The organism is Rhizobium hidalgonense, assembly GCF_005862185.2.
GTDB lineage: Bacteria > Pseudomonadota > Alphaproteobacteria > Rhizobiales > Rhizobiaceae > Rhizobium > Rhizobium hidalgonense.
The window spans coordinates 1-55,888 of the sequence record NZ_CP054028.1 but is presented as its reverse complement, the minus strand read 5'-3'; the positions used below and the strand labels follow the sequence as shown (position 1 = coordinate 55,888).

Annotated in this window: 51 protein-coding genes and 3 pseudogenes (1 of these 54 cut by a window edge); 30 read left to right on the top strand and 24 right to left on the bottom strand. The window is 62.8% G+C overall.

The window, feature by feature from the left end:
- Together FFM81_RS21525 and FFM81_RS21520 are read left to right on the top strand one after the other, a co-directional pair.
- Positions 1 to 884, top strand: the 3' portion of a protein-coding gene (locus FFM81_RS21525) for a Tm-1-like ATP-binding domain-containing protein (RefSeq protein WP_138384623.1). The gene continues 313 nt to the left of window position 1, outside the view; the window shows 884 of its 1,197 coding nt (coding positions 314–1,197); the start codon falls outside the window, past its left edge; it ends in the stop codon at positions 882 to 884.
- Positions 877 to 1,719 (top strand): phosphoenolpyruvate hydrolase family protein, encoded by an 843-nt coding sequence (locus FFM81_RS21520; RefSeq protein ID WP_425504986.1) that lies wholly within the window; start codon positions 877 to 879, stop codon positions 1,717 to 1,719. The genes FFM81_RS21525 and FFM81_RS21520 overlap by 8 nt, the downstream gene beginning before the upstream one ends.
- A 68-nt stretch (positions 1,720 to 1,787) precedes the next feature.
- Here FFM81_RS21520 and FFM81_RS21515 read toward each other — a convergent pair whose 3' ends face one another.
- Complete coding sequence (locus FFM81_RS21515; protein WP_138384707.1) at positions 1,788 to 2,651, bottom strand: NAD(P)-dependent oxidoreductase; 864 nt, start codon at positions 2,649 to 2,651, stop codon at positions 1,788 to 1,790.
- A 215-nt stretch (positions 2,652 to 2,866) separates the two neighbouring features.
- Between FFM81_RS21515 and FFM81_RS21510 the strand changes: the two genes are divergently transcribed.
- The 3 genes from FFM81_RS21510 (at position 2,867) to FFM81_RS21500 (ending at position 4,665) form a co-directional block, all read left to right on the top strand.
- Complete coding sequence (locus FFM81_RS21510) at positions 2,867 to 3,331, top strand: universal stress protein (RefSeq protein ID WP_025418002.1); 465 nt, start codon at positions 2,867 to 2,869, stop codon at positions 3,329 to 3,331.
- 93 nt (positions 3,332 to 3,424) lie between these two features.
- The gene (locus tag FFM81_RS21505; RefSeq protein WP_138384625.1) at positions 3,425 to 4,339 is read left to right on the top strand and encodes a DnaJ C-terminal domain-containing protein; all 915 of its coding nucleotides are present in this window, start codon (positions 3,425 to 3,427) and stop codon (positions 4,337 to 4,339) included.
- 2 nt (positions 4,340 to 4,341) lie between these two features.
- Positions 4,342 to 4,665: a chaperone modulator CbpM gene (locus tag FFM81_RS21500; protein ID WP_025418004.1), complete on the top strand. Its 324-nt coding sequence runs from the start codon at positions 4,342 to 4,344 to the stop codon at positions 4,663 to 4,665.
- A gap of 28 nt (positions 4,666 to 4,693) precedes the next feature.
- Here FFM81_RS21500 and FFM81_RS21495 read toward each other — a convergent pair whose 3' ends face one another.
- Positions 4,694 to 5,623, bottom strand: coding sequence for a phosphatidate cytidylyltransferase (locus FFM81_RS21495; protein ID WP_025418005.1), 930 nt, complete (start codon positions 5,621 to 5,623; stop codon positions 4,694 to 4,696).
- Positions 5,620 to 6,195, bottom strand: a complete 576-nt coding sequence (locus tag FFM81_RS21490; RefSeq protein WP_046154814.1) for a lysophospholipid acyltransferase family protein — start codon at positions 6,193 to 6,195, stop codon at positions 5,620 to 5,622. Before FFM81_RS21490 ends, FFM81_RS21495 begins: the two co-directional genes overlap by 4 nt.
- Positions 6,196 to 6,535: 340 nt before the next feature.
- Here FFM81_RS21490 and FFM81_RS21485 point away from each other — a divergent pair, with 340 nt between their 5' ends.
- The 6 genes from FFM81_RS21485 to FFM81_RS21460 are packed head-to-tail and all read left to right on the top strand — an operon-like array spanning position 6,536 to position 13,768.
- Positions 6,536 to 7,522 (top strand): BMP family protein, encoded by a 987-nt coding sequence (locus FFM81_RS21485; protein WP_025418006.1) that lies wholly within the window; start codon positions 6,536 to 6,538, stop codon positions 7,520 to 7,522.
- Positions 7,523 to 7,530: 8 nt separating this feature from the next.
- On the top strand, positions 7,531 to 8,943 hold the full coding sequence (locus FFM81_RS21480; protein ID WP_138384626.1) for an amidase: 1,413 nt from the start codon (positions 7,531 to 7,533) through the stop codon (positions 8,941 to 8,943).
- Positions 8,940 to 10,472: an ABC transporter ATP-binding protein gene (locus tag FFM81_RS21475; RefSeq protein ID WP_003571975.1), complete on the top strand. Its 1,533-nt coding sequence runs from the start codon at positions 8,940 to 8,942 to the stop codon at positions 10,470 to 10,472. Before FFM81_RS21480 ends, FFM81_RS21475 begins: the two co-directional genes overlap by 4 nt.
- Positions 10,462 to 11,511 (top strand): ABC transporter permease, encoded by a 1,050-nt coding sequence (locus FFM81_RS21470; RefSeq protein WP_138384627.1) that lies wholly within the window; start codon positions 10,462 to 10,464, stop codon positions 11,509 to 11,511. Before FFM81_RS21475 ends, FFM81_RS21470 begins: the two co-directional genes overlap by 11 nt.
- Positions 11,508 to 12,452, top strand: coding sequence for an ABC transporter permease (locus FFM81_RS21465; RefSeq protein WP_138384628.1), 945 nt, complete (start codon positions 11,508 to 11,510; stop codon positions 12,450 to 12,452). Before FFM81_RS21470 ends, FFM81_RS21465 begins: the two co-directional genes overlap by 4 nt.
- Positions 12,453 to 12,478: 26 nt before the next feature.
- Positions 12,479 to 13,768 (top strand): amidohydrolase family protein, encoded by a 1,290-nt coding sequence (locus FFM81_RS21460; protein WP_128399180.1) that lies wholly within the window; start codon positions 12,479 to 12,481, stop codon positions 13,766 to 13,768.
- A 56-nt stretch (positions 13,769 to 13,824) separates the two neighbouring features.
- Here FFM81_RS21460 and FFM81_RS21455 read toward each other — a convergent pair whose 3' ends face one another.
- Complete coding sequence (locus tag FFM81_RS21455) at positions 13,825 to 14,523, bottom strand: ribonuclease activity regulator RraA (RefSeq protein ID WP_003571967.1); 699 nt, start codon at positions 14,521 to 14,523, stop codon at positions 13,825 to 13,827.
- 26 nt (positions 14,524 to 14,549) lie between these two features.
- A complete protein-coding gene (locus tag FFM81_RS21450) occupies positions 14,550 to 15,335 on the bottom strand; it encodes an SDR family oxidoreductase (RefSeq protein ID WP_003571965.1) in 786 nt (261 codons plus the stop codon).
- A 95-nt stretch (positions 15,336 to 15,430) separates the two neighbouring features.
- On the opposite strand from FFM81_RS21450, the gene FFM81_RS21445 reads away from it, so the two are divergent.
- Positions 15,431 to 16,303: a LysR family transcriptional regulator gene (locus FFM81_RS21445; protein ID WP_003571963.1), complete on the top strand. Its 873-nt coding sequence runs from the start codon at positions 15,431 to 15,433 to the stop codon at positions 16,301 to 16,303.
- Between the two features lie 5 nt (positions 16,304 to 16,308).
- On the opposite strand, the gene msrA is transcribed toward FFM81_RS21445, so the two are convergent.
- The 8 genes from msrA to FFM81_RS21405 all read right to left on the bottom strand — a co-directional run bounded on the left by msrA (position 16,309) and on the right by FFM81_RS21405 (position 24,154).
- Complete coding sequence (gene msrA, locus FFM81_RS21440; RefSeq protein WP_128399183.1) at positions 16,309 to 16,818, bottom strand: peptide-methionine (S)-S-oxide reductase MsrA; 510 nt, start codon at positions 16,816 to 16,818, stop codon at positions 16,309 to 16,311.
- A gap of 78 nt (positions 16,819 to 16,896) precedes the next feature.
- Positions 16,897 to 17,730 carry an inositol monophosphatase family protein gene (locus FFM81_RS21435; RefSeq protein ID WP_025418024.1) on the bottom strand — a complete coding sequence of 278 codons (834 nt, stop codon included), beginning with the start codon at positions 17,728 to 17,730 and terminating at the stop codon, positions 16,897 to 16,899.
- Positions 17,731 to 17,838: 108 nt separating this feature from the next.
- Positions 17,839 to 18,915, bottom strand: coding sequence for an ABC transporter ATP-binding protein (locus FFM81_RS21430; protein WP_097537172.1), 1,077 nt, complete (start codon positions 18,913 to 18,915; stop codon positions 17,839 to 17,841).
- A gap of 61 nt (positions 18,916 to 18,976) precedes the next feature.
- Positions 18,977 to 19,864: a carbohydrate ABC transporter permease gene (locus FFM81_RS21425; RefSeq protein ID WP_025418026.1), complete on the bottom strand. Its 888-nt coding sequence runs from the start codon at positions 19,862 to 19,864 to the stop codon at positions 18,977 to 18,979.
- A 3-nt stretch (positions 19,865 to 19,867) separates the two neighbouring features.
- Positions 19,868 to 20,776, bottom strand: coding sequence for a carbohydrate ABC transporter permease (locus FFM81_RS21420; protein WP_025418027.1), 909 nt, complete (start codon positions 20,774 to 20,776; stop codon positions 19,868 to 19,870).
- Positions 20,777 to 20,842: 66 nt separating this feature from the next.
- Positions 20,843 to 22,105, bottom strand: a complete 1,263-nt coding sequence (locus FFM81_RS21415) for an ABC transporter substrate-binding protein (protein ID WP_097537171.1) — start codon at positions 22,103 to 22,105, stop codon at positions 20,843 to 20,845.
- A 103-nt stretch (positions 22,106 to 22,208) separates the two neighbouring features.
- Positions 22,209 to 23,108, bottom strand: a complete 900-nt coding sequence (locus FFM81_RS21410; RefSeq protein WP_025418029.1) for a sugar phosphate isomerase/epimerase family protein — start codon at positions 23,106 to 23,108, stop codon at positions 22,209 to 22,211.
- Positions 23,109 to 23,119: 11 nt separating this feature from the next.
- Positions 23,120 to 24,154 carry a Gfo/Idh/MocA family protein gene (locus FFM81_RS21405; protein ID WP_097537170.1) on the bottom strand — a complete coding sequence of 345 codons (1,035 nt, stop codon included), beginning with the start codon at positions 24,152 to 24,154 and terminating at the stop codon, positions 23,120 to 23,122.
- 135 nt (positions 24,155 to 24,289) lie between these two features.
- Here FFM81_RS21405 and FFM81_RS21400 point away from each other — a divergent pair, with 135 nt between their 5' ends.
- On the top strand, positions 24,290 to 25,384 hold the full coding sequence (locus FFM81_RS21400; RefSeq protein WP_025418031.1) for a substrate-binding domain-containing protein: 1,095 nt from the start codon (positions 24,290 to 24,292) through the stop codon (positions 25,382 to 25,384).
- Between the two features lie 46 nt (positions 25,385 to 25,430).
- Here FFM81_RS21400 and FFM81_RS21395 read toward each other — a convergent pair whose 3' ends face one another.
- Positions 25,431 to 26,765 (bottom strand): LLM class flavin-dependent oxidoreductase, encoded by a 1,335-nt coding sequence (locus FFM81_RS21395; protein WP_025418032.1) that lies wholly within the window; start codon positions 26,763 to 26,765, stop codon positions 25,431 to 25,433.
- Positions 26,766 to 27,081: 316 nt separating this feature from the next.
- Between FFM81_RS21395 and FFM81_RS21390 the strand changes: the two genes are divergently transcribed.
- Positions 27,082 to 28,299, top strand: coding sequence for an SfnB family sulfur acquisition oxidoreductase (locus tag FFM81_RS21390; RefSeq protein WP_025418034.1), 1,218 nt, complete (start codon positions 27,082 to 27,084; stop codon positions 28,297 to 28,299).
- 78 nt (positions 28,300 to 28,377) lie between these two features.
- Here FFM81_RS21390 and FFM81_RS21385 read toward each other — a convergent pair whose 3' ends face one another.
- Together FFM81_RS21385 and FFM81_RS21380 are read right to left on the bottom strand one after the other, a co-directional pair.
- Complete coding sequence (locus tag FFM81_RS21385) at positions 28,378 to 29,586, bottom strand: acyl-CoA dehydrogenase family protein (RefSeq protein WP_138384629.1); 1,209 nt, start codon at positions 29,584 to 29,586, stop codon at positions 28,378 to 28,380.
- A 72-nt stretch (positions 29,587 to 29,658) separates the two neighbouring features.
- Positions 29,659 to 30,705: a substrate-binding domain-containing protein gene (locus FFM81_RS21380; protein ID WP_128399389.1), complete on the bottom strand. Its 1,047-nt coding sequence runs from the start codon at positions 30,703 to 30,705 to the stop codon at positions 29,659 to 29,661.
- Positions 30,706 to 30,940: 235 nt separating this feature from the next.
- Between FFM81_RS21380 and FFM81_RS21375 the strand changes: the two genes are divergently transcribed.
- From FFM81_RS21375 to FFM81_RS21330, 10 genes are all read left to right on the top strand, one after another.
- The gene (locus FFM81_RS21375; protein WP_173883831.1) at positions 30,941 to 32,425 is read left to right on the top strand and encodes a sugar ABC transporter ATP-binding protein; all 1,485 of its coding nucleotides are present in this window, start codon (positions 30,941 to 30,943) and stop codon (positions 32,423 to 32,425) included.
- Positions 32,422 to 33,483: an ABC transporter permease gene (locus tag FFM81_RS21370; protein WP_138384631.1), complete on the top strand. Its 1,062-nt coding sequence runs from the start codon at positions 32,422 to 32,424 to the stop codon at positions 33,481 to 33,483. The genes FFM81_RS21375 and FFM81_RS21370 overlap by 4 nt, the downstream gene beginning before the upstream one ends.
- A gap of 19 nt (positions 33,484 to 33,502) precedes the next feature.
- Positions 33,503 to 34,900 (top strand): LLM class flavin-dependent oxidoreductase, encoded by a 1,398-nt coding sequence (locus tag FFM81_RS21365; RefSeq protein ID WP_138384632.1) that lies wholly within the window; start codon positions 33,503 to 33,505, stop codon positions 34,898 to 34,900.
- 123 nt (positions 34,901 to 35,023) lie between these two features.
- Complete coding sequence (locus FFM81_RS21360) at positions 35,024 to 36,634, top strand: ABC transporter substrate-binding protein (RefSeq protein ID WP_003571928.1); 1,611 nt, start codon at positions 35,024 to 35,026, stop codon at positions 36,632 to 36,634.
- Between the two features lie 40 nt (positions 36,635 to 36,674).
- A complete protein-coding gene (locus tag FFM81_RS21355) occupies positions 36,675 to 37,664 on the top strand; it encodes an ABC transporter permease (RefSeq protein WP_138384633.1) in 990 nt (329 codons plus the stop codon).
- Complete coding sequence (locus tag FFM81_RS21350; protein ID WP_138384634.1) at positions 37,661 to 38,494, top strand: ABC transporter permease; 834 nt, start codon at positions 37,661 to 37,663, stop codon at positions 38,492 to 38,494. Before FFM81_RS21355 ends, FFM81_RS21350 begins: the two co-directional genes overlap by 4 nt.
- Complete coding sequence (locus tag FFM81_RS21345; protein ID WP_138384635.1) at positions 38,491 to 39,282, top strand: ATP-binding cassette domain-containing protein; 792 nt, start codon at positions 38,491 to 38,493, stop codon at positions 39,280 to 39,282. The genes FFM81_RS21350 and FFM81_RS21345 overlap by 4 nt, the downstream gene beginning before the upstream one ends.
- Entirely contained in the window at positions 39,279 to 40,058 is a 780-nt protein-coding gene (locus FFM81_RS21340) for an ABC transporter ATP-binding protein (protein ID WP_128399382.1), read from the top strand. The genes FFM81_RS21345 and FFM81_RS21340 overlap by 4 nt, the downstream gene beginning before the upstream one ends.
- An 11-nt stretch (positions 40,059 to 40,069) precedes the next feature.
- Complete coding sequence (locus FFM81_RS21335) at positions 40,070 to 41,164, top strand: pyridoxal-phosphate-dependent aminotransferase family protein (protein ID WP_138384636.1); 1,095 nt, start codon at positions 40,070 to 40,072, stop codon at positions 41,162 to 41,164.
- 69 nt (positions 41,165 to 41,233) lie between these two features.
- Entirely contained in the window at positions 41,234 to 42,097 is an 864-nt protein-coding gene (locus FFM81_RS21330) for a glycerophosphodiester phosphodiesterase (RefSeq protein ID WP_173883830.1), read from the top strand.
- Here FFM81_RS21330 and FFM81_RS21325 read toward each other — a convergent pair.
- The 7 genes from FFM81_RS21325 to FFM81_RS21295 are packed head-to-tail and all read right to left on the bottom strand — an operon-like array spanning position 42,094 to position 49,289.
- Positions 42,094 to 42,915 (bottom strand): inositol monophosphatase family protein, encoded by an 822-nt coding sequence (locus FFM81_RS21325; RefSeq protein WP_128399379.1) that lies wholly within the window; start codon positions 42,913 to 42,915, stop codon positions 42,094 to 42,096. The genes FFM81_RS21330 and FFM81_RS21325 overlap by 4 nt on opposite strands.
- Positions 42,915 to 43,919 (bottom strand): LacI family DNA-binding transcriptional regulator, encoded by a 1,005-nt coding sequence (locus tag FFM81_RS21320; protein WP_138384638.1) that lies wholly within the window; start codon positions 43,917 to 43,919, stop codon positions 42,915 to 42,917. Before FFM81_RS21320 ends, FFM81_RS21325 begins: the two co-directional genes overlap by 1 nt.
- Entirely contained in the window at positions 43,903 to 44,682 is a 780-nt protein-coding gene (locus FFM81_RS21315) for a glycerophosphodiester phosphodiesterase (protein ID WP_025418048.1), read from the bottom strand. The genes FFM81_RS21320 and FFM81_RS21315 overlap by 17 nt, the downstream gene beginning before the upstream one ends.
- Positions 44,682 to 45,737, bottom strand: a complete 1,056-nt coding sequence (locus tag FFM81_RS21310; RefSeq protein ID WP_138384639.1) for an ABC transporter ATP-binding protein — start codon at positions 45,735 to 45,737, stop codon at positions 44,682 to 44,684. The genes FFM81_RS21315 and FFM81_RS21310 overlap by 1 nt, the downstream gene beginning before the upstream one ends.
- A complete protein-coding gene (locus FFM81_RS21305) occupies positions 45,737 to 46,579 on the bottom strand; it encodes a carbohydrate ABC transporter permease (RefSeq protein WP_003571908.1) in 843 nt (280 codons plus the stop codon). The genes FFM81_RS21310 and FFM81_RS21305 overlap by 1 nt, the downstream gene beginning before the upstream one ends.
- Positions 46,580 to 46,581: 2 nt before the next feature.
- Positions 46,582 to 47,883 (bottom strand): carbohydrate ABC transporter permease, encoded by a 1,302-nt coding sequence (locus tag FFM81_RS21300; protein WP_003571907.1) that lies wholly within the window; start codon positions 47,881 to 47,883, stop codon positions 46,582 to 46,584.
- Between the two features lie 59 nt (positions 47,884 to 47,942).
- Positions 47,943 to 49,289, bottom strand: a complete 1,347-nt coding sequence (locus FFM81_RS21295) for an extracellular solute-binding protein (RefSeq protein WP_003571906.1) — start codon at positions 49,287 to 49,289, stop codon at positions 47,943 to 47,945.
- Positions 49,290 to 49,635: 346 nt separating this feature from the next.
- Between FFM81_RS21295 and FFM81_RS21290 the strand changes: the two are divergent.
- The 3 genes and pseudogenes from FFM81_RS21290 to FFM81_RS21280 all read left to right on the top strand — a co-directional run bounded on the left by FFM81_RS21290 (position 49,636) and on the right by FFM81_RS21280 (position 51,604).
- Positions 49,636 to 50,095 (top strand): annotated as a pseudogene (locus FFM81_RS21290) (YbaK/EbsC family protein).
- Between the two features lie 97 nt (positions 50,096 to 50,192).
- Positions 50,193 to 51,201 (top strand): annotated as a pseudogene (locus FFM81_RS21285) (Tim44 domain-containing protein).
- Between the two features lie 25 nt (positions 51,202 to 51,226).
- Positions 51,227 to 51,604, top strand: coding sequence for a VOC family protein (locus tag FFM81_RS21280; RefSeq protein WP_003571903.1), 378 nt, complete (start codon positions 51,227 to 51,229; stop codon positions 51,602 to 51,604).
- A gap of 113 nt (positions 51,605 to 51,717) precedes the next feature.
- On the opposite strand, the gene FFM81_RS21275 is transcribed toward FFM81_RS21280, so the two are convergent.
- Positions 51,718 to 52,749: a hydroxyacid dehydrogenase gene (locus FFM81_RS21275; RefSeq protein ID WP_003571902.1), complete on the bottom strand. Its 1,032-nt coding sequence runs from the start codon at positions 52,747 to 52,749 to the stop codon at positions 51,718 to 51,720.
- Positions 52,750 to 53,059: 310 nt separating this feature from the next.
- Between FFM81_RS21275 and FFM81_RS21270 the strand changes: the two genes are divergently transcribed.
- From FFM81_RS21270 to FFM81_RS21260, 3 genes and pseudogenes are all read left to right on the top strand, one after another.
- Positions 53,060 to 53,659 carry a HupE/UreJ family protein gene (locus FFM81_RS21270; protein ID WP_003571900.1) on the top strand — a complete coding sequence of 200 codons (600 nt, stop codon included), beginning with the start codon at positions 53,060 to 53,062 and terminating at the stop codon, positions 53,657 to 53,659.
- 284 nt (positions 53,660 to 53,943) lie between these two features.
- Positions 53,944 to 54,522: a GbsR/MarR family transcriptional regulator gene (locus FFM81_RS21265; protein ID WP_003571898.1), complete on the top strand. Its 579-nt coding sequence runs from the start codon at positions 53,944 to 53,946 to the stop codon at positions 54,520 to 54,522.
- Positions 54,523 to 54,526: 4 nt separating this feature from the next.
- Positions 54,527 to 55,886: pseudogene (locus tag FFM81_RS21260) on the top strand (ABC transporter ATP-binding protein/permease); the annotation flags it as partial.
- Positions 55,887 to 55,888: the final 2 nt, after the last annotated feature.

The following is a 55,888-nucleotide window of genomic DNA, read 5'->3' as shown; positions in this document are numbered from 1 at the left end:
TGACGGAGGCGATGCGGGCGCTGCCGATCGGTGTGCCGAAGCTGATGGTCTCGACGGTCGCCTCAGGCAATGTGGCGCCCTATGTCGGGCCGAACGACCTCACCATGATGTATTCGGTCGTCGACGTCGCCGGCCTGAATGCAATCTCGCGCAGGGTGATCGGCAATGCGGCCAACGCTGCCGCCGGCATGGCTCGCAACCCCGTCCCCTCTTCGGGCGATGATCGGCCAGGCATCGGGATGACCATGTTCGGCGTCACCACCGCTTGCGTCACGGAAGTGCGCGAGATGCTCGGCGAGACCCATGAAACCTACGTCTTCCATGCGACCGGCGTTGGCGGACAGTCGATGGAGAAGCTTGCCGATTCCGGTCTGCTGCAGGGCGTGATCGATGTGACCACCACGGAGGTTCCGGATCTTCTTGTCGGCGGCGTCTTTCCGGCGACGGAGGATCGCTTCGGCGCCATCATTCGCACCGGCCTACCCTATGTCGGCTCGGTCGGCGCCGTCGACATGGTGAATTTCGGGGCACGGGAAACGGTGCCGGCGGCTTTCCGCGATCGCAGGCTCCACGTCCATAATGCGCAGGTGACCCTGATGCGCACCACGCCGGAGGAAAACAGCCGGATCGGCGCCTTCATCGTCGACCGGCTCAACCGGATGCAGGGGCAGGTTCGTTTCCTGCTGCCGCTTCAGGGCGTTTCGGCCATCGATGCCGTCGGCCAGCCATTCCACGATCCCGAAGCCGACGCGGCGCTGTTTTCGGCCATCCGCACCGCTTGGCACGATGCACCCAACAGGCGCCTCATCGAAATAAACGCCCATATCAACAGTCCGCAATTTGCCGCCGCACTCGTCGCGAGTTTCCATGACATCCATGCCTGAGGAGAGAGTTTTGACCCACGCTAACCGCAATGACATCCTGAGCAAGCTTCGCCGCAAGATCGCCGAAGGCCGGCCGATCATCGGCGGCGGCGCCGGCACCGGCCTTTCGGCAAAGAGCGAGGAAGCCGGCGGCATCGACCTGATCGTGATCTATAATTCCGGCCGTTACCGTATGGCCGGGCGCGGCTCGCTGGCCGGCCTGCTGGCCTACGGCAACGCCAACGAGATCGTCAAAGAGATGGGCCGCGAGGTGCTGCCGGTCGTGCGCCATACCCCGGTGCTTGCCGGCGTCAACGGCACCGATCCCTTCATGCTGCCCGATCACTTTCTCGACGAATTGAAGTCCATGGGTTTTGCCGGCATCCAGAACTTTCCCACCGTCGGGCTGATCGACGGCACGTTCCGCGCCAATCTCGAAGAGACCGGCATGGGTTTCGATCTGGAGATCGACATTATCGCCCGCGCCAATGCCAAGGACATGCTGACCACGCCATACGTCTTCAGCGGCGAGGATGCCATTGCCATGACCAAAGCCGGTGCCGATATCGTCGTCTGCCATCTCGGCCTGACCACGGGAGGCGCGATCGGCGCCGAAACGGCGTTGACGCTCGATGGATGCGTGGAGAAAATCAACGAATGGGCGGATGCAGCACGGTCGGTGCGCGACGATGTCATCGTGCTCTGCCATGGCGGGCCGATCGCCATGCCCGCGGATGCCGCCGATGTGCTCGCCCGCTGCAAGGGGTGCAACGGTTTTTACGGGGCAAGTTCGATGGAGCGGCTGCCGACCGAGATAGCAATCCGGACGCAGGTCGAGGATTTCGTGACGATATAGGCGCGGCTTGGACCGGTCGCACGCCAGCTGCCGGCGTCCCGTTGCGGAGCGCCGGCAGCGGCGAAGAGCTATGGCATGACCATGGCGCCCGCGCTTTCCGAGCCAAGAATTTCGTCTAATTGCCTGACCAGCACACGGCCATCCTCCACGTCGTCGGCCAGCCTGGAGAAAATATCCGCCATGCCCCGGAAGATCGTTGCCCCCGGATCATCCTCTCCGAGGAAATCGGCGATCTCCTGCATTTCGGCGACCCAGCGATAGGCTTTCGGATACATGTCGGGAATGGATTTCGACAGCTTCCGGTCGAGGTCGGGCAGGCTTTCGGCGAGTTCGGCCTTCAGGCTTTCGGCAGCGCCCGAGCGGGAGGCGGCAAGCAGCATGGCCGCGCCGAGGCCGACAAATCCCTTGTTGATGCCGGCATAACACATCTTCAGCGCCGAAGCCGCCCCGAGCCGCCCGTCCAGCCTGCGGACCCGCAAGCCGTAATCTTCGAGCAGCCTGCTTCGCGCCGCACGATCGCCGCTGACATAGAGGGTCGGCCCTGATTTTCCCGCAACCGGCGGCCCGCCGATAATGGCGCCATCCAACACTTCCACAGCGCTGCCGCCGAACCGTGCCGCCAGTGTCTGCATGGTTTTCGGGGCAATGGCGTTGAGGTCGAGAAAGGGCGCGGGCGCCGATAGTCCCGACGATATGTCTGCGACGAACTCGGCAACCCCGATCGCTTCCGCCGGTGGGACGATCGACAGGATCAGCTCGGCCTTTGCCAGCTCTTCGCGGCCGACCGGCGCCATGCCGGCCGCCTTAGCCCGCGCGATCGTCAGTTCGCTCCGGCCTTCAAGATTGGTCAGTACGGTGGCGCCATGGTCGATCAGCCGTTTGGCGACAGCGCTTCCCATCGCACCCGCTCCGATAATCGCAAAATCCGGCATGTGAACCTCGATGATTGACGACATGCCGTTAAAGCTATTGCCGATGGCCATGCCGTCAACTGCGGCGATCCGCCCCGAGGCTCATCCGCAACAGAGGACCGCCGCCTGCGGACGGCGTTGCGATGTCGTAGTATTTCTGCTTGATATCGGTCAAAGCAGGGCCAGTCGATGCCGGCATAATCGGTACGACCTTCAGATTCGGGGATATTGAATCAATGTATCGGACGATCATCTGCGGTATCGGCATGGGTTCCCGGCAAACGGCAAACCGCCTTCTGCGCCGGGCTGCAGCACTTGTTGACGAGGGCGGCAACATTGTTGTCACGCACGTCATCGAGAATATCCCGCACCGTCACCTGACGGAGCTTCCCGAGGCTTTCGAAACGACCGCCATCGTCGACGCCGAAAAGAAACTGGCAGCCCTCTGCAGGGAACTCGGGATTCCGGCGAGGGTCGAGGTCCGTATCGGCGTTGCCGCCTCCGCGCTGGTCGCACTCGCCAGGGAGACCTCGGCCGATCTCATCCTGCTGTCATCGCATGTGAGCGATATTACCGACTACGTCTTCTCCTCGATCGTCGAGAAGGTCGTGCGTCATGCCGGATGCTCGGTTCTCATCGACCGGCGGCCCGATCACGCCGAAGGCTTGACGTCTCGAGCGGAAGATACGGGGCCGCTCTGATCTTCCGCCGCCTCCCCTCCCCGGCGGCGGCCTGAGAACCTATATCTTTCCCAAGCCAACCGGCAGTATCGACTGCCTTGACCGGAGTTATGCATGAGCCAGGATCCCTATGAGCTTCTGGGCGTGAAGCGGGATGCGACACAAAAAGACATTCAAAGCGCATTCCGCAAGCTCGCCAAGAAACTACACCCCGACCTTAATCCCGGCGACAAAAAAGCCGAGGAACGGTTCAAGGAAATTTCGACCGCCTATGAGATTTTGAGCGATGAGGAAAAGCGCGGCCGCTTCGATCGGGGCGAAATCGATATGACGGGGGCCGAGCGGGCGCAGCGCAGCTATTACCGTGACTATGCCTCGGCGAGCGGTGCCGATAATCCCTATCACAACAGTTCCGGCTTTGCCGATTTCGGCGATGCCAGCGATTCTTTTGCCAATTTCTTTTCGCGCCGTACCGGCGGCGGCAGGATGCGCAGCCAAGGCCACGACCGGCGTTTCTCGTTGGAGGTCGACTTTATCGAGGCGGTCAACGGCACCAGGACCGGGATCAAGCTGCCGGGCGGGCCGCAGCTCGATGTGCAGATCCCGCCCGGTACCCGCGACGGCCAGACCTTGCGGCTGCGCGGCAAGGGCGAGCCGGGCATTGGCGGCGGGCCACCGGGTGATGCGCTCATCGAAATCCGCGTGAGCCCTCACCGCTTCTTCACCCGCGACGGCGACGATATTCGCTTGGAATTGCCGATTTCGCTTGATGAAGCCGTGCTCGGCGGCAAGGTCCGGGCACCGACACCGTCGGGACCGGTCAACCTGACACTGCCCCCACACTCGAATACGGGCAAGGTTCTGCGTCTCAAGGGCAAAGGTGCTGCCAAACGCGGCGGCGGTCACGGTGATGTCTATGTCACTTTGAAGATCGTGCTGCCCGACAATCCCGACGAACGGCTGACAGCCCTGGTGAAGGAATGGGCGACGGCAAATCCATATGATCCGAGGAAGAACATGGAGACTTGATCATGGATGATCTCGAATTCCGTCTTTGTTTGAAAATCGAGATCGACCAGCTCGAACTCTGGATCGAACAGGGTTGGCTGATCCCCGAGATATCGGGCGGGCAGCGGCAATTTCGCGACGCCGACGTCGCGCGTGCCCGGCTGATCCTGGACCTCATGGCACACATGGGCGTCAACGAAGCTGGCGTCGATATCGTCATGGAGCTGGTGGACGAGTTGCACGGCCTGCGGGGAACGATGAGCCAGTTGATGACCGCCATCGGCAGGCAGGAGCAGGATGTTCAGCGCCGGCTGTTCGAGAGCCTGGAGGACATCGGCCGGTATTGAACGATCGGCCCAGCTCCGGATGTTCGCCTCAGGTGGTGAACCAGTAGCGAACGATGTGGAAGAACAGCGGTGCCGCGAAGGTGATGGAGTCCAAGCGGTCGAGCACGCCGCCGTGACCCTCGATCACATAGCCCCAGTCCTTGGCGTTGAGGTCGCGTTTGATGGCCGAGAGCACGAAACCGCCGAAGAAGCCCGCAACGACGATGACGGTGCTGACCGCCGCCGCCTGCAGGGGAGAGAATGGCGTCAGGCGATAGAGCAGCGTTCCCACCAGGATGGCCGATGCGCCGCCGCCGAACAGGCCTTCGAGCGTCTTTGAGGGGCTAATGTTCGGCGAGAAACGGTGCTTTCCGAGAAGCTTGCCCCAGACATATTGGAAGACGTCGCTGAGCTGCACCACGATGACGAGATAGACGAGAAGGAGGGCCGAGGGCGTGCCGGTCTCCAGCATCAGAAGTGCGGGAGCATGGCTGATCGAATAGACCGTCAGCATCAATCCCCATTGCACCCTCGCGGTGCGCGCCAGGAATTCGTTGACATCGCCCGTCAAGGTCGCCACCGCCGGCAGGATCAGGAAGGCATAGACCGGGATGAAGATCGCGAAGAGGCCGTACCAGAGTGTCCCGAGCAGCACGTAGTGCACCGGCAGGACCACGAAGAAGGATAGGAACAGCGCCAGGTGATCGCCGCGCCGCGATGGTGTCAGCGTCCAGAATTCGCGAAGCGCCATGAACGACAGGAATGCAAACAGGACGACCACCGCGGTATCGCCGAGCAGGATCGCTCCGCCGAATATCGCCACCATGATCCACCATGAGCGAATTCGGGCGTTGAGATTGTGGACGGTAGCGACGGATGCGGGCTCGGTTGCGCGCCGCTGAAGGATGAAGCCGATGGCCGAGGCCACCGCCAGCAGGCCGAGGATTGCGGCAAGCACGATGGAGAAAAAGCTGGTCATGCGATGTGCTTTCCGTCCGCTAACTCGATGACTGCCGCACGGGCGCGGTCCAGGAACGCGTCCTTTCCTTCCCCCGGTTCGACGCGCAGCGGCTTGCCGAAGCGCGCTGTGCAGGTGATCGGCACGATGAGCCAGCTTCCCTTGGGCAGGATGCGCTGAAGATTGTCGAGATGGATCGGCACGAGATCGACATCGGGGAAACGGCAGGCAAGGCGATAGATGCCGCTGCGGAAAGGGGCGATCTCCTCGCTGGCGCTTCTTGTCCCTTCCGGGAAGATCAGGACCGAGCGCCCCTCCTCGAGCAGACGCTCGACCGGCTCCAGCGGGTTGCTGTCGGGCAGAGGCTTGCGGTCTATCAGGACGGCGCGCAGGCCTTTCTCGGCGATGAAACGGCGCAAGGCGCTCCTTCCCCAATAGTCGCGCGCCGCCACCGGATGGGTCAGCCGCCGCACCGGCCAAGGCAGGGCAGCCATAACGGCAACGGTATCGACATGACTATTGTGATTGGCGAAATAGATGCGGCGGCGGAGGTCGGGCGCACAGCCCCGCCACTCGCTCCGGGCGCCGACCATGATCCGGACGAACAGCACGAGAAGGCGACGGATGAGCGCGACCGCCAAGGACGACGACCGGCTCGCGATCGGCCGCCGCGAGGCGTCTTCTTTTTCTTCACCCATTTCAATTTCCCCAACCCGATAGTTCTATGCATATCCTGCCGGACTCGTCGCGCCAAGCCCTGCAGATCCGGCTTGAGAAGCACGGCGGCACCGCGCGTGCAGGCCTGCGACGTCTCGTTCTTTCTGCCAGGTTGCGGCGGCCATCAGCCTGATTTTTAAGCCTGTTCGCCGCTTGACACATTTTTGGGCGCTACTATGATTTTTGAACCAGACGGTAAAAAAAGGGGAACAGTCAATGACCAAAGACATCCTGATTTCACGCCGGGCAGTGATCGCGTCGGGCATTGCGCTCGGCGTCAGCGGCTTCGCCCCGCTCGCAAGGGCGGCTGCGCCGCTGAAAGTTGCCGGCATTCATGCCTCGCCGGTTGAAAATGCCTGGAACTCCTGTCTGCACAAGGCCCTCCAGGACGCGGCCAAGGACGGCGCCATCGAATATGTCTTCTCCGAGGGCGTCTCCGGCACCGATTATCCCCGCGCCATGCGCGAATACGCCGAACAGGGCAACAAACTGATCATCGGCGAGGCCTATGCGGTGGAAAAGGAGGCCCGGCAGGTCGCGGCCGACTATCCCGATACCGCTTTCGTGCTGGGTTCGAGCGGCGAGCAGGCCGGCGACAATTTCGGTGTCTTCGGCACCTGGAACCATGACGGCGCCTATCTGGCCGGAATGCTGGCGGGCAAGATGACCAAGTCGAACGTCGTCGGTTCGGTCGGCGCCATTCCGATTCCCGAGGTCAACATGCTGATCAACGCCTTTGCCGCGGGCGTCAAGGCGGTCAACCCGGACGCAAAGCACCTCGTCTCGTTCATCGGCACCTTCTTCGACCCGCCGAAGGCTCGCGAAGCCGGTCTTGCCCAAATCGACGCCGGCGCCGACATCCTGTTCGGCGAGCGCATCGGCACGGCCGACGCGGCCAAGGAACGCGGCATTAAATCGGTCGGCTCGCTGATCGATTACACCCCGCGTTATCCAGATACGGTGTTTGCCAATGCCATGTGGTATTTCCGCCCGATCCTGAACGCTGCGATCGCCGATGTCGCGGCCGGAAAACCGGTGGGCCGGAACTACACGTCTTACGGCCTGATGAAGGAAGGCGGCAGCGACATCGTCTTCGTCAAGGGCGTGGCGCCCGCCGAGGCGGAGGCGGCGATGGAGGCCAAGCGCGCCGAGATCAAGGCCGGCACCTTCGAAGTTCCGAAGATGATGGACGAGCCGAAGTAGTTCGGCTCATGCAGGGCGACGCAACGGATCTGGCGGCAGCGATCAGGCATGGCGGCCTGAGAGCTGCAGAAGCGATGCAGACTTCCCTCAAGAGAGCTGCACGGCATGAGTCGCTCGGGGCGATCGTCTATCTCGATGCCGCCATCGGACTTGCCGCAGCGCATGTCTGCGACCAGGAACGGCAGAGCGCGCCCGGCGATTTTGCCGCCCGGCCCTTTGCCGGCGTGCCGACCTTGGCGAAGGATCTCGGCGGTCCCTTTGCCGGGCTGCCGGTCGCGGCCGGTTCCCGCCTATTCGAACGAAAGGGCGGCGAAGCCGATTCCGATCTCGCTTCCCGTTTCCGCGACGCGGGCTTCTGTTTGTTCGGCCTGACGACGAGCCCGGAATTCGGCCTGTCGCTTGCCAGCGAACCGGCGATCGGACCTGTCTGCCGCAACCCGCTCGATCCGGCCCGCACCGCCGGCGGCTCCTCCGGCGGCGCGGCGGCGGCGGTTGCGGCCGGGATCGTCGCGTTAGCCCATGCCACCGACGCCGGCGGCTCGATCCGTGTGCCTGCCGCCTGCTGCGGCCTTGTCGGACTGAAACCGACGCGCGGCGCCATGCCGGGCGGGCCATCCTTCGGCAACCACCTCGCCGGCATCGCCAGCGAATTGGCGGTCTGCCGCTCGGTGCGCGATACGGCGTTGATTTTCAGCCGGCTGGGCGGCAATTCGCGCGGGCCTGTTCCGGATCCCTCCCCTGTCGATATCGATAAGGGTCGTCTGCGGATCGGCCTGCTGACCGATACCGGGCCGGCCTATCCGACTGAGGGTAGCCGGCTTGAAGCAGTCGAAGACGCGGCGCGCCTTTTGGAGAGCGACGGACACGAGATCGTTCCGCTGGTCTGGGCCGAGTTCGAATGGAGCGTCGCCGCCAGCGGCCGCGCCTTTGCCGATATCGTCTCCGTCAACCTCGCCGCGCTCATCAGGGCAGTGGCTCTCGATGAGAGCAGGGCCGAGCCTTTGACACAGGCTTTCGCGGCGCGTGGGCGGGGGCTTTCGGCCACCGTCCTCTGGAACACGCTCAACGATGCAGTCCTGGTGAGCGCCGCCCTTTGGGCTCTGTTCGACCGGGTCGACTGCGTCCTGATGCCGATGCTGGCGTCCGCGCCTCTTGCGATCGGGTCCTTTCCGTCCGATCATGCCGACACGGATCTGCATCTCGAGCGAATGACGGCATTTGCGCCGCTTGCCTGCCTCGCGAACATTTCGGGTTTTCCTGCTTTGACTCTGCCTTTCGGACAGGATGAGCATGCCATGCCGCTGCCAGTGCAACTCATGGCGCCTATGGGTCACGAGCCGCGTCTGCTGTCGCTTGCCGCCCGCCTGGAGGCCGAGGGACGGTGGCAGCATCGGTTTCCGGTGGCGGGACTGCCGTCATGACCGGCCCGGTGCTGGAGATAACAGGCGTCAGCAAGCGCTTCGGCGCCAATCTTGCCAATGACGATATTTCCATGACCCTTGCCAAAGGCGAGGTCGTTGCCCTCCTCGGCGAGAACGGTGCCGGCAAGACCACGCTGATGAGCATCCTTTTCGGCCATTACATGCCGGATGCCGGCCGAATACTCATCGAGGGCACGGAGGTGCCGCAGGGCAAGCCGCGTGCGGCGATCCGCGCCGGCGTCGGCATGGTGCATCAGCACTTCTCACTGGCGCCCAATTTGACCGTCCTTGAAAATGTCATGACCGGCACGGAGGGGCTGTGGTCCTGGCGTTCGGCGACATCCGCGGCGCGGAAGAAACTGCTCGCAATTTCCGAGCGCTTCGGCCTCAAGGTCGATCCCGATGCGCGGCTTGGCGACATGTCGGTCGGCGAACAGCAGCGCGTCGAGATCCTCAAGGCGCTCTACAACGACGCCCGCATCCTGATCCTCGACGAGCCGACGGCGGTGCTGACCAATATCGAGGCCGAGCGGTTGTTCACGACACTGAAGGAAATGGCCCGTCAGGGCCTGTCGCTGATCTTCATCTCGCACAAGCTCGACGAGGTGATGGCCGCAGCCGACCGCATCGTGGTCTTACGCAGCGGCAAGATGGTCGCCGAACGCCGGGCATCGGAAACTAGCAAGGCGGAACTCGCCGAACTGATGGTCGGGCGCCGTGTGACAAGGCCCGTGCGCGAGCCATCGACACCAGGGCCCATCGCCCTTGAGGCCGACGGCGTGACGGTACACACCGGCGGCGTCGACCGGCTGAAATCGATCAGCTTCCGGCTGCATCAGGGAGAAATCCTTGGCATCATCGGCGTTTCCGGCAATGGCCAGGCGGCATTGGCTCATCTCCTTTCGGGCACGCTGGCGCGCAGCCGCGGCGACCTTCGGTTGTTCGGGGAAGCAATCGGCAATCTCGGCGTCGCCGATGTCGTCGAAGCCGGTATCGGCCGCATTCCCGAGGACCGCAACCACGAGGGCGTGATCGGGGAAATGGCGATCTGGGAAAACGCCGTGCTGGAGCGCATTGCTTCGCCCGCCTTCTCGCGCCGCGGTCTCGTCAACCGCAAGGCCGGCATGGCTTTTGCCAGGGAGATCATCGACGGGTTCGATGTTCGCGGCGGCGGCCCGGCCATCCGTACCCGGCTGCTTTCAGGCGGCAATATGCAGAAGCTCATCCTCGGGCGCAGCCTCTATCGGCGGCCGCGTATCCTGATTGCCGCGCAGCCTGCCCGGGGCCTCGATGAAGGTGCGGTGGCCGCCGTGCATGCACGCCTGTTAGAAGCCCGCCGGCAGGGAACCGCCGTGCTGCTGATCTCGGAGGACCTCGACGAAGTGATCGCGCTTGCCGATCGCATACAGGCGATTGTCGGCGGCCGCCTGTCACCGCCCGTCGAGGCCGAGAGCGCCGATGCTCGCAGGCTGGGGCTGATGATGGCCGGCGAATGGCAGGATACATCGGAGGCCGGCCATGCGATTTGAGCGCCGCGAGCATCGTCCGCTTTCTCTGCTGATATTCACGCCTGTCGTCGCGGTTATTGCAGCACTGGCGCTGGCGGGCATCTTGATTGCGATCGCCGGCGCGCCTGTTCTCGATGCCTACTGGCGCATCCTGACCGGCGCCTTCGGCTCGCGGTTGTCGGCGACCGAAACACTGACGCGGGCAACGCCGCTGATGCTGACGGGGCTTGCCGCTGCCGTCGCCTTTCGGGCGCGCCTCTGGAATATCGGCGCCGAGGGCCAGTTCTATCTCGGCGCCATCGCGGTTGCGGCGGCAAGTTCGAAACTGCTGGGCAATCTTCCCGCTCCTATTCTCATTCCGGCCCTGCTGTTGATCGGCGCCATTGCCGGCATGGTGCTGATCCTGATTCCGCTCTGGCTCAGGCTGCGTTTTTCCGTCGATGAGGTCGTCACCAGCCTGCTGCTGAACTTCATCGCTGTGCTTTTCGTCTCGATGCTCATCGATGGCGTTCTCAAGGATCCGCTCGCCTTCGGCTGGCCGCAGTCGCAGTCCGTCAGCGATCACGCCATGCTGCCGAAGTTGATCGCCCGCTCGCGTCTACATATCGGCTTGGCGATCGCGATCGCCCTTGCCGTCGTCGTCCACTTCGTCCAGTCCCGCACCGTGTTCGGCATGCAGTCCCGCGCCGCAGGCCTCAATCCCGCTGGCGCGATCTTCGCAGGCGTGCCGCTCGGCAGGACGTTGGTGAAGGTCGCCTGTCTCTCGGGTGGGCTTGCGGGGCTTGCGGGAGCGATCGAGGTCATGGGCGTCAAGGGTTACGTGACGACCGATCTGTCGCCCGGTTTCGGCTATGCCGGCATCGTCGTTGCCATGCTCGCCAACCTCAATCCACTGGGCGTCGTCTTCGCCGCCATTTTCACCGCCACCATGTTCGTGGGCGCCGACGGCATGAGCCGGGGTCTCGGCATCCCGACCTATATTGCCGATGTCACCGTGGCGCTGTCGCTGCTGACGATGCTGATCGCCTTGTTCTTCACCCAATACAGGATCCGGCGATGATGCAGCTGTTCGATATCATCGCCTCATCAGGGCTCTGGGCGGCAATCCTGCGGATCGCCACGCCGCTGATCTTCGGTACGCTCGGCGCCCTGCTCTGCGAACGGGCCGGCGTGCTCAATCTCGGCATCGAAGGCATCATGACCTTCGGGGCGATGATCGGCTGGCTTTCCGTCTATCACGGCGCAGATCTCTGGACCGGCCTGCTGATTGCGGCGATAGCTGGCGGCGTCTTCGGCCTGTTGCATGCGGGGCTGACAGTGACACTCGGCCTCTCCCAGCATGTCTCCGGCCTCGGCGTCACGCTGTTTGCGTCGAGCTTCAGTTATTACGTCTTCCGGCTGATCGTGCCGCTTGCCAATACGCCGCCGACCATCGTGCCGTTCCAGCCGATCGCCATTCCCGGCCTCTCGACGCTGCCTTTCATCGGTCCGGCTTTCTTCACGCAGACGGCGCCGACTTATCTTGCGATCGCGATCGCCCTCTTGATGGCCTACATCATCTTCCGCACGCCCGTCGGGCTTGCGATCCGCATGACCGGCGAGAACCCGCATGCGGCGGAAGCCCAGGGCGTCAATCCGATGAAGGTGCGTTACGGCGCGGTCATCGCCGGCAGCGCGCTGATGGGAATGGGTGGCGCCTTCCTGACCTTGTCGGCATTCAACAGCTTCTTTCCCACAATGGTGCAGGGGCGCGGCTGGATCTGCATCGCGCTCGTCGTGTTCGCCTCCTGGCGCCCGGGCCGCGCTCTGTTCGGCGCCTTGCTCTTCGCCTTCTTCGATGCCTTCCAGCTTCGGCTGCAAACCGCGCTGAGCGGGCTTGTGCCCTATCAGCTCTTCCTGATGACGCCCTATATCCTTTCCATCGCCGCGCTTGCCGTCATGGCCCGCCGCGCCCGCGTTCCGCAGGCGCTGATGCAGCCCTATCGCCGTGGCGAGCGCTGAGACCGCTGACATCCAACGAGGTTCCGATGTTCGATCTGATCGTCAGAAATGCAAATCTCCCCGACGGCCGCACCGGCATCGATATTGGCATCGAGGGCGACAGGATCATCGCCGTCGAGCGCGATCTTCAAGCACAGGCGGGCGAAGAAATCGACGCAACCGGCAGGTTGGTCAGCCCGCCTTTCGTCGATCCGCATTTTCATATGGACGCTACCCTATCGCTCGGCCTGCCGCGCATGAACGTTTCCGGTACCCTGCTCGAAGGCATCGCGCTCTGGGGGGAATTGCGCCCGATCGTGACGAAGGAAGAGCTGGTCGACCGCGCACTGCGCTATTGCGATCTGGCGGTCACACAAGGCCTGCTCTTCATTCGCAGCCATGTCGATACCAGCGATGCCAGGCTGGTGACCGTCGAGGCGATGATCGAGGTTCGCGAGAAGGTCGCGCCCTATATCGATCTTCAATTGGTCGCCTTCCCGCAGGACGGTTATTACCGCTCTCCCGGCGCGATCGACGCACTCAGCCGGGCCCTCGACATGGGCGTCGACATCGTCGGCGGCATTCCCCACTTTGAACGGACGATGGGCGAAGGGACGGCGTCGGTCGAGGCGCTCTGCCGTATCGCCGCCGATCGCGGCCTGCCGGTCGATATGCATTGCGACGAGACCGACGATCCGCTCTCGCGCCACATCGAGACGCTGGCTGCGCAAACCATCCGTTTCGGCCTCCAGGGACGCGTCGCAGGCTCGCATCTGACCTCGATGCATTCGATGGACAATTATTATGTCTCCAAGCTCATCCCGCTAATGGCGGAGGCTCGGATCAACGTCATCCCCAATCCGTTGATCAACATCATGCTGCAGGGCCGGCACGATACCTATCCGAAACGCCGCGGCATGACCCGCGTGAGGGAATTGATGGATGCCGGGCTCAACGTCTCCTTCGGGCACGATTGCGTCATGGACCCCTGGTATTCGATGGGATCGGGCGACATGCTTGAGGTTGGCCATATGGCGATCCATGTCGCCCAGATGGCCGGCATCGACGACAAGAAGAAAATCTTCGACGCGTTGACCGTCAATTCGGCGAAGACGATGGGCATTGCAGGCTACGGTCTGGAGAAGGGATGCAACGCCGACCTCGTCATCCTCCAGGCGAGCGATACGCTGGAAGCGCTGCGGCTGAAGCCGAACCGGCTGGCGGTGATCCGCCGCGGCAAGGTGATCGCCCGCTCGGCGCCGCGTATCGGCGAGCTTTTCCTGAACGGGCGCCCGGCGCGGATCGACGGCGGTCTGGATTACGCACCTCGCCATTAGCTCTAAAACAAGGGCCGCGAGCCGCGATCCTTTATCAATCCGCGTTGACCTGCAGGCTATTTCTTCGAGGCCTCGTAGACCGCCTTGGTTTCGGCGTTCATCGGATAAAGTCCGGGCAACGGCGTGCCTTCGTCGATCCTGGTCATGATCCAGGCTTCCATACGTTCCTGTTCGGGCGCTTCGGCCAGCACCGCGTCGAGCAGACCGGCGGGGATCAGCACGGCGCCGTCCTGGTCGACGACGATAATGTCATCGGGGAAAACAGCGACGCCGCCGCAACCGATCGGCTGCTGCCAGGCCACGAAGGTGAGGCCGGCGACCGAGGGGGGCGCAGCGACGCCGCGGCACCAGACCGGCAGGTCGGTGTCGAGCACGCCGGCAAGGTCGCGCACCACGCCGTCGGTGACGAGGGCGGCAACGCCCCGCTTCTGCATGCGGGCGCAGAGGATATCGCCGAAGATGCCGGCATCGGTGACGCCCATCGCATCGACGACGGCGACACAGCCGTCCGGCATCGCCTCGATTGCGGCGCGCGTCGAGATCGGCGAGGCCCAGGATGCCGGTGTCGCCAGATCTTCGCGGGCCGGCACGAAGCGCAGCGTGAAGGCCGGGCCGACGATACGCGGCTGGCCGGGCTTCAAGGGAGTGGCGCCGCGGATCCAGACGTTCCGCAGGCCCTTCTTCAGAAGAACGGTTGTCAGTGTCGCCGTCGAGACGGTCTTAAGGGTTGCTATCGCTTCAGTACTAAGGGCCACGGTTCTTGGGTCCAATCCGGTTTCTGTCAGATGCTCTGGATCATGCCGCCGTCGACACGGATCACCGATCCTGTGAGATAGGAGGCCGCTTCGCTCGCCAGGAAGGTGACGACATTCCCATACTCTTCCGTCCGGCCATAACGGCCGAGCGGAATGCTGCTGGTGCTCTCAGTGACGATGTCATCGATGGGGCGGTTTTCGCGTTTGGCCTTCTGCTCGTCGAGAAAGGTGATGCGGCCGGTGGCGATGCGGCCCGGCAGGACGATGTTGACGGTGATGCCGTCGCGCCCGACCTCGCGCGCCAGGGTTTTCGACCATCCCACAAGAGACAGGCGCAGTGCGTTCGAGATGCCGAGATTGGGGATCGGCGCGACCACGCCCGATGAGGTCGATGTGACGATGCGCCCCCATTTGCGCGCCCGCATCTCTGGCAGCACGCGATCAGTAATGGATATGACGGAGAGCACCATGCTCTGGAAATACTGATTCCAGAGGGCTGTGTCCTGGCCGGAGACGGTGGTCGGCGGCGGGCCGCCGGTATTGTTGACGAGGATATCGACCGGTCCAAACCGGCGTTCGATCGCAGCGACATGCGCCTCGATCGAGCCGAGATCGGAAAGATCCCATTGCCGCGCCAGCGCCTTGCCGCCTTCGGATTCGATTGTGGCAACGGTCTTCTCGGCGGCGGCGAGATCGATATCCACTGCTGCAATTCTGGCGCCTTCGCGCGCAAGCTTGGCGGCAATCGCGCCGCCCAGTCCGCCGCCAGCGCCGAGCACCAGGGCCGTCTTATCCTTCAGGCCGAAATCCATCCGGTTGTCTCCTATATGACCGGACCATCTTTCGGAGAAAAGGATCGTAAATAAAATATCGCTTTTGCTTGGTTCAAGAGATAGAAAAACTATCGATGGACACACGTTTTCTCGAAACCTTCATCGTCGTTGCCGAGCGCCATTCGCTGGCGGAGGCCGCTCAGCGGCTGAACCTCACGCCGGCCGCCGTTGCCCAGCGCATTCGCGCATTGGAGGCCGAGCTCGGGGTGCGGCTGCTGATGCGCTCCGGCCGTGTCATGCGGCTGAGCGAGGCGGGTTTTGCCATTCTCGAACGCTGCAGGGAATTGGTGCGCGATACACGCGATCTGAAGGCGATGGCCGGCACCGCGATGATTTCGGGCGAGATGCGGATCGGCGCCATCAATACGGCGCTGACGGGCATCATTCCCGACATTCTCCACCGTCTCGCCGAGGATTATCCGCTGATCGAGATATTCATCAAGCCGGGCGCTTCGATGGACCTCTATACCGAGGTCCTGAACGGCATGCTGGACGCAGCCTTCATCATCGAACCGCGATTTCCGATGCAGAAGACGCTGACCTTCAACACGCTGCGCCAGGAACCGCTCGTGCTGATTGCCCCGCGTGACTGTGAGGGCGCGGATCCGCTCGAACTGTTGAAGGCCCGGCCCTTCATCCGCTACGACCGCAACCAGTGGGGCGGTCATATCGCCGACGAATATCTGCGTGAGGTCGGCATCAGACCAGTCGAGCGTTACGAACTCGACGCGCTGGAGGCGATCGCGGTGATGGTCAATCGGGGTCTCGGGATCTCGATCGTGCCGGATTGGGCGCCGCCCTGGCCGGCCGGTCTCGATATCGTCAAGCTGCCCCTTCCCCGCGCCTCTGCCGTGCGCACGGTCGGCATTGTCGCTACGCGCGCTTCGCCGCGAGCAAACCTGATCGCCGCACTTCTGGAAACCAGCCGTGCGGCGATGAGAGCCTGATCGGCTCAGGCGATCTTCTGGCGGACCGGCAGTTTCCAGCCGGGCCGGACGAAGTGACAGGTATAACCGTTCGGAATCCGCTCCAGATAGTCCTGGTGCTCGGGCTCGGCCTCCCAGAAATCGCTGACCGGCACGACCTCGGTGACGACCTTGCCGGGCCACAGGCCGGATGCGTCGACATCAGCGATCGTATCCCTGGCGACGCGCTCCTGCTCGGGGCTGACGTAGAAGATCGCCGAGCGATAGCTCGTGCCGACGTCGTTGCCCTGGCGGTTGCGCGTGCTCGGATCGTGGATCTGGAAGAAGAATTCGAGGATTTCCCGATAGCTGATCCTTGCGGGATCGAAGACGATTTCGATCGCCTCGGCGTGGGTTCCGTGGTTGCGATAGGTGGCATTGGCCACATCGCCGCCGGTATAGCCAACGCGGGTCGAAATCACGCCCTTGTACCGGCGGATGAGGTCCTGCATGCCCCAGAAGCAACCACCGGCGAGCACTGCACGTTCTTCGGTCATTGGATATCTCCTTGTTTGCCCAGAGATAGTGTCTGACATCGCAGATTTCCATACGGGAGTCCGCCGCATGGCGCCGGTTCATGCCTTCGTCCGGAAACCGTCCAGCAGCCAGGGATGCAGCGCCGTGCTGGCGGCCACGATATCGCCGCGTCCGTCGACCGCGGCCCCGGAAAACCGGGTGACGATACCGCCTGCCTCTTCGACCATCAGCGCCGAGGCGCCGAAATCATGGATCGACAGTCCGTCCTCGAAGAAGCCATCCAGCCGGCCGCAGGCGACATAGGCGATCGACAGTGCGGCCGAGCCCAGGCGGCGCACGCCTGCTGTATTGGCCATCAGGCGTTTGATGGCACCGAAATAGGTTTCTTCCGCAACCGCCTTCACCTGGCCCGGGATCGGCAGACCGGCGCCGATCAGCACGTTCTCGATGTCCGCGACATTGGCGCAGCGGATCGGTTCGCCGTTGAGATAAGCCCCGCCGCCGAGCTCGGCGCTGAACAGCTCATCCAGCATGGCATCATAGACGACGCCGGCAACGAGCCTGCCGCCTTCGGCGATTGAGATCGTCATGCCGAAATGCGGGAGGCCCCAGGCGTAATTGGTGGTGCCGTCGATCGGGTCGATATAGATGATCGGCGTTTCCGGCCCGGCCGTGCGGTTGCCGACGGCTTCCTCGCCCTGGATGGCATAATCCGGAAAGGCCTTGATCATCTCATCGACGATAATCCGCTCGACGGCGACATCGATCTCGGTCTGGTAATCTCGCGGCGCCTTGGCGAGCATTTCCCCGGATGTTCGCCGCCTGAGCGAAGCCCGGGCCGTCTCGCCCGCCTTCAACACCGTTTCGGCAAGAACGATGAGGCGGGATGACGCATTGGGGGAAAGGCGCGCTGATATCGGAGAAGATGTCATGTGGAAATCCGGATGCTGCAGATATGACGAAGTGAATCGTGCGGAGCCACTCCCTTCGCAGAGACCGATGATGGTTTTATGAAGCCGCCCGCCCTTGAATGAAGGATGTTATATCAGGCGATCCGTCGATGCATCGAACAAATGAATCTGGTCCGGATCGACCGAAATCCCGATCATGTCTCCTGCCTTGACCCTGTCGCGCCGCGTCTCGACGATCGTCAGCTCCGGCTGGGTCTCGGCCACGATGAAGGTCGCGGAGCCGGTCGATTCGACGAAGGCGATCGGGACATCGAAGCTGCCCTCTCCAGGCGCGACGACGCCGATATGCTCCGGCCGGATGCCGGCGACGAGCGTGCGCCCCGGCTCGATAGCGCGTGATATCGCAAGCTTCTGCTTCACCGCCCCGAAATCCAGGATCAGGCACTTGCCGTCTTCCGCGGCGATCGCGGGAATGAAATTCATTGCCGGCGAACCGATGAACCCGGCAACGAACCGGTTGGCTGGCCGGTCGTAGAGTTCAAGCGGCGCGCCCTGTTGTTCGATGATGCCGTCGCGCATCACCACCACATGGTCGGCCATGGTCATCGCTTCGACCTGGTCGTGGGTGACGTAAACGAAGGTGGCGCCCAGCCGGTCGTGCAAGGACCGGATTTCCTTGCGCATCGAGACACGCAGCGCGGCATCAAGGTTGGAAAGCGGCTCGTCGAACAGGAAGGCCTGGGGGTTACGGATAATGGCGCGGCCCATGGCGACGCGCTGGCGCTGGCCTCCGGAAAGCTGGCGCGGATAACGGTCGAGCAGCCGGGAAAGACCGGTGATGACAGCGACTTCCTCGGCTTTCTGTTTTGCCTCAGCCTTAGGGACGCCGTGCATTTTTAGCGAATAGGTCAGGTTCTGTTCCACCGTCATATGCGGATAGAGGGCGTAACTCTGAAAAACCATGGCGATATCGCGCGACCGCGGCGGCACGTCGTTCATCACCTTGCCGGCAATCTTCAGCGTGCCGCCGGTAATTTTTTCCAGCCCGGCAAGCGAACGGAGCAACGTGGACTTGCCGCATCCGGACGGACCGACCAGCGCCACGAACGTGCCCTTGGGAATTGAAAGGTTGACGTTCTTCAGCGCGTGAAAGGCGCCGTAGTGCTTCTCGATGCCCAAGAGTTCGATTTGGATGTCCTGGCTCATACCGAAAACCTTGCTGGTTCCCAACCGGGACCGATGAGATAGCTAAGCGTGAAAGACGTCGTCATTTGACTGCTCCGGCGGCGATGCCGCGCGTTAGCGTGCGCTGGAAGATCAAGAAGAAGATCACGGTCGGTATTATACCCAGGAAAGCCGCGGAGGCCTGCAGCACCGGGTCCGACATGTTCTGACCGCGGGTTAGGCCCATGGCGACCGAGACTGTCTGGTTGTTGTTGGACACCAGCATGACGAGCGGGATCAAGAATTCGTTCCAAGTCCAGATGAAAAAGAAGGTTCCCAGGACCATGAGCGTTGGCCTCAGCATCGGGACGACTACGAACCACAGCGTTTTCCAGTGGGTCGAGCCATCCATCTCCGCCGCTTCGAGGATTTCCTTGGGAAAGGTACTCAGCACGGTCGAGAGCAGGTAAGTCCCGAAGGCGCTTTGCAGGACCGCGAAAATGATGATCACGGAAAGCTGCGTATCATAGAGGCCGCTTGCTTTTGCCATGTAGTAAAGCGGGTAAATGATCGACTCCTGCGGCACCATGATGCCGAGAAGAAAGACCACCAAAATCACGCGTGAACCCGGCACCTTGCCGACCCCGATCGCATAGGCGTTGAACAGGCTTATCAGTACCCCCAACACCGACACACCGAGACTGATCACCAGGCTGTTAAGCAGCTTGCGACTGAAATCAGACACCGTCCAGAATTTTTCGATCGCCGTGAGATCGATCGACCGAGGAATCGAAAGCGGCCCGCCGACTGCGTATTCGGCGCTTGCCTTGACGGCGTTGAGCAGAGCAAGGAAAAACGGAAAGAGCGTAAAGGCGAGGAGTAGAATAAGAGTGGCCAGCACCACCCACCGCATGGGATCGCGTCGCGCGCGATCGGCTGCCGCCGTCGCCCTTGCCTTAGTCGTACCATCGCTGAGAACCGAGTAAGCCATGATCTATTCCTTCGCCTCCTGCTGGCTCTGGAAGCGTAGAAAAATCACAGCCAAACCGATCGTCAGAGTCGTTTGTACGACCGCGATGGCTGCGGCATAGCCGACGCGTTGCGTTGTGAAGAAGTGGTAGTAAGTCAGATAGGATGGCACCAGGGTGGAATTGTCGGGGCCGCCGGCGGTGATGACAAATATTGGCGCAAAAACTTTGAGTGCGGCGATCAGCGTGGTCAGCACAACGACGAAAATCTCCGGCGCCAGAAGCGGAATGGTGATCGTCACCAGCCGGCTCCACCAGTTTGCCCCATCGAGCTCGGCAGCCTCGTAGAGAGAAGGGTCGATGCGCGAAAGACCAGCCATGAAAACCACCAGACAATAGCCGACCTGTATCCACACTATGACGAGCGAGACGGCAGCAAGCGCGTATGTCGCATCGCCGATCCAGTTCTGGGCCAGATTATCAAGGCCGATGGACTTTAGCGTGATGTTGATGACACCGACGGGATTGAGAATCCAACCCCAGAGCACGCCCGCGACCGTTACGGGCAGAATCTGCGGCAAGTAAAAACCGGCCCTGAAGAAGCTCGAGACCCATTCCCCGAATTGGTCCCTGACGTAGTCGAACAGCAGAGCGGCCAGCACCAGGCCGATACACACCGGTATCACGGTCATCGAGACGATGAACAGCAGCGTGTGATACATCGATCCCCAGAATTGGTCGTCCGTAAGCAGGCGAGAATAGTTCTGCAGGCCGACTGGTCGCGGCGTGCCAACGCCTTTCCATGCCGTGAAGCTCAGCCCGAGATTAGCAAGCTGCGGTATGAGCACGATCAGAATGAAGCCGACCGCCCCCGGGATGAGGTAAAGGCTATAGCTTCGTGAACCGTCGCTCCATCGCTGGCTGGAAATGGCCATATCATTCTTCCTTCAGCCTCCCATAATGGGCTGCGCCAGAGGCGCAGCCCAGCGTTCAGGGTCGCGCTACTGATTTTCCTGCGCGTCGTCGTAAATCTGCTTAATCTGTTCGACGAACTGTTCGGCAGTCAGACTGCCCTGGAAGAGACCAGTGTCTTTCTGATTGAGCACGTCGTAGTAGCCGGGGACCGGCCAGTCAGGATAGAAGCCGAGGCCGCTTTTGTCGGAGATCTGCTTGAAAACCGCTGCGGCGTTCTTGCCGATGGGGTTGGTGATGGCGGAAAGATCAGCCGCAATCGGCACACCGCCGGCATTGCCGAGTTCAGCTTGGTACTTCGGCGACAAGGTCAGGCTGATCCACTCGGCGGCGAGATCCGGATTCTTGCTACCCTTGGGAACGACCCAGAGATTGCCAGTCGAGCCGACCGAATATTTCGGCGTCGGAATTACGAACTGGCCCCACTTGAAGTCCTTGATGGTCGACGCGAAAGTACCGAGATTCCACGTGCCCGAGACGTACATCGGCGCCTTGCCGGAGGTAAAGAGCAGAGCCGCGTCCGGGTCCTTCATGCCCGTGGAGTCCTTGTTGATGTAGCCCTTGCCCACCCAGTCGACCAATGTCTGCGCCGCATAGAGATACGGTGCGCCGTCGAGGGGGGCCTTCAAACCCTGATAATTCTGGACCCAGGCGTCATCGGCCTTGGTATAGGCGAGAGAGGCAAGCAAGTGCTGGCCACTGGTGTCGATGGCGCCGAGCGCGAGAGGCGTGAGACCCTTCTGCTTGAAGGCTTCCATGTCAGCCACCCACTCTTCGAGCGTCGTCGGCGGCTTGAGGCCTGCCTTTTCGAACATGTCAATATTGTAGAAGCACGAAACATATTCGCCGAAGACCGAGACGCCCCAAACAGGGCCGGAGCCATAGATGCCCTTTTCGTCATAACGGCTTAGGACAAAATCGCCTTCGTTAAGGATCTTGTCCCAGCCTTCCTTCTTCACATAGTCATCCAGATTGGTCAGCAATCCCTGGCTTGCAACCAAGCCGGCGGTCGCATTGCCCTTGTTGTACTCGAGCACGTCGGGGGCCTGATCGGAATTGAGGATCATGCCGCCTGAGGCCTGCAACTGCTGAAAGGTCTTCTGCTCGAAGCTGACGGTGATATCAGGATGTTTCGTCTTGAACTCTTCGAGCGCTTTCTTCCAGACAATGCCCTGAGCCGTGGTCGGCTCCTCGAACCACCAGATCTTGAAGGTCTTCTGTTCGGCATGGACGGTCGATGTCATCAGCATCGCCGTGCCGAGCGCTAGCGCCAGTCTTGCAATTCTTTTCATGCTTTCCTCCCAAAAAAGCGGCTGCGCCGCGAAAAGACCAAGTTAGTCATTCATGGCGCAGTCGGGCCTCCCAGCCCGGCGGCGCCCTATCCTAGGCGGTCGATCAGGGATCAACAACGAAATCTCCGCCCCGGCATTTCTTCAGATAGTTCAGCCCGTGAACCTGACCAGTCATTTCAAGCGCGTCGCGGTAGACCGGGTCGTGCCAGCCTTCGATGTCGATCGAGCCGGACCAGCCGGCAAGGCGCAGTTCGGAAATGATGTCGGTCCAATTGCTGTCACCGAAGCCCGGCGTGCGCATGAAGACGAACTTCTCCTTGCCGAAGATGCCGTGTTCCTTGATGACCTCCCAGCGGATGGTCGCGTCCTTGCCGTGGACGTGGAAGAACTTGTGCGCCCATTTGCGGATCTGCGGCAAAGGGTCGATCAGATAGACCATCTGATGGCAGGGTTCCCACTCCAGGCCGATATTCTCGTCAGGCGTCTCGTTGAAGATCAGTTCCCAGGCATCGGGATTGTGGGCGATGTTCCAGTCGCCGCTTGCCCAATTGCCGTCCATGGCGCAATTCTCGAAGGCAATCTTAATGCCCTTGTCGGCAGCGCGCTTGGCAAGCTCGCTCCAGATTTGCTTGTAGCGCGGCAAGCTGTCGGTCAGCGGCTTACCTCGGATGCGGCCGGTGAAGCCGGCAACGCAGGTGGCGCCGAAATGATGGGCGTTGTCGATGCAATCCTTCCATCCCTGCAGCGTCTCCAGGTCGATTGCGCTCTCTTCCAGCGGATTGCCGAACATGCCGAGCGTCGAGATGGTGATGTCGCGGTCGCCGATCGCATCAAGGCAGCGCTTGCCGAGCTCGGCAAGGTTCTGGCCCTTGGTCGTCTGCCAGAAGAAGGGTTCGAAGCTTTCGAAGCCCATGCCGGCGATCTCGCCGATGCGGGTTGCTGCATCGCCGTTGTTGCCACTGACCATGGTGCCGATGCGAATGGATTTTGCAGGATTGCTCACGTCACGTCATCCTATGCTGAAATTTCGATGCGCCGGCCGGTCTTGGCGCTTTCGATCGCGCCGAAGACCATGGCAAGGCTTCTGATATTGTCGGAATTGACCGTTTCCGGCTGTTTGCCGGTGCGGATCGCCTCGATGAAATCGGCGATGACGCTGGCGTGCCCATGGGTCTCCTCGTCGTGTTCCGGACCGGGAACGTTTACGGAAGCAGTGCCGCGCAAAAGGCCGGGCTCTTCGCCGCCGACGGCCGCGCTGAAACTCTCCTCGCCGTCCCAGGTGAGCATGCCCTTCGAGCCGACAAGCCGCCACTGGCTTTCCCAGCTGGTGCGCTCGCCCTCGGCGCACCAGGAGCCGCGATAGGTAAAGATGACGTCGTCGGAAAATTCGAAGATGGCATTGGCCGAGGCGCCGTGCCGGTACCAGGAGCCCTTCGGATTGCGCTCGACGCAATAGACGGCGAGTGGCTTCCGGTCGGCGACGTAGCGGGCCGCATCGAAGGTGTGTATCGCCATGTCGAGAAGCAGAACATTGTCCATCTCTTCGCGGAAGCCGCCGAAATGCGGCGCCAGGAAAAAGTCGCAATGGACGGCGGTGAGTTCGCCGATCGCCCCGCTGTCGACGAAGCGGCGCAGGCGCCTGACGCCTGAGATGAAGCGTCGGTTCTGGATGACGGCGTGGATGCGGCCGGTCTCGGTGGCAAGATCGATCAGCGCCGCACCCTCGGCAAGCGACGCGGCCATCGGCTTTTCGCTGAGCACATGGCAGCCGGCCTTCAGCGCGGTCGAAACGACGTCGTAACGGGCCGCCGGAATGACGATGTCGAAAACCAGATCGGCCTCGGTGGCGGCGATGACCGCGGAGAGCTCCGAACCGATGACGGCGCCCTCAAGACCGAACTCAGCGGCGAGCTTCTCCGCCGTCTCCCGGTTCAGGTCGACGAGGCCAACGATAGTGATGAAATCGGCCAGAGCCGGGTTGGAAGCGATGGCTCGCAACCAACCTTTGGACATAGCTCCGCACCCGCACAGAATGGCACTGAATTTCACGATTTCCTCCGGGGGATGGCGTCAACTCTCCTCGTGACACGCACTCCGTAAACGTTTACGAATGTTGGCGGAAACATTTTGCGATGTCAAGAGACGCCAAATGCGAAATTGCGGGTGGGAGGGACAACGCAGCCGATGAAAGGGATTCGCCAGCTTGCCGAACACCTGGATATTTCAATCGGCACGGTCTCCCGGGCGCTGAACGGCAAGCCCGATGTCAACGAGGAAACCCGCCGACGCGTGCTGGCAGCAGCCGAGGAACTGGGCTACGTCGCCAACCAGTCGGGACGGAGTCTCAGACAGGGAGAGACGAAAGTCATCGGGCTAATGATCGAATCCAGCACGGAGGCGGTCGAAAATGCCGACAACTTCTTCATCGGCGTTACCAGCGGGTTGCAAAGTGTGTTTGCCCGCCACAAGCTCGATCTCGTCATGTTGCCCTGCCCCAGCGATGAGGACCCGCACGAATATCTGAAACGTATCGTGGCTCGGCGAATCGTCGATGCGATGATCATCTCGAATATGCAGCGCATCGACCGGCGCATCGATCTTCTGTCTCGGGCAAAAATCCCCTTCATTGCGGTCGGCCGCAGCCTTTCCCCAGGCAATTTCCCTTGGATCGATCTCGATTTCGAAGGTGTCGCCGACCGTGCCGTCGAACGGCTGGTCGCGCGCGGCCATCGGCGGATCGCGATCACTGCACCATCGAGCGAGGTCAATCTCGGCTATGTCTTTCTCGAAAGTTATCGCCGCGCGCTCGAACGGCGCGGTATCGCCTTCGACCCGTCACTCGTCATCCGTGTCAAGTCGAGCGAACACGGCGGCTATCAGGCGGCGCATGAATTGCTGGTGCTTAAAGAGCGTCCAACAGCGGTGATCCTGATCTACGAATTGATGGCAATCGGCCTCTACCGCCGGCTGATGGAATCGGGTGTGATGCCCGGCCGCGACCTTGCGGTGATCGGCTTCCGCGACGCCCCGCGCGCAAGGTTCCTGCAGCCCTCGCTCAGCTGTTTCCGCATGTCGCTTTACGATCTCGGTATCGCGCTCGGAAGGACGCTTCTCGCCAATATGCCGGCCTATCGCCAGTTCTATCCTGACGACGGCCGCAACGTCGTTTGGCCGCTCGAACTGGTGCCGGGAGAAAGCGATGCGTTCGATCCCGGGACCGGCGAAAAGGAATTCGAACCCGAGCGGTTGAGCTTCGACGACAGGACCGTCGAGTTCTGATGGTATTTCTCCTCGCCGCGCGGAGCTGTGCCGCCGCAGCGTCGCCTCATGCGCCTGATACAAAGAACCGGTTCTCCGGACGCGGCAAGCCGAGATGTTCTCGCAGCGTCGTGCCTTCATATTCGCTGCGGAATAGGCCGCGGCGCTGAAGCTCGGGAACCAGCCGTTCGGTGACGTCGAGCAGACCCTGAGGCAGATAGGGAAAGACGATATTGAAGCCGTCCGAGCCCTCCTCGTCCAGCCAGCCCTCCATCTCGTCGGCAATGCTTGCCGGTGTGCCGACGAAGGCAAGGCCGGCATAGCCGCCGTAACGCTGTGCCAACTGTCGTACCGTCAGATTTTCTTCCGCGGCCAGCTTCAGCACTTGGGCGCGGCCGGTCTTGCTAGCATTGGTGTCGGGGATATCGGCTGGCAACGGCGCGTCGGGATCGAAGCCGGAAGCGTCGTGGCCGAGCGCGATCGAAAGCGAGGCAATGGCGCTATCATAATGCACCAGGCTGTCGAGCGTGGCGCGCTTAGAGCGGGCCTCCTCGATGCTGTCGCCGACGATGACGAAGGCGGCGGGCAGGATCTTTAGATGGTCGCGGTTGCGGCCGATCGCTTTCATGCGACCCTTGATATCGGCATAGAGCGCCTTACCGGCGGCAAGATCGCGCGGCGAACAGAAGACCATCTCGGCGGTTTCGGCGGCAAGCTGGCGGCCGGGATCGGATTGGCCAGCCTGGACAATGACAGGCCAGCCCTGCGGCGGGCGGGCGATATTGAGCGGCCCGCGGACACTCAGTTCCTCGCCCTTGTGAGCAAGCACATGCATTTTTTCCGGATCGAAGAACAGGCCGCTTTCCCGGTCGCGGATGAAGGCGTCGTCGGCAAAACTGTCCCAGAGGCCGGTTACAATATCGTAGAATTCGCGGGCGCGATGATAACGTTCGCCATGTTCCATATGTTCGTCGAGACCGAAATTGAGCGCGGCGTCGGGGTTGGACGTCGTGACGATGTTCCAGCCGGCGCGGCCGCCGCTGAGATGGTCGAGCGAGGCGAAACGCCGGGCGATGTGATAGGGCTCGTCGAAGGTGGTGGACGCGGTCGCGACAAGGCCGATGCGCTCCGTCACTGCCGCCAGCGCCGAGAGCAGCGTGAAGGGCTCGAAGGAGGTCACGGTGTGGCTGCGCCTCAGCGCCTCGACCGGCATGTTGAGCACGGCAAGATGATCGGCCATGAAGAAGGCGTCGAATTTCGCCCGCTCCAGCGCCTGCGCGAAGGACTTCAAATGTGCAAAATTGAAGTTGGCGTCCGGGTAGGAACCGGGATAGCGCCACGCGCCGGTATGCAGACTGACAGGACGCATGAAGGCGCCGAGGCGTAACTGCCGTGGGGTCATGATCTTCCTCATGGATCGGGCAAGGCAGCCGCCTGCCCCGGGCTGGACGTTTTTCCGCCGCTGCGGCGACGCACCGGACGACGGATACGTAGGAGGTCGCCGAATTCAAATCGAGGCCGGCAGCTCTATTCCGGGCAGGAATTTCCTCGCCTTCCCTCCCGCGCCGTCGCGCGAGGGTTGGACCGAAACACTAATCGCGACGGCCGGAGGCTGGTAAGCAAACACTTTTTATTTTCGACCGCATCTATAGAATTTGTACTCTTATCTCGGCGCTCGATTTCTTTCACCGATAGGATCGAAAGAATTGGAGACATCAATGAATACCGTGCTGAGGCAAGCAGATCAGATCCGGCCGGTGGCCGCCCGTATCGGCAGCGACGAGGAAGCGATCGCAACCGCCCGCAGGCTGGCGGCGCAATTTGCCGCGCGCGCCGCCGAGCGCGACGCCGACCGTCTCCTGCCCTTTGCCGAACTCGATCTTCTCGCGCAGTCCGGACTTCTGGCGATCACCGTGCCAGCGCAATATGGCGGGCTCGACGTGTCCAACGCCGTGCTTGCCGAGATCACCGCGATCCTGGCGCAGGCGGACGGTTCGATCGGCCAGATCCCGCAGAACCATTTCTATATTCTCGAGGCGCTCAGAACCGACGGCAGCGAGGAGCAGCAGCGCTATTTCTTCGGTCGGGTGCTTGCCGGCGACCGCTTCGGCAACGCGCTTTCCGAGCGCGGCACGAAGACGGTCGGCCATTACAACACCCGCATCACGCGCGACGGCCCGGGTTACCGGATCAACGGCCGCAAATTCTATTCGACCGGCGTCCTCTTCGCCGACTGGATCACCGTCTTTGCGCTCGATGCGGAGGAGCGGCTGACCATGGCTTTCGTGCCGAAGGGCACTGAAGGCGTCGAGATCGTCGACGATTGGGACGGTTTCGGCCAGCGCACCACCGGCAGCGGCACGACGATTTTCGAGAATGTCTATGTCAGTGCCGATTCCGTTGTCTTCCACCACAAGGGCTTCGAGCGGCCGACGACGATCGGATCCGTCGGCCAGATCATCCATGCCGGCGTCGATCTCGGCATCGCCAGGGCGGCCTTTGCCGAAACGCTTGAGTTCGTCAGGACGAAATCGCGCCCCTGGATGGATAGCGGCCTCGAGCGCGCCTCCGACGATCCGCTGACGATCGCCAAGGTCGGGCAGATTGCCATCCGGCTGGAAGCCGCAACGGCCCTCGTCGAGCGCGCCGGCCACAAGGTCGATGCCGCGCAGGTCGAGACGACGGAGGAAAAGGTGATCGCCGCGACGCTGGCGGTCGCCGCCGCCAAGGTGCTGACAACAGAGGTGGCGCTCGAGGCTTCGAATACGCTCTTCGAGCTCGCCGGAACCTCGTCCGTGCAGATCGGCCTCAATCTCGACCGCCACTGGCGCAATGCCCGCACCCACACGCTGCACGACCCGGTGCGCTGGAAATACCACGTCGTCGGCAATTATCATCTGAACGGCGTGACGCCGCCGAAGAACGGCGCGCTCTGAGTCTTCGGCTTATTCCAAATGAAAACCCCGCTGCCGGCGCCGGCAGCGGGGTTTGCTTTCCATATGGAAGCGCTCGCCTCAACTGTAAAGGCTGACCTCCGGTATCCTGCTGTTCAGCACGAATTCACCGACTTCCCTCGCCTTGTAGAACACCGGATCGTGCAGCGTGTGGGTGCGGACATTTCGCCAGAACCGGTCGAAGCGGTGTTTGTCCGCGGTCGAGCGTGCGCCCGTCAACTCGAAGACGCGCGAGGTAATGTCGAGCGAGGCATGGGTGGCGTGGACCTTGGCGGCATAGGCTTCCGCCGCCGCTTCGCCGCGCTCGCGCGCCGTTACATCGCGGCCGCGGGCAAGGCCGGCCTGCACTGCTGATGCCGCGCTGTCGGCAAGGGCTACTGAGGCCTTCAGTGTCGCGGTGAATTCGCCGACGCGCTCAAGGATATAGGGATCGTCGGCGGCGCGCTCGACGCCTGAGGTGATCCACGGCCGGGTGGTGGTTCTGACATAATCGACGGCCGCCTGCAGCGCGCCTTCGGCCGTGCCGAGATAAAAATTGACGAAGACCAGTTGGATGAACGGTGTGTTGAAGGTCGACAAAACAGGCGGCGCCACATCCGCTGCGGCGGGGACGCCGACGAAATCCTCCTCGTAGACGGGGAAATCGTGGAACTCGACGCTGCCGCTGTCGGACAGGCGTTGGCCGATATTGTCCCAGTCATCGTTGGCGACGTAACCCGGGCGATTGGTCGGCACGGCGAAGCCGGCGATCTTGTCGTCGAGCGTCGCATTGGCATTGATGTAGTCGGACACCCGGGCGGCGGTTGAGAAGGATTTGCGGCCGTTCAGCACATAGCCGTTGCCGCGGCGGGTGAGCACCAGTCCGGGGTCGCGCGGATTGACGGCTGCACCCCAATAGAGGTTCTTTGCCACCGTCTCGCTGCCCAGCGCATGGGCGCGCGCGGGTTCGAGCGCCCAATAGATATATTGGCTGTTGACATAGTGGTAGCCGAGCAGCTGGCCGATCGAGCTTTCGCCGCGGGCAAGAATGCGCACGAGCTTCAGCCCGTCGACCCAATCGAGGCCGCTGCCGCCGATTTCTATCGGATGCAGCGCGTTGAGCAGCCCGGCATTCTTCAGTTTGACGATCTCGGCAAACGGCGGCCGGCCGTCGCGGTCGAGATCGGCGGCGCGCCGGGAGAGGTCGGCCGAGATCTCCTCGGCCCGGGCAAAGAGGTCTTCTCGCGTCGGGTTGCGGCTCACCGCGAAGATGACATTGGACTGGCTCATTAGCGGAACTCCAATTGAAAAGAGGATCCGGCGCGAGCTACCGCCCCCGCCGGAAGGATCGAAGTGAAAGCCCTAGAACAGCTTGTCGGGGATCCAGCTCGCGGTCGCCGCGTCGCTCGTGCTGAAGGCCGGGATCTTTGCGGCCAGTTCCTCGATCGTCTTGACGCCGGCCGCGCGCAGGCTCTCCTGCGTCAGCAGCGTCGGCTTCACGGTAATCTGATGGGGAACCGTCTGGCCGGCGATTTCGAGGGCGGCGGCGCGGATGGAAACGGCGCCGACGACGGCCGGGTTGGTCGCGACGGTCGCGACCCACGGGCTGCCTTCCTCGGTGATTTCCTGGATATCGGCCGTGGAAACGTCGGCCGAATAGATCTTGAGCTTTTTCGATATGCCGAGGTCGTTGGCGGCGAGCTTCACGCCACGGGCGAATTCGTCATAGGGAGCGAAGACGACTGAAATATCGGGATTGGCGGTGAGCGCGGCCTTCGCCTGGTCGGCGGTCGAGGTCGCCGTCGTGTCGCTGACATTGCCGAAGCGGGCTTTTTCGACCACGCCGGTATTTTCGGACTTGAACTTATCCCAGACTTCGTTGCGGCGGTCGAGCGGCGCAAAGCCGGCGACATAGACGTAGCCGGCGCTGAAGCTCTTGCCATTGTCCTTCACCGCCTGTTCGAGAGCCAATGATGCGAGTTCGTGATCGCTCTGCTCCACCTGCGGAATCTTCGGATTGTTGAGGTTCACGTCGAAGGCCACCACCTTGATGCCCTTGTCGAGGGCCTGCTGCACGACATCGCCGAGCGATTCCGGCAGACCGTGATCGATGACGATGCCGGAGACGCCGAGATTGATCGCCTGCAGGATCTGCTCCCGCTGCTCGGCAGCGTCCTGCCGGCCGGGGAAGACGCGCAGGTCGATATCCAGCGCCTTGGCCTGGGCCTCAGCACCGGCCTGATAGGCCTGGAAGAAATCACCAGCCGAGATGTAGCTGATCAGTGCTACCTTCACGCCACCCTGGTCGAAGGGCGCCGGCGCGCCGGACAGGCCGTCGGCGCTTGCACCCTGAATGAAGATGAAGGGAATGACGGCGGCAGACAGTGCAAGCCGTGCGAGGGATTTCATCGTCGCGTTCCTTTTAGCAAAAAGAGGCGTCGTCTGACAGGACCGGCAGCCCTCGCGACGCGTTGGATTATTTAGATATAATCTCTATGTTTTTAGTAGAGTAAATGATCCGATTTTACCTGCTGCGGGAGATTCTTTGTTTCCCGCAGACAGTTTGCAAGGGAAAGGCGTGCCTGGAGTTCGACCGCCCGGAGAGGGCACACTCCCGATACCGATACAGCCCCGGACAGAATCGATGCCGCTTCTTCAGATCGAAAACCTCACCCGCAGCTTCGGCTCGACACGGGCACTTGCCGGTGCCGATCTTTCGATGGAGCGTGGCGAGATCGTGGCACTGATGGGGGCCAATGGCGCGGGCAAATCGACGCTGGTCAAGATCCTGTCCGGCGTGCTTGCGGCCGACGGCGGCAGGGTCAGTTTCGACGGCCGCCCCTTTGCACCACGCAGCCCGGCCGAAGCGGCAAGAGCCGGCGTCGTCACCGTGCATCAGTCGACCGATCTGGTCGGCGCCGCCGGACTGACTGTTGCCGATGCCCTGCTTCTCAACCGGTTCGCCGATCGCAGCACACCCTTCTTCGTCTCGCGCGCCGGCATTCGTCGCGCTGCACAGGCCATGCTCGATGCTGTCGGTTTCAGCCTTCCGCTCGATCGTGATTTCGGCGAACTCACCAGCGCCGACCGGCAACTCGTGGCAATCGCCCGAGCGCTTGCCAACCGCGCCGACCTCCTCATCCTTGACGAGCCGACGGCGAGCCTTTCCGGAGAGGAAAGCCGCCGCCTCTTCGATATTCTGCTCAGGCTTCGCGAGCGGGGCCTGGCAATCCTCTATATCTCCCATCGCACAGCCGATCTCGAAGCCATTGCCGACCGCGCGCTTGTCATGCGCGGCGGCCGCGTCGTCGGCACCTTCGCGCGGCCGATCAATTTTTCGGCCGCCATCGAGACGATGATCGGCCGCAGGCTGGATGCGGCCCGGCCGGATGCCCGGCCGGCGACAGGACCTGCGATTTTCGAGATGCGCGATATCAATCTTCTGCCCGGAAGTGTGACCTTCGATCTGTCGCTGCATGCAGGCGAGGTGGTGGCTGTGACCGGCGTGCTCGGCGCCGGCAAGAGCCGGCTGCTCCAGGCGATCTTCGGCGTGACGGCGCTTCACCGCGGTGCGATGTTCCTCGACGGCCGTCCCTACCGGCCGAAAAGCCCGGCCGAAGCGATCGCGGCGGGTGTCGCGATGGCGGCCGAAGACCGGCATCGTTCCTCGCTGATGCCGCCGGCATGGCCCGGCCATTCGCTGTCGGCGACGATCAGCCTGCCGCATCTCGGCAAATGGTATCCGCACGGTTTTCTCCTCGGCGGACGGGAGCGGCGCGAGGCCGAGCGGGCGATTGCCCGCCTCGGTATCAAGGCCGCCGGCCCGCTCGCTTCGATCTGGTCGCTGTCCGGCGGCAACCAGCAGAAGGCGGTGATCGCCCGCTGGGAGGCGGAACCAAGCCGGCTGCTGCTGCTCGACGAACCCTTTCAGGGCGTCGACGTCGGCGCCCGCCACGACATCATCCGGGCAATCCGTTCCCGCACCGACCGGGCGACGATGATCGCGACCTCCGATCCGGAGGAGGCCTATGAGGTGGCCGACCGCATCCTGGTCATCGACCACCACGTGTTGGAACCCGCTGCAGGCGGCTTTGCCGCTCTTTCCGCCACTCAGGAAATATCCGCATGACGACGATCGACAACGACACTCTTTCCCAGGCAAACGCGCGGCCAAAGACGCCGCCTGAAGCCGAGAGCGGCCGCCTCGCCGCTCTCGGGGCCTTCCTGCGGGCGGGCGCGGTGTTCATCCTGCTTGCGGCTCTCGTCGTGGGCTTTGCCATCGCCGAGCCCGCCTTCATCAATATTGCCAATCTGATGAGCATCCTGCAGGCAGTGTCGGTGGTTGCGATCCTCGGGGCCGGCGTCACCGTCACGCTGGCTGTTGGCGGCTTCGACCTGTCGATCGGCGCGGTCGCCGCATCAAGCGTCATGGCGGCGAGCTATGCGATGATCGTCTGGGGTCTGGATGCCTATGCGACGGTGCCGCTGGTGCTCGCCTTCGGCGCCTTGGTCGGACTCGTCAACGCCCTGCTGATCGTCCGCCTGAAGGTGCCGGACCTGCTGGCGACATTGTCGACAATGTTCCTGCTTTCCGGCCTGCAGCTGATCCCGACTGCCGGCCGGTCGATTTCAGCAGGCCTCACGCTGCCTGACGGCTCGAAGGCGACCGGCGCCTACGACCCCGTCTTCCTGCTGATCGGCCGCTACAGCATCCTCGGCACCTTGCCCGTTTCCGTGGTGCTGATGACGGCGGTCGCCGTCGCGCTTTTCATTCTCACCGAACGCACCCGCATCGGTCGGCTGCTGTTTGCGACAGGCGGCAACGAGGTCGCCACCCGGCTTGCCGGCGCCTCGACCGTCAGGCTGAAGACGCTGGCCTATGTCCTGTCGGGCACGCTGGCCTCGCTCGGCGGCATCGTCATTGCCGCCCGCGTCGGGCGCGGCGACATTTCCTCCGGCGGCTCGCTGCTGATGGATTCTGTCGCCGCCGCGCTGATCGGCTTTGCCGTTCTCAATCTGCGCCGACCGAACGTGCTCGGCACCATCGCCGGCGCCGTCTTCGTCGGCGTGCTCCTGAACGGCCTCACCATGCTGAACGCTCCCTACTACACCCAGGATTTCGTCAAGGGCGCCGTGCTCGTCGCAGCCTTAGCCCTGACCTACGGCCTCGGCCGCAGCAATTCTTAAATTCCAAGGAAGAAAAGACATGACCCGCCAAATCAGGCTGAACGCCTTCGACATGAATTGCGTCGGACACCAGTCGCCGGGGCTCTGGCGCCATCCGCGCGACAAGTCCTGGACCTACAAGGATCTCGACTACTGGGTGCGTCTTGCAAAGACGCTGGAGCGCGGCAAGTTCGACGGGCTGTTCATTGCCGACGTGCTCGGCGTCTACGATGTGCTGAACGGCAATGTCGATGCGGCTCTTCGCCATTCGGCGCAGGTGCCGGTCAACGATCCGCTGCAGCTCATCCCGACCATGGCTTATGCGACCGAGCACCTCGGTTTCGGCCTGACGGCATCGCTTTCATTCGAGCATCCCTATACCTTCGCCCGCCGCATCTCGACGCTCGACCACCTGACCAAGGGGCGCGTCGGCTGGAATATCGTCACCTCCTATCTCAACAGCGGCGCGCTCAATATCGGCCAGCCCGCGCAGACAAGACATGACGATCGCTACGACCTTGCCGAGGAATATCTGGAGGTCTGCTACAAGCTCTGGGAGGGAAGCTGGGAGGACGGCGCGGTTGTCCGCGATCGCGAGACCGGCATTTTCACCCACCCTGATAAGGTTCATGCGATCGGCCACTCCGGCAAGCATTTCAACGTGCCGGGCATTCACTTGAGCGAGCCTTCGCCGCAGCGCACACCAGTGCTCTACCAGGCTGGCGCTTCCAGCCGCGGCAAGGATTTCGCCGGCGCCCATGCCGAATGCATTTTTGTGGCGGCGCCGTCGAAACCCGTGCTCAAGCGCTACGTCGCCAATGTCCGCGAGGCCGCCGAACGCATCGGCCGCAACCCGCGGGAAATCCTCGCCTTCAACCTGCAGACCGTCGTCCTCGGCGAGACGGATGCCGAGGCGCAGCGGAAGTTCAACGAGTACCGCAAATACGCCTCCTTCGAGGGCGCGCTGACGCTGATTTCCGGCTGGACCGGTATCGATTTCGGTCAGTTCGGGCCGGACGAGGTGCTGCGCCACCGTCATACCAATGCGGTGCAGTCGGCGGTCGAGACCTTCACGACAATCGATCCGGCCAAGGAATGGACGGTGCGCGAAATGGCCGACTGGGTCGGCGTCGGCGGTTTCGGCCCGGTTTTCGTCGGCTCGCCGCAGACCGTCGCTGATCTGATGCAGGAATGGATCGAGGACACTGATGTCGACGGCTTCAACCTTGCCTATGCCGTCACGCCCGAAAGTTTTGAGGATGCGGTCGATCTGCTGGTGCCGGAACTGCAGAAACGCGGCGTCTACAAGACCGACTATACCAAGGGGACGCTGCGGGAAAAACTCGGGCGCGCCGGACCGCGTCTTGTTGCCCCGCATCCGGGTGCGGCCTATCGCAATCTCTTCAAGGAGCCCGCCCGTTTCGCGGCCAGTGGTTGAGCGAATAATGGCTGGGTGACAAAAAATGTCTCGCGGTGTCCGAGGTTTAGAATTTAACCTCTATGACAATCGCCATTTCACCCTGAATATGAGCGCTTGAAATTCGATCGATCAGGAGGGGTCATGACCGTAGCATCTATCTCGCGGCGCACGCTGATGAAGGGCACCGCCCTGCTCCTCGCTTCGACGGCGCTCGCTCGCCAGGCGCTGGCGCAGGCCACGCCTGCCGGCGGCCGGCTGATCGTTGCGGCAGATTCCGAGCCGAAGAACCTCAACCCTGCCATTGTCGCTTCGAACGGCGTCTTCTTCATCGCCAGCAAGGTGATCGAGCCGCTGGCCGAGGCCTCGTTCGACGGCAAGGACGGGCTGGCGCCGCGGCTTGCCACCTCCTGGGAAGGGGCGCCCGACGGCCTCTCCGTCACCTTCAAGCTGCGCGACGGCGTCACCTGGCACGACGGCAAGCCATTCACCTCGGTCGATGTCGCCTTTTCCGCGCTCAATATCTGGAAGCCGTTGCAGAATCTCGGCCGCCTGGTCTTTGCCAATCTCGAAGCCGTCGATACCCCTGACGATTACACCGCCATCTTCCGCTTCTCCAAGCCGACGCCGTTCCAGCTCATCCGCAATGCCCTGCCCGTTGTTACAAGCGTCGTCGCCAAGCACATTTTCGACGGCAGCGATATCGCCACCAATCCGGCCAACAACAAGCTTGTCGGCACCGGCCCCTTCACCTTCGCCGAATACAAGCCCGGCGAATACTACCGGCTGGCGCGCAATGAGAACTACTGGGACAAGGATCAGCCGAAGCTCGACGAGATCGTCTTCCGCGTGCTGCCCGACCGCGCGTCGGCGGGTGCGGCACTCGAAGCCGACGAAATTCAGCTTGCCGCCTTCTCCGCGGTGCCGTTGGCCGATCTCGACCGCATCTCCAAGGTCGAGGGCATCAAGGTGATCTCCAAGGGTTATGAGGCCCTGACCTATCAGCTCGTCGTCGAGATCAATCACCGCCGCAAGGAGCTCGCCGATCTCAGGGTCCGCCAGGCGATCGCACAGGCGATCGACAAGAAGTTCGTCGTCGACACGATCTTCCTCGGTTATGCAGCCGCTTCCACCGGCCCGGTGCCGAAGAACGCGCCGGAATTCTATACATCCGATGTCGCGACCTATGAATTCGACCCTGCCGCCGCCAACGATATTCTCGACAAGGCAGGGTACAAACAAGGCGCGGACGGCAACCGCTTCAAGCTAAAGCTGCGCCCCGCACCCTATTTCAACGAGACCCGGCAGTTCGGCGATTATCTTCGCCAGGCGCTCGCCGTGATCGGCATCGATGCGGAAATCGTCAATGCCGATGCGGCCGCACACCAGAAGGCGGTTTACACAGATCACGATTTCGACCTTGCCGTCGGTCCGCCGGTCTTCCGCGGCGATCCGGCAATCTCCACCACCATTCTCGTTCAATCCGGCACGCCTGCTGGCGTGCCCTTCTCCAACCAGGGCGGCTACGTCAATCCGGAGCTCGACAAGATCATCAAGCAAGCCTCCGAGACCGTCGATACGGCGGCCCGCACGGATCTCTATCGAAAATTCCAGGAGCTCGTCGTCGCCGATCTGCCGCTGATCAACGTCGCGGAATGGGGCTTCATCACCGTTGCGCGCGACAGCGTGCTCAACGTCTCCGACAATCCGCGCTGGGCCGTCTCGAACTGGGGCGATACCGCGCTGCAGTCGTGATAGGATCGGCGGCAATTCTCTTCCAGAGGCCCTGTCCGGCGTGAAACGTGCAATCATCCTCCTGAGGCGCAGGGCGATCAGCGCCATTCCCGTGCTGCTGATCGTGGTCATCTTCACATTTTTCCTGCTCGAATCCGCCTCGGGCGATGCCGTCGACGCCTATCTCGGCTCGATCGGCGGCGGCGATGCGGCACTGAGGCAGTCGCTGCGTGAGAGCTACGGCCTCAACCAGTCGATGCTTGCGCGCCTCTGGCTTTATCTCACTTCTCTGGCGCGGTTCGATCTCGGCTGGTCGGTCGCCTTCAACAGGCCGGTCGGCGAACTGATCGCCGAACGCCTGCCCAATACGCTGCTCTTGATGGGCAGTGCGACGGCGCTCTCCTTCGGCCTCGGCTCGGCGCTCGGCATCCTTGCCGGCGCGCGGCCGGGCAGCGCAAGGGACCGGCTGTTATCGATCGGCTCGCTTGTTGTTTATGCCATACCGAGCTTCTGGCTTGGCCTCGTCCTCAGCATCGCCTTTTCGGTGAAGCTGCGCTGGTTTCCGGTCGCCGGCATCGAGACGATCGCTTCGGGCAAGACAGGGTTTTCCCGGGCGCTCGACATATCGGCTCATCTGGTTCTGCCGGTCGGCGCACTCGCCTTGATCTATCTCGCTCTGTTCCTGCGAGTGATGCGCGCCGGCATGGCTGAGGCCTGGAAATTGGATTTCGTTCTCTTCGCCCGCGCCAAAGGCCTGTCGCGCAGCCGTATCGTGCTGCGCCATGTCGCGCGCAACGCACTGCTGCCGCTCGTCACCATGCTCGGGCTGCAATCGGCCGCCATGCTTGGCGGCAGCGTGGTGATCGAGAGCGTCTTTGCCATCCCGGGTTTCGGGCGGCTGGCACAAGAGGCGGTCAACGGCCGCGACGCGCCGCTGTTGATGGGAATTATCGTCACCAGTGCCGTCCTCGTCATTGCGGTCAATTTTCTTGTCGATCTCGCCTATGCCGCGCTCGACCCGCGCATCGGCACTTCGGAGGGCGGCGCATGAGCCGTTTCCGACGCCTCCTCAGCACGCCGGAAGGCGTGGCCGGGCTTGCGATCCTTGCCGTTCTGCTTTTAGCCGCGCTCTCAGCTCCTATCGTCTCGCCGGGTGATCCGCTCAGGATTGCCGGCCGGGCGCTGCTGCCGCCATTCGCCGATCCGGCCTTTCCGCTCGGTACGGATCGCTTGGGTCGCGACGTGCTCGCCGGCCTCATTTATGGCGCGCGCACCTCGCTTGCCGTCGGCCTTGCCGCGGCGTTTTCCGCGATGATCCTCGGCGTCTGTGTCGGCATGGCGGCGGGTTTTGCCGGCGGGATCGTCGACGAGGCGCTGATGCGTGTGGTCGACGCCTTCCAGATCGTACCGGGTTTTCTGCTGGCGCTCGCCTTCGTCAGCACCATCGGTGTCTCGACGCCCGTTGTCGTTCTAGCCATCGCGCTCGGCGCCTGGGCCGATCCGGCGCGGCTGACACGGGCGCAGGTGTTGGCGATCCGCGAGCAGGACTACGTCGCCTCGGCAAGGGTGATCGGCATGCATCCTGTGGAGATCGCTTTCCGGGAAATCCTGCCGAACGCGCTGCCGCCGGTGCTGGCGCTTTCGGCCACGATCGTTGCCGGCGCAATCCTCACCGAGGCGGCGCTTTCCTTTCTTGGCCTCGGCAATCCGAATATCGCCACCTGGGGTTCGATGATCGCCGAAGGCCGCAGCGTCTTGCGATCGGCCGCCTATCTCTCCGTCATCCCGGGTGCGGCACTTGCCGTGACCGTGCTCGGCGTCCATCTGTTCAGCGAGGGTCTCGTCAACGCGCTTGCCGATGACGGCGGGAGGACGGCATGAGCGGCATTTTCTGCAGCCTCCGGCAGTTTTCGGTCACCTATGCGCGCGGCAACAAAGCTGCCGCGCTCGACCGCATCGATCTCGATATCAAGGCCGGCGAAAGGCTGGCGATCATCGGTGAAAGCGGCTCCGGCAAGAGCACGCTTGCCCGTGCGCTCGCCGGTCTGCTGCCTGACGGAGCGAAAGTCGGCGGCGAGATGCACTGGCCGGCACTCGGCCATCCGCCCCGCCCGGGCCGCGATTTCGGCTTCGTCTTCCAGGATCCGGGCACGAGCCTCAATCCGCTGCTGACGATCGGCGAGCAGATTGCCGAGGGCGCCAGGCGCCATCTCGGCCTCGGCTGGAAACCGGCCTTAATCAGAGCCGAGGAATTGCTCGGGCGGGTGCGGATGCCGCAGCCCGACAAGGTGCTGCGGGCTTTTCCGCACCAGCTTTCCGGCGGCCAGCGCCAGCGCGTGGCGATCGCGGCGGCAGTTGCCGCAAGGCCGGCGCTGCTGATCGCCGACGAGGCGACCAGCGCGCTTGACGTCGTGGTCCAGGCCGAGATTGTCCGCCTGCTCGACGGATTGGTGCGCGAGGACGGCATGACGCTTGTTTTCATCACCCACGACATCGCGCTCGCCTCCGGCTTTGTCGACCGGATCGCCGTCTTCCGCGATGCGCGCCTCGTCGAGGCAGGCCCGGTCCGTTCGGTGCTTTCGGCGCCGAGAAGCGACTATACCGCGGTCCTGATCGCCAGTCATCGCGACCTCTCAACGCCACCGCTGATCGCGGAGGCGTCCCCATGAGCCCGCTGCTTTCTATCGAAAATATCTCGAAAGGCTTTTCGTCGGCGGGCCGCCAGATCATCGCTCTCGATAATGTTTCGCTAACGATCGCAGCCGGGGAAACGCTCGGTCTGGTCGGCGCCTCCGGCAGCGGAAAATCGACGCTATCGCGTATCCTGCTGCGGCTAGTTTCCTGCGACGCCGGCTCGATCCGCTTCGACGGCGAGGATTGGCTGACGCTGAAGGGTGCTGCCCTGCGCCGCAAACGGGCGCGCATGCAGATGGTGTTTCAGGATCCGCTCGCCGCCTTCAACCCGCTGGCGACGGTCCGCACGGTTCTCGACGATCCGTTGCGCATACACGGCATTGTCGCCAGGGACCGTCGCCCCGGCGAGATCGCAATGCTTCTCGAACGGGTCGGCCTGACCGCCGATCATGCAAATCGGCCCGTTCGTGCGCTCTCCGGCGGCCAGCGTCAACGTGTGGCGATTGCCCGGGCGATCGCGACACGGCCGTCGCTGCTGGTGCTGGATGAGGCGGTCTCGGCCCTCGACGTCACCGTGCGCGGCAGGATCCTCGAACTTCTGGTCGATCTGCAGAAGCAACAGGGCATTGCCTGTTTGTTCATTTCGCATGATCTTGCCGTGGTCCGCGCCGTCTCCCACCGCGTCGCCGTCATGGATGGCGGGCGGATGGTCGAGACCGGTCCGGCAGCGGCGATCGTTGCCGCGCCGCAATCGGCGGCCGCCCGCGCCCTTGTTGCAGCCGTTCCGTGTCTCGTGACCGACCCGTCCTGAAGGAGATGTCCATGTTCGACCCCGGTTGGAATCCCCTGCACGGCGTCCCCTCCTATCCGGCGGAACGCTACGGCGTCCTCGCCGACAGGATCGGCGGCATCTTGCAGAGCCGCAGCGACATATTGCTTGTGCAGGCCGAGGCGGTGGTGGCGCTGGAGGCGGTGGCAGCCAGCCTTGCACGCCCCGGCCTCTCCGCCCTCAACATCGTCACCAGCCCCTATGGCGGCTGGTTCGGGCAATGGCTGCGGCGGGGCGGCGCGACGGTTCGGGATATCGTCGCCGAACCGGGCCTGCCGATCGTAATCGAGGCCGTCGCCGGGGCGCTCGACGCCGATCCCGGGATCGATGTGCTGGCTGTGGTTCATGCGGAATCGGCGAGCGGCATCCTGAACCCTCTGTCGGAGATCCTGGCGCTTGCGCGTGACCGCGGCATCGTTACCGTCGTCGATGCGGTTGCCTCGGTCGGCGGTCATGGCCTCGATGTCGATCATCTCGGCATCGACATCGCGGTGATCGGCCCGCAGAAGGCGCTCGGCGGTCCGGCCGGTCTGTCCGCGCTCTCGGTCAGCCGCCGCGCATGGAATATGATCCTGAGCGACGGCGCGCCGCGCGATTCGATCTTGTCATTGGCGGATCTGAAGGCATGGCTCGATAGTGGCCGATGGGCTCTGCCGGGGACACCGGCGCCGCTGGAATTCTTCGCGCTGGAGGCAGCGCTCGACCGCATCGAGGCTGAAGGTCTGGAAAATCTCGTCGCCCGCCATGCGCTGGCGGCATCGGCGACAAGGGCGGGGCTGGCAGCACTCGGCACTCCAGCCTGGGTGCCGGCGGCAAGGGCCTCGAACCTGGTGACGGCGGTGCCGGCGCCGGTGGGCTTGGCGCCCGTTGCGCTGATAGCCGCCGCCGGGCGGCTGGGGGTGGAGCTGACCGAAGGTGTCGGGACTGCGCCCGCCCGTCTCCTGCGGCTGAACCATACGGGTCAGCGCGCCGCGTTCCAGACGGTGCTCGCGAATGTCGTCGCCTATGGCGCGGCCTTGAGGCAGGCTGGCCATTCCTGCGATATCGCCGCCGCTTCCGAGGCAATATCCGCGACCTACAGCCGCTGAACGGCATTCGGCTCTTGATAAACACGCTTCGTCAAGGCAGGAGAGTGGCATCACGGAGACTTGCTGCAGATGACTGGATTGCTGGATGCGCAGGGCCTGGAGATTTCGCATTTGGGGCATCGCACCCGGCTGAAATGGCACCGCCTGCGCAAGCGGTTTGCCGATCCGCTGTTTTCTGCCGAAGTGATGGCCGAGGGTTTTGCAGCCGGTGCCTCGATGGAACTCGATCTGCGGGTGCGCGCCGATGGCGGTTTCGTCGTGCTGCATGATGAAGAGCTCGAAGGCGAAACAACCGGGCACGGACCGATCGCCGAAAAGAGCATCGGTGACATCGGCGATATCAGGATGAAAGAGGGCGACCGGCCGCTGATCCTTAGCGAGGATCTCGCCGCCATGCTGCAATCGGCACACCCCGCCGCATTGCTGCAGTTCGACATGAAGGACGATTATGGGGCGATCGGTGCCAGGGGCATCGAGCACCTTGCCGCGCATTTCCGCGATATCGCCGCCTCGGTGATCGTCAGCGCCGGCAGTCTCGACCTCATCGTCGCGGTCAAGGAGAAGATTCCCAATCTCATGCGCGGCATCGATCCGACCAACAAGCTCGGCGACATCGGGCAGGCCAGCGGCTGGAAGGCTGTCGAGACGGAATTGCGCGCCGACCTGCGCGGCCCGACCGAACCGGATACGATCTATCTCCACTGGCAGCTGATCCTTGACGCCGCTAACGGAGGTCTCGACATGATCGCGCTCTGCCAGGATCAGGGCAAACGGGTCGATGCCTGGACTTTTACGCTCAAGGATCCGGAAGCCGGTTTCAGCGAAGAGGAATGGCGGAATTTCCAGGCGCTGATGGCTTTGAAGCCGGATCAGATCACCACCGACGAGGCGCCGGCGACCGAGCGCGCCTGGAGCCGCCGCATGGCCGTTTAACCGGCAGGCGTCAGCCCCTCAATATCGAGGATGAAGGCGAATTCGCCGGCAAGCCCCGGCGCGTGGGCAACGACAGGTCCGCCCTGCGCAAGCATCCTATCGACATCAGGCATCGCCACCATCGCGCCGGCCTCTTTGGCGATCAGTGCGCCAGCGAGCATGTCCCAGGCATTGAGATGGCGTTCGTAATAGAGATCGGCAGCACCTTCGGCGACGCGAACGAGGTCGATCGCCGCCGCGCCTGTGCGGCGATAGTCCATGCCGCGTTCGTGAAGCCGCTTGGAGAGCGCGAGATGGTCGTCAAAACTGGTCTTGCGGGAATGGCCGAGAATGACGAGCGCATGGGCAGGATCGGCGGTCGCCGCCGCATGCACTGGAATTCCGTCCTTGAAGGCGCCGCCGCCGCGGACGGCGTGAAAGACCTTATCCTCGCTGGCATCGTAGACCACGCCGATTTCGACCTTGCCGCCAGCGACGAAGGCGATCGAGACGGCCCAGTGCCGGAAGCCCCTGATATAGTTGGTCGTGCCGTCGATCGGATCGACGACCCAGGTGCCGGCTCCGCCCGATCTTCCGCCGCTCTCCTCGCCCATGAACGTATCGTCCGGAAAGCGCGAGATGAGCCCGTTGCGGATAGCTTGCTCGGCTCGCCTGTCGGCGATGGTGACGAAATCCTGCAATCCCTTGTTCTCGACGGCAAGCGTACCGGGGTTGGAGTCGCGCCGAAACCGGGCGGCTTCCCGCCCGACCTCAAGGGCGACTGTGATCGCGACCTCTGACCGTGTGCGGATGGCGGCGGAATCGAATGCGGAACTCATCAGGCAGTCCTTCTTTTTATCAACGTTACCGGCGTGAATTCGACACGTGCCGTCAAGTCCGACTCTGCGATCCGGCTCATCAGCAGATCGACGGTCTGTTCGGCCTGGATATCGCAGGGTTGGCGGATGGTCGTCAGGTCGTAGGCGGTCCAGCTCGCCTGAGGAATGTCGTCATGGCCGATGATGGAGAGCGGCGGCGCATCATCGCGGCTGCGGCCCCGCATGACGCGGTCGACCACGCCGCAGGCCATATAGTCGTTGGCGCAGAACAGTCCATCGATGCCGGATGCCGCAAGGTCGGCTGCCGCATCATAGCCGCTCCGGTAATCGTTGATCCTGACCTGCAGCATCTGCGCTTCCACCCCGAGCTGCTTGCAGCGTGCCAGGAACGCTTCGCTGCGCCGCCGCGCCGTATAGGATATGGCGGGAGCCGCCATAACGGCGAGTTTCCGCGCGCCGCTTTCGATCAGGTGGCTGGCGGCGAGATAGCCGGCCATCCGATCGTCGGAGATGATGCGGTCGACGAAGGGGATATCGTTGCCCTTGTTGATCAGCACGATCGGCACGCCTTCGGCCGCACATTGCTCGCAAATCTCGGTCGGCGGCGCGTCGGAGGTGACGATGACGCCGGAGACGGCGTAATGCAGCAGCTGACCGATGACCGTCGAGGTGTCCGCCTCCTGCGAGGTCGGCAGCAGGATGGGGCGAAAATTGCGGGCGATCAGCACCCTTGCCAGATTTTCGATCTGCAGCGTTCGAAATGGATTGTCGAGGCCTGCGGCAACGACGCCGACCAGATCGGAGCGTTTGTTGGTGAGGCTTCGGGCAAGATAGTTCACCCGATAGCCGAGTTCCTTGGCAGCCTCAAAGACCTTCTCGCGCGTCTTCGGCGAGACGCTGGCATCCGGCGTGAAGGCGCGCGACACGGCGGCGCGCGAAACACCAGCCACCCGCGCCACGTCGAAGGAGGTTACCTTGCGCGGTCCCTTATCCCTGTCTGGCAACTGCTTTTTCCCTCTCTGCCGACGGCCGCATCAGATCGGGAAGATCCGTGCAGATGCCGAGAACCGGAAGCTTCATGATGTCATCGAGAATGCTCCGCCGTTCCTCGTGCCAGAGCACGATCTCGCGGCCGGCCTCAAAGGCGCGGTGCATCAGTGCTTCGGTCACCAGATCCTGCGGCCGCTCGCCTGCCCTCTCCCAGCAGAGATGCAGTATATCGGCGCCGGCCTCGTCACCGAGCGCATGCGGATCGTGGCCGACCCGGATCAGCACCGAAAGCGGGAAGTCGCAGCCAGCGTCGCTGAGTTCGCGTACCTGCGCCGTATCGAAGGAGCCGAGGCAGGCGAAACGCTGATTCATCTCAGCAAGATGTTGCCAGCATAGCATGCCGGTTCCGGGCGCCTTGAGCTCGACATAGAGACCGGTGCCGGTCTCGCGGCCGAGAGCTGCGACCTCCGAAAAACGCGGCACGTCGATGCCGTCGAGGGCGGCGAGTTCCGCCGCGGTCATTTCGGAAATGCGGCGGTCGATGCCAAAGACCCGCGCGAGATGGTCGTCATGCGAGACGACGACCACGCCGTCGCGGGTCAGCTGCGTGTCGAGCTCCCACATTTCGGCGCCGAGTTCGGCAGCGCGGCGGAAGGCGGCGATCGTGTTTTCGCGCTCATGGCCGCTGGCGCCGCGATGACCAATGCAGAAGGGCAGCCGGCCCTTGGCCGTCGGCCAGCCGTGACGCTCGAAGAATGCCTGGAAATCGCGGGTCATCAGAGCCTCCTGCCATTTTCGTCGAAGACGAAGACGCCGCGGCTATCGATCGCCCAGCGGACATCGTCGCCGACATGGATATCATTGCGCACCGGCTGGATCGAGCGCAGCAGCGGGCCGCCGGCAAGGCGGACGTCGTAAAGGTTTTCCCGCCCCTGCGTTTCGGCGAAAGTGACCTTGCCGGACACCGGTGTATCGCCCGCAGGCGTAAAATGCTCCGGCCGGACGCCGAGCATCAGCTTCGTGCCCTCGGCGGCGCCAATGGAGCCTGGCAAAGGCACCCGGATTTCGCTTTCGGTGATGGCGAAGGCGCCCTTGTCGACGACGCCGCGCAGGAAGGTGATCGGCGGGTTGCCGAGGAAGCCGGCGACGAAGGCGGTCTTCGGATCATTGTACATTTCGGCCGGCGTGGCGATCTGGACGATCTCGCCTTCCTTCATGATGGCGATGCGGTCGCACATGCTCATTGCCTCCACCTGGTCATGGGTGACGAGAATGGCGGTGATGCCGGTCTCGCGCTGCAGGCGTCGGATTTCCGAGCGCATTTCGAGGCGCAGCTTGGCGTCGAGATTGGCGAGCGGTTCGTCGAGCAGCAGCACGTCGGGCTTGCGGATCAGCGCTCGCGCCAGCGCCACGCGCTGCTGCTGGCCGCCTGAAAGCTGCGCCGGACGGCGTTCCATGAGATTGCTGATATGAACAAGCTCGGAAATGCGCTCGACCTCCTTGCGGATGTCGGCGGCAGGCACGCTCTTCACCTTCAAGGGAAAACCAATGTTTTCGGCAACCGTCATGTGCGGGTAGAGCGCATAAGATTGGAAGACGACGCCGACATTACGAGCCTGGCTCGGCAGATCCGTGACGTCGCGGTCGCCGAAGAGGATGCGCCCGCTGGTCGGCCGGTGAATGCCGCAGACGGCAAAAAGCGTCGTCGATTTGCCGCAGCCGGAAGGGCCGAGCAGCGCCAGCATTTCGCCGTCGCCGACTTCGAGCTGCATATTTTCGATGACCTTGGTGGAGCCGAAGCTCTTCGAGAAACTGTCGAGGAGGATGCGCATCAGCCTTTGCTCCCGCCGCCATAGATGTTCATGAGATATTTGTTGAAGAGCGCGTAAGCGATCAGCACCGGAATGAGATAGAAGAGGCCGACCGCCTTGAACATATTGAAATCGTAATTGTTGTCGTCGGCGAGGAAGCCGGCGAGATAGACCGACAGGACCTGTACCTGATTGCCCGGCGCCAGCACCTGCGGCAGGATGAACTCGCCCCAGCCGGCGAGGAAGGAGAACAGGCCGAGCGCCATGATGCCGGGTTTGACCTGCGGTAGCACCAGGCTGCGCCAGACGCGAAAACGCGAGGCGCCGTCGACGACGCCGGCCATTTCGATCTCCCAGGGCACGGTGTCGTAGAAGCCCTTCATCAGCCAGATGCCGAGCGGCAGGTCGATCGCCGCCTTCACTAGGATGACGCCGATCAGCGAATTATAGAGGCCGATCATCTGCAGCACGATGAAGATGGCGATGATCAGCGTCACCGACGGGAAGGCGTGCAGCACCATGACGCCGGCGAGGAAGAAGCCGCGCGCCGGCACGTTCAGCCGCGACAGCACGTAACCGGCCATCGACGAGACGATTAGCACGACGCTGGTGGTGCAGGTTGCAAAGAGCAGCGTATTCACCGTCACCTGCCAGATGTTCGCCTTGCCCGGCGTCGTCTGCCACAGGAAACGCCAGTGATCGAGCGTCAGGCCGGAGGGCAGCAAAGCGTCCGGCTGCTTTACCGTCACGGTGTCGAGGAAGAGATAGACATACATCAAGAGCAGCGGCAGGCTGACGATGGTCAGCGCCGTTATAACAGGCCAGCTGCGGTAATTTGCCGAGGGCTGCGAGCGTTCGACCATGGTCAATCCTCGATCAGGGGCTTGGCGACAAGCGTGCCGTAGTTGAAGACGCGCAGATAGAGAAGCGACAGCGTGACGCCGATGACGACGAGCACCAGCGCCATGGCGGCACCCAACCCATATTCGAGATTGCCGGCGTAGTTCCTGAGCGCGGTGTGATAGGCGGACAGCGCCCAGACCTCGGTCGCATTGCCCGGCCCGCCATTGGTGGCGAGCAGGATTTCATTGAAGGAGGCGAGCAGCGACAGCGTCTGATAGCAGGTGACGAAGAGGATCGGCCAGCGCATCTGCGGCAGGATAATGTAGCGGATCTGCTGCCAGCGCGAGGCGCCGTCGACCTCACTCGCATAGAACTGGCTCTTCGGAATGGCCTTCATCGCCGAGGAGAACACCAGCATGCCCATCGAGGCGCCGATGAAGCCGTTGATCAGCACGACGAAGAACCAGGCATGATAGGCGGTATCGAGCAGGTAGTTCTTCGGAGGGTAGCCGAATTTGCCCATCAGGACAGAGATGAAGCCGCTGTCCCAGGCGAGCCACTTCCACAGCATGACGTAGATGACGACGGGCGTGATGCGCGGCAGGAGCCAGATGCCGCGAAAGATCGAGGCAGACGTCGGCGGCATGTAATGCGTCCAGATGGCGAGCAGCAGCGCATAACCGACGTTGAAGAGCATCAGCACCAGCGCGACATAGAGCACGGTGTTGAAAAGCACACGCGCCATGTCGGGCGAGGTGGCCATGCGTGAAAAATTGTCGGTCGTCCAGGTCCAGCCGGTATAGGTGGTCTTGGCGACGGTTTCCTTCTGCTCCGGCGTCAGCTTGAAACCCAGGCTGTCCAGCGCCGAAAACAGCTGTTGCTTGCTGTCGAAGCGGGTATTGAGGACGGAGCGGTTGAACTGTTCGGAGATCTGCTTGACCTCGCGTGTCGAAGGTCGCTCAGTGAGATCCTTGATCATGCGCTCGACGTCGCGGCGCGCCGGGAAGACCTCGCCTATATGTTTGGCGCGCAATTCCGCAGCAATCCCCGGCGCCATGCCGAGGCCCTCGACGGCCGTGAGGCCCGCCTCGTCGATGGTGTAGCGCGGTTCGGCCATCTCGGTGGCAATCTCGGGCAACGCCGATTTCAGCGCGATCAGCGAGCTGGGCGCGATCTGGTAGACGCCTCCCGATATGCCGGTCGCCGTCGTCATGTTGGTCATCGAGAAGACCGCCGTCAAAACCACCGGCATCAGGAAGAACAGGACGATCATGATCGCCGCGGGCGCGATCATCACCAGTCCGAGCGTTCTGGACGATTTCATGGAAGGCCTCCTCGCGGACCCGACCGGGCGGCGGGAGTGCCGCCGCCCGGCAGAATGCTTCAGCGGATGACGATCTTGTCGCCGAGCGTGCTCTTCAGCTCGCTCTCGGCATCACTGACCGCGGCGTCGACGGTCTTGGCGCCGGTCCAGGATGCTTCGAGGTTCTTCCACATGATGTTCCAATATTTGCCGAAATCGGAATTGTTCGGCATCGCATTGGCATGCGGCAGCAGGCGCTCGGTGGCTTCGCGGGTCCAGCGGTCGGCCGAGTAGAAATCGACTTCCGATTCCGCCTCGGAAATGCCGAGATGGGCTGATTTGACCGCATGCAGCGCGTTGATGCGCGGCTCGGAGGCGATGGTGACCAGCTGGGCGGCGATCTCGGTATCTTCCTTGTCGTGACCTGCGGTCAGCAGATAGACCAGCGGGTGGGTCAGCGTGTTGGCCTTGCCGCCTTCACCGGCGGGGATCAGCGTGAAGATCACGTTGCCGAAAAAGTCCTTCAGGCCTTCCTGGTTGACGAGGCGGGCATAGTGCCAGGTGCCTGCGTCCCAGATGCCGGCCTTGCCGGTGGCGACTTCCTTCCACCACTGGTCGCCCGGCATGCCGATGTGGTTCTTCTTGGTGACGCCCGCCTTAACGGCGTCAGCGAAGAACTGATAGGTGCGGGTCATCGCGGCCTTGTCGAAAACGAGCTTGCCGTTTTCCTCCATCGTGCCGCCGAAGCTGGTATAGAACTGCCAGTAGTCAGGGCCGTTGCTGGTGCGAGGATAGAAGCCGTAGCCGGGCTGGACGAGGCCCTTGTCCTGCATCTTCTTGGCGTCGTCGAGCAGGTTCTTCATGGTGTACTTGCCGTCCTGGACGCTCTGCGGCAGCGCATCCAGATCGGCGTCGCTGTAGCCGATCGCCTTCATATACGGCTTCCAGAAGAACATCGGCCGGGATTCGGCATCCTGCGGAATGCCGTAGACGGTGCCATTATAGGAGGCGATCTGCAGCAGGTTCTCGTAGATGCCATTGAGCGGCCAGGAGTCGAGATCGACATAATCCTCGATCGGAACGATGAGACCGGCCTGGGACCATGGTGCGATGTCTTCGTGGCCGCTGACGACGATGTTCGGGGCGGTCTTGGCTTCCGCCGCTAGGGTCAGCGCCTGCTTGAAGTCCTCCCAGGCGGAATAGGGCTTCTTCTCGACGGTAATCTTCAGATCTTCACCCTTCAGCGCGGCCTGGCGCTGCAGCTGCTGGGCTGCAATCTCGATGGCGTCGAGGCGATAGACGTCGTTGGGGCCGGTGCCGCCGGCCCAGACGCTGATGTGAACGTCCTTGGCAAGCGCAATTGCAGAGCTCGAAGCCAGGATGGCGGCTGCGATGGCGAGGGATTTCAGTGTCGGCAAAATGGTCATCTTCTTCGTCTCCCTAGAAGAGCAGCGTGAAGCCTCTTGGCGGGTCAGCACTGCTGATGATGGCCGCTCCGAAACCCCACGAAAACGTGACGATGTCCGCTCTAGGGGTTTGATGTAACGGCCGAATGACAAAATTGAGCACGTGTGCAAAATTATTATGACGATGTCTGTCAGACTTGCAAGCGACGGTTTTCGGGAGTGGCTTTTACGCTTCAAATTGCGCTTGTCATCCTGCAGCGCAGCACGTCTTTCGAGGCGCGCAACCGACGTTGCAACAGTTTCGCCCCTCGCATCCTGCTTTCGCAAATCGGTTCCGATTTCCGGGCCGATGCGCTAGCATGCAGCCATGAGCCTTGAATCCGTCCGCGCTTTCCTGCGTGCGCACGCACCCCGATATCGACATCATCGAAACCGCCGAGAGCTCCTCGACGGTGGCGCTTGCGGCCGAGGCCCACGGCGTCGAGCCGGCCCAGATTGCCAAGACGATCTGCCTGCGGGTCGGCGAAAAGATGATGCTGGTCGTTGCCGGCGGCACGGCAAGGCTCGACAATCGCAAGTTCAAGGACACGTTCGGCGCCAAGGGGCGCATGCTCGACGCCGAGGAGGTCGTGACTGTCACCAGCCACCCGGTCGGCGGCGTCTGCCCCTTCGGCCTTCCCTCGCCGCTGCCCATCTATTGCGATATCTCGCTGAAACGCTTCGATGAAGTCGTGCCGGCCGCCGGCTCGACGAATTCGGCGATCCGCATCGAAACCGGACGGCTGGCGGAGCTGACCGGCGCCAGCTGGGTCGACGTCTGTCAGTAGCGTGCGGCAGTAATGCAGCCGAAGAACTTCAAACCTGAGAAAGAGTCCCTATATTCTTTCCCGACATGCCGTGATTGCGCATGACAGGAGACCAGGAATGCCGAGTGCCATTTCGCGTTTTGCCAAGTTCGCGGCCATTGCCGTTCTGACGAGCGCTACAGTTTTTTGCCTCCCTTGGCGATGCAGAAGCACGCCGGGCCGGCAGCGGCGGCTTCGGAAGCCGCGGTACCCGCACCTTCCAGGCTCCGCCTGTCACCTCAACTGCGCCTGCACCCGCCGCGCCGATCGAACGGTCGATGACGCCGCGCCCGCAGACCACGGCGCCCGCCACAGCACAGCAGCCCTTCGGCGCCCAGCGCCCCGGTCTCTTCGGCGGCTTCGGCCGTTCGATGATCGGCGGTCTGATTGCCGGCGGCCTCCTCGGCATGCTGCTCGGTCACGGTTTCGGCGGCGGCTTCGGCTTCCTCGGCATGCTGCTGCAGATCGCGCTGATCGGCGGTGCCGCCATGCTCGCCATGCGTTATTTCGCCAACCGCCGCCAGCCTTCCTACGGCGCTGGTGGCCAAAGCGGTTCCTTCAGCCGGTCCTATAATATGTCGCCGGCCAACCATTCGTCGTTCCATATACCGGCGATCGGTTCGGGTGCCGGTTCAGGGTCGTCCTCGCGCGGCAACCGACCGAGCGACGAGATCGGGCTGGCGCAGGCCGATCTCGATCAGTTCGAGGAATTGCTGACCGACGTTCAGACCGCTTACGGTGCCGAGGATTACGCCACGTTGCGCCGGCTGACGACGCCCGAAGCGATGTCCTATCTGGCCGAGGAACTCGGCGAAAACGCCATCAACGGCGTGCGCAACCGCGTCTCCGATGTCAAGCTGCTACAGGGCGACATTGCCGAGGCCTGGCGCGAAGACGGTCAGGAATATGCGACGCTCGCCATGCGTTACTCCTCGATCGATGCCATGGTCGAACGCGACAGCGGCCGCGTCGTTTCGGGCGACGCTCGCCGCCCGAGCGAAAGCATCGAGGTCTGGACCTTCGTACGCAAACCCGGCGCCGACTGGAAGCTCGCCGCGATCCAGGGAAGTGAGCAGCGCGCCGCCTGAGGTGGCGCGGTCCGAGGGCAATCCGTTGCAATTGAGATTGGAGCTATTTGTCGAAGCGCCGGAGCAATCGCTCAGTTTCTATCGGCGGATTCTGGGCTTTGAAATCCAAGGCCCGACAAACGCGGACTATACTTTGCTGACGAACGATGACGCAGTCATCGCGATCAATAGGCGAAGCGCCCTTTCGAGCGATCATCCGTTGCGGATCGAAACCGGCGAGAAAGTTGGTCTTGGTGTCGAGATCGTTTTAAGCGTCACCGACATTGAGGGTGCCTATCGCAAGGCGAAAGAGAGCGGCTGGCCACTCACCGATCTTGCCTTGCAGCCTTGGGGACTTCGTGACTTTCGCCTCATCGATCCTGACGGCTATTACGTCAGAGTGACCAGCCGACATACGAGCTGATTGTGTGTGAGCAGCGCGCCACAAAGTGGAGCGTGCGGGAACCCCGGCAACGGGTCATACCGAACGTCGTCGCGGTCGCTCATCCATCATCGGCCTTCCGGATCGACTCGAAGTCAATTGACCGCGACCGGTTTGGAGCGCATGCGCGAAACCGTTTCGCGCTCCGCCCGCTTGCAGCGCATCGGCGGCAGGCCGCGATCCATCAGGTCCATGTCCTCGAGCACCATGTCGCCCATCTTCTTGAAGGCGCTGTCGAGCGCGCCGGCGCGGTGGGCCGAGCGGATGAAGCCTTTGAGGTTCCGCACCGGATGGTCGGGCGGCAGCGGTTCTTGCGGATAGACGTCGCTTGCTGCAACGATATGGCCTGACGAGACGGCCGCCATCAGCGCTTTGAAATCGACGACATCGGCGCGGCTGAGCAGGATGAAGGCCGCGCCTCTACGCATGCTGGCGAAGGCCTCTCTGCCGAGAAACCCCTTGTTTTCGCTGGTGACGGCCGCGACGACGAAGACGAAGTCGCTCTTCGTCAGCACATCCTCCAGGCTTGCGGGTTCGACGCCGTTTTCCTCGAGGATCGAGCGGGGCAGCCAGGGATCGAACACTCTGACGCGGGCCTTGAAGCCGGAGAGCAGCCGGCGCAGCGCTTTGCCGAGATCGCCGAAGCCGACGATGCCGATCTCGGAGCCGGCGATCAGCCGCGCATTTGCATTGCCTTCCCCGCCCCAGAGTTCGTTGCCCTCGCGGAACGCGCCATCCGCGTCGACGATGCCGCGCGCCAAGGCGATCGCGAAGCCGAGACCGATTTCGGCGACCGGCTCGGCAAAGACCTGGCCTGTGGTGACGACATGGATGCCGCGCTCGAAGAGCACCTCATAGGGCATGTTGTTGAGAAGATTGCTTTCGACGTTGAGGATCGAGCGCAGGGCCGGCATTCTCGCCAGCGTTTCCGCCGAAAGCGGCGGCTGGCCGATGATGTAACGCGCCCTGCCGAGGATCTCGTCACCAAGGCCGGCGATATTTTCCGGATCGGCTTCGACGATCTCGTATTTGGCATGCAGTTCGGCGCGCGCCTTTTCGGTGAAGATCAGATCGAGCGTGCGCGGCTCAGGCGCGCTGATCGCCAGCGGCCGGTCGGTGTTTGTCATCGGCATCTCCTCCATCGCGGCAGTTTGCGCCGTCTCGGTGGGACGATTGATAGCCTCTGTGCGGGAGCCTTTCCAGTTCACGAAAGGAAGAATTCGAAACAAGCCGGCGCTTCTCCGCGTCGACCTTCGCTGCTGCGGCGCTGTCGAAAGCGGCATCTGCCTACTAGATAAGCACTTGAATTGGCTTGGCATTTGCTCTGAATACAGCGTTGACGGCGCAAACGCTTTGAACTAGCTTGATGCCCGCGCCTGGACCCATGCCTTTGTTCAGCGGCCGCAGGATACTCGAAACTCGCGAGGTGAATGAGCAATGAAATCAGCACTCAAGAGCGGCCTGCTGGCTTTGGCCGGCGCAGCGCTTCCAGCCGTTGCCTCCGCCCATCCCGCGATAGGCGATGCTGCTGGTTTCAGCCATGGCTTTGCCCATCCGATGTCGGGCCTCGATCATGTCCTCGCCATGGTAATGGTCGGCGTTTTTGCATTCCAGCTCGGCGGCCGCGCCACCTGGCTCGTGCCGACGACCTTCGTTCTCGTCATGGCGCTCGGTGGCGCCCTCGGCGCCGCCGGTATCAATGTTCCCTTCGTTGAATTGGGCATCGCGCTTTCCGTCGTCGTCCTCGGCGCCATCGTTGCGCTTGATGTCAAGGCGCCGCTCGCTGCAGCGCTCGGCATTGTCGGGCTCTTTGCGATCTTCCACGGTCACGCACACGGCGCCGAAATGCCGGATAACGCTGCCGGTGCCGCCTATGCTGCCGGTTTCATGATCGCGACCGCGCTGCTGCACCTCACGGGCCTTGCTCTTGGTTACTTCGTCGGCCGCGCCGGTGAACGTCGGGGCGCCTTCGTGACGCGCGCGGCCGGCGGCATCGCCGCCATATCGGGCGTCGGCATCCTGGCCGGCTTGATCTGAGCCGGCTCAATCGGCGGCGGGCTTAAACGCCGCTCGTTATACCAGTCAAATCAGAACGCCCGGCGTGCGTAGCGCATTGCCGGGCGTTTCCGTGTCATGACTGCAAAGTGCTGCGGAATTGATCCAAGTCAAATCCGACCGCGTCGCTTCCTGTTATATCCGACGCACGATCTGAACGGCCATCCATATTGACGCAGGGCCGCCTTGACGATTGTCGGCGGGGCGCGAAGGTCGATATAGTGATTTCAGAAATTACTGAAATCACAGACGCAACGGAAAAGACTATGAACCTGCCGCCTCTCGTCCAGTCCTTCGTTCTCCATTTCGGCGAAATGGGTTCCCGCTGGGGAATCAACCGCACGGTCGGCCAGATCTATGCCCTGCTCTACGTCTCGCCCGCGCCGATCTGCGCCGAGGAGATTGCCGATGCACTCGGCATTTCGCGCTCCAACGTCTCAATGAGCCTGCGCGAATTGCAGGCGTGGAACCTCGTGCTTCTCAAACACAAGCCGGACGACCGCCGCGATTTCTTCACCACGCCCGATGACGTCTGGCTCATCTTGCGGACGCTTGCCGAGGAGCGAAAGAAACGGGAAGTCGATCCGACGCTGTCGGTGCTGCGTGAAATCCTGATGCAGCGGCCGGCGAGCGACGCCGAACGGCATGCGCAGGCGCGCATGAGCGAGATGCACACGCTGATCGAGCAGCTGACGCATTGGTATGAAGACGTAAAACAACTTGAAACGGAAAGGCTTGCAACGCTACTCTCGCTAGGCGCGAAAGTGACGAAGCTTCTGGAGGCCAAGGACCGGGTCGTTTCGCTCGGCCGCAGCCGCCGGCCGAATCCTGCGAACAAGAGTTAGCGCCATGGGCACTGCTTTCTTCGACGCGAGAGATAAACCGGAGGTACAGCTGCGGGATGGCGATGCTGTTTCGTCCCGCCGTGATCCGGTAAAAAAGCGGGCTGCGCAGAGCGGCGATACTGCAGTCATTGGCCGCAGCCTTCTGGATTCCGCAAGCTGCATTGCTGGCGATCTCGGTCGGCCGCATCGCCGCTGGCGGCGGATTGCAGGGCGTTCTCTGGCCGGCCCTCGGCCTCCTCGCGCTCGGGATGGCAAGAAGCTGTTTCGACGCCGCTGGCGGCCGCCTCGCCTTTCATATCGCGCGCGTCGAACTCAGCCGCAGACGGCAGATCGCCACCGCCGCCCTTTCCCTGTCATCGCCGATCGATCGCAGCCGGAAGGCCTCCGGCAAGGCCGCAAGTATCGTCGGCGAGCAGGCCGAACTGATCGTGCCCTACCTCGCCCGTTTCTATCCGGGACGCATGAAGGCGAGCCTTGTGCCGCTGATCATCCTCGCCTGCATCCTTCCGGTCTCCTGGATTGCTGCGCTTGTGCTGTTGTTCGCCGCGCCGCTGATCCCGATCTTCATGGCGCTGATCGGCTGGCGTGCGCAGGCGGCCAGCGAAAAGCAACTCGTTGCAACGGGTGGTCTCAACGGCTTCCTACTCGATCGACTGCGCGGACTGGCGACGATCCGCGCGCTCGATGCGGTTGATGCGACCGCGCTGCGGCTGCGCCGCGAGTCGGAATCGCTGCGCCTGCGGACCATGGCAGTGTTGAAGATTGCCTTTCTCTCCTCGGCCGTGCTTGAGCTTTTCGCGGCCCTCGGCGTGGCGATGATTGCCGTCTATGTCGGCTTCAGCCTGCTCGGCGAAATCCGCTTCGGCACTTGGGCAGGCCGGCTCGACCTGACCGAGGGGCTGTTCATCCTGTTGCTGGCGCCCGCCTTCTTTGAGCCGCTGCGCGAACTTTCAGCCGTCTGGCACGATCGGGCCGCCGGCGAAGCGGCGCTGAAAGCGTTGGATGCTCTGACTGCAGGTGGTTTGCCGATCCGGGGATCGGCAGATGCAACTGTGCCTGCCGTGACCGGGGCGCCGGCCATCCGTCTTGAAAATCTCGCCTTCCGCTACGGCGCCGACGAACCGCTTATTCTCAACGGTTTCAACCTCGATATGGCTGCCGGCGAACATCTGGCGTTGCTCGGCGCCAGCGGTTCCGGCAAATCGACGCTTCTTTCGCTGATATCAGGGCTGGCGCCCTGCGCCGACGGGCGCATCGTCATCGGCGGTGCCGAGCTTGCAGATGACACTGCCGGCAGCCTGCGCGGGGCAATGGCATGGATCGGCCAGAAGCCGCATATCTTTGCCGGCACGATCGCAGGCAATAT

What these genes read in the sequence shown, in the direction of transcription:
- FFM81_RS21520 (WP_425504986.1), top strand. Translation starts at nt 877, where the DNA reads ATGCCTGAGGAGAGAGTTTTGACCCACGCTAACCGCAATGACATCCTG.
- FFM81_RS21515 (WP_138384707.1), bottom strand. Translation starts at nt 2,651, where the DNA reads ATGCCGGATTTTGCGATTATCGGAGCGGGTGCGATGGGAAGCGCTGTC.
- FFM81_RS21510 (WP_025418002.1), top strand. Translation starts at nt 2,867, where the DNA reads ATGTATCGGACGATCATCTGCGGTATCGGCATGGGTTCCCGGCAAACG.
- FFM81_RS21505 (WP_138384625.1), top strand. Translation starts at nt 3,425, where the DNA reads ATGAGCCAGGATCCCTATGAGCTTCTGGGCGTGAAGCGGGATGCGACA.
- FFM81_RS21500 (WP_025418004.1), top strand. Translation starts at nt 4,342, where the DNA reads ATGGATGATCTCGAATTCCGTCTTTGTTTGAAAATCGAGATCGACCAG.
- FFM81_RS21495 (WP_025418005.1), bottom strand. Translation starts at nt 5,623, where the DNA reads ATGACCAGCTTTTTCTCCATCGTGCTTGCCGCAATCCTCGGCCTGCTG.
- FFM81_RS21490 (WP_046154814.1), bottom strand. Translation starts at nt 6,195, where the DNA reads ATGGTCGGCGCCCGGAGCGAGTGGCGGGGCTGTGCGCCCGACCTCCGC.
- FFM81_RS21485 (WP_025418006.1), top strand. Translation starts at nt 6,536, where the DNA reads ATGACCAAAGACATCCTGATTTCACGCCGGGCAGTGATCGCGTCGGGC.
- FFM81_RS21480 (WP_138384626.1), top strand. Translation starts at nt 7,531, where the DNA reads ATGCAGGGCGACGCAACGGATCTGGCGGCAGCGATCAGGCATGGCGGC.
- FFM81_RS21475 (WP_003571975.1), top strand. Translation starts at nt 8,940, where the DNA reads ATGACCGGCCCGGTGCTGGAGATAACAGGCGTCAGCAAGCGCTTCGGC.
- FFM81_RS21470 (WP_138384627.1), top strand. Translation starts at nt 10,462, where the DNA reads ATGCGATTTGAGCGCCGCGAGCATCGTCCGCTTTCTCTGCTGATATTC.
- FFM81_RS21465 (WP_138384628.1), top strand. Translation starts at nt 11,508, where the DNA reads ATGATGCAGCTGTTCGATATCATCGCCTCATCAGGGCTCTGGGCGGCA.
- FFM81_RS21460 (WP_128399180.1), top strand. Translation starts at nt 12,479, where the DNA reads ATGTTCGATCTGATCGTCAGAAATGCAAATCTCCCCGACGGCCGCACC.
- FFM81_RS21450 (WP_003571965.1), bottom strand. Translation starts at nt 15,335, where the DNA reads ATGGATTTCGGCCTGAAGGATAAGACGGCCCTGGTGCTCGGCGCTGGC.
- FFM81_RS21445 (WP_003571963.1), top strand. Translation starts at nt 15,431, where the DNA reads ATGGACACACGTTTTCTCGAAACCTTCATCGTCGTTGCCGAGCGCCAT.
- msrA (WP_128399183.1), bottom strand. Translation starts at nt 16,818, where the DNA reads ATGACCGAAGAACGTGCAGTGCTCGCCGGTGGTTGCTTCTGGGGCATG.
- FFM81_RS21435 (WP_025418024.1), bottom strand. Translation starts at nt 17,730, where the DNA reads ATGACATCTTCTCCGATATCAGCGCGCCTTTCCCCCAATGCGTCATCC.
- FFM81_RS21430 (WP_097537172.1), bottom strand. Translation starts at nt 18,915, where the DNA reads ATGAGCCAGGACATCCAAATCGAACTCTTGGGCATCGAGAAGCACTAC.
- FFM81_RS21425 (WP_025418026.1), bottom strand. Translation starts at nt 19,864, where the DNA reads ATGGCTTACTCGGTTCTCAGCGATGGTACGACTAAGGCAAGGGCGACG.
- FFM81_RS21420 (WP_025418027.1), bottom strand. Translation starts at nt 20,776, where the DNA reads ATGGCCATTTCCAGCCAGCGATGGAGCGACGGTTCACGAAGCTATAGC.
- FFM81_RS21415 (WP_097537171.1), bottom strand. Translation starts at nt 22,105, where the DNA reads ATGAAAAGAATTGCAAGACTGGCGCTAGCGCTCGGCACGGCGATGCTG.
- FFM81_RS21400 (WP_025418031.1), top strand. Translation starts at nt 24,290, where the DNA reads ATGAAAGGGATTCGCCAGCTTGCCGAACACCTGGATATTTCAATCGGC.
- FFM81_RS21395 (WP_025418032.1), bottom strand. Translation starts at nt 26,765, where the DNA reads ATGACCCCACGGCAGTTACGCCTCGGCGCCTTCATGCGTCCTGTCAGT.
- FFM81_RS21390 (WP_025418034.1), top strand. Translation starts at nt 27,082, where the DNA reads ATGAATACCGTGCTGAGGCAAGCAGATCAGATCCGGCCGGTGGCCGCC.
- FFM81_RS21385 (WP_138384629.1), bottom strand. Translation starts at nt 29,586, where the DNA reads ATGAGCCAGTCCAATGTCATCTTCGCGGTGAGCCGCAACCCGACGCGA.
- FFM81_RS21380 (WP_128399389.1), bottom strand. Translation starts at nt 30,705, where the DNA reads ATGAAATCCCTCGCACGGCTTGCACTGTCTGCCGCCGTCATTCCCTTC.
- FFM81_RS21375 (WP_173883831.1), top strand. Translation starts at nt 30,941, where the DNA reads ATGCCGCTTCTTCAGATCGAAAACCTCACCCGCAGCTTCGGCTCGACA.
- FFM81_RS21370 (WP_138384631.1), top strand. Translation starts at nt 32,422, where the DNA reads ATGACGACGATCGACAACGACACTCTTTCCCAGGCAAACGCGCGGCCA.
- FFM81_RS21365 (WP_138384632.1), top strand. Translation starts at nt 33,503, where the DNA reads ATGACCCGCCAAATCAGGCTGAACGCCTTCGACATGAATTGCGTCGGA.
- FFM81_RS21360 (WP_003571928.1), top strand. Translation starts at nt 35,024, where the DNA reads ATGACCGTAGCATCTATCTCGCGGCGCACGCTGATGAAGGGCACCGCC.
- FFM81_RS21350 (WP_138384634.1), top strand. Translation starts at nt 37,661, where the DNA reads ATGAGCCGTTTCCGACGCCTCCTCAGCACGCCGGAAGGCGTGGCCGGG.
- FFM81_RS21345 (WP_138384635.1), top strand. Translation starts at nt 38,491, where the DNA reads ATGAGCGGCATTTTCTGCAGCCTCCGGCAGTTTTCGGTCACCTATGCG.
- FFM81_RS21340 (WP_128399382.1), top strand. Translation starts at nt 39,279, where the DNA reads ATGAGCCCGCTGCTTTCTATCGAAAATATCTCGAAAGGCTTTTCGTCG.
- FFM81_RS21335 (WP_138384636.1), top strand. Translation starts at nt 40,070, where the DNA reads ATGTTCGACCCCGGTTGGAATCCCCTGCACGGCGTCCCCTCCTATCCG.
- FFM81_RS21330 (WP_173883830.1), top strand. Translation starts at nt 41,234, where the DNA reads ATGACTGGATTGCTGGATGCGCAGGGCCTGGAGATTTCGCATTTGGGG.
- FFM81_RS21325 (WP_128399379.1), bottom strand. Translation starts at nt 42,915, where the DNA reads ATGAGTTCCGCATTCGATTCCGCCGCCATCCGCACACGGTCAGAGGTC.
- FFM81_RS21315 (WP_025418048.1), bottom strand. Translation starts at nt 44,682, where the DNA reads ATGACCCGCGATTTCCAGGCATTCTTCGAGCGTCACGGCTGGCCGACG.
- FFM81_RS21310 (WP_138384639.1), bottom strand. Translation starts at nt 45,737, where the DNA reads ATGCGCATCCTCCTCGACAGTTTCTCGAAGAGCTTCGGCTCCACCAAG.
- FFM81_RS21305 (WP_003571908.1), bottom strand. Translation starts at nt 46,579, where the DNA reads ATGGTCGAACGCTCGCAGCCCTCGGCAAATTACCGCAGCTGGCCTGTT.
- FFM81_RS21300 (WP_003571907.1), bottom strand. Translation starts at nt 47,883, where the DNA reads ATGAAATCGTCCAGAACGCTCGGACTGGTGATGATCGCGCCCGCGGCG.
- FFM81_RS21295 (WP_003571906.1), bottom strand. Translation starts at nt 49,289, where the DNA reads ATGACCATTTTGCCGACACTGAAATCCCTCGCCATCGCAGCCGCCATC.
- FFM81_RS21275 (WP_003571902.1), bottom strand. Translation starts at nt 52,749, where the DNA reads ATGACAAACACCGACCGGCCGCTGGCGATCAGCGCGCCTGAGCCGCGC.
- FFM81_RS21270 (WP_003571900.1), top strand. Translation starts at nt 53,060, where the DNA reads ATGAAATCAGCACTCAAGAGCGGCCTGCTGGCTTTGGCCGGCGCAGCG.
- FFM81_RS21265 (WP_003571898.1), top strand. Translation starts at nt 53,944, where the DNA reads ATGAACCTGCCGCCTCTCGTCCAGTCCTTCGTTCTCCATTTCGGCGAA.